The sequence below is a fragment of the Shewanella sairae genome, assembly GCF_023283535.1.
In the GTDB taxonomy this organism is placed as follows: Bacteria; Pseudomonadota; Gammaproteobacteria; order Enterobacterales; family Shewanellaceae; genus Shewanella; species Shewanella sairae.
In genome coordinates, this window is sequence record NZ_JAKILT010000025.1 from 1 (window position 1) to 57,671 (window position 57,671).

46 protein-coding genes and 2 tRNA genes (1 of these 48 running past the window's edge) are annotated in these 57,671 nt (G+C 43.9%); 42 read left to right on the plus strand and 6 right to left on the minus strand.

Annotated features, from left to right (window positions below):
- Positions 1 to 133: 133 nt before the first annotated feature.
- Together L2748_RS11825 and L2748_RS11830 are read right to left on the minus strand one after the other, a co-directional pair.
- The gene (locus tag L2748_RS11825) at positions 134 to 442 is read right to left on the minus strand and encodes a hypothetical protein (protein ID WP_220783390.1); all 309 of its coding nucleotides are present in this window, start codon (positions 440 to 442) and stop codon (positions 134 to 136) included.
- Positions 443 to 739: 297 nt separating this feature from the next.
- On the minus strand, positions 740 to 1,654 hold the full coding sequence (locus L2748_RS11830) for a DMT family transporter (protein ID WP_220783389.1): 915 nt from the start codon (positions 1,652 to 1,654) through the stop codon (positions 740 to 742).
- A 304-nt stretch (positions 1,655 to 1,958) separates the two neighbouring features.
- On the opposite strand from L2748_RS11830, the gene dnaK reads away from it, so the two are divergent.
- The 11 genes from dnaK (at position 1,959) to secF (ending at position 17,310) form a co-directional block, all read left to right on the plus strand.
- Positions 1,959 to 3,875: a molecular chaperone DnaK gene (dnaK, locus tag L2748_RS11835; protein WP_220783388.1), complete on the plus strand. Its 1,917-nt coding sequence runs from the start codon at positions 1,959 to 1,961 to the stop codon at positions 3,873 to 3,875.
- Between the two features lie 88 nt (positions 3,876 to 3,963).
- Positions 3,964 to 5,094 carry a molecular chaperone DnaJ gene (gene dnaJ / locus L2748_RS11840; protein ID WP_220783387.1) on the plus strand — a complete coding sequence of 377 codons (1,131 nt, stop codon included), beginning with the start codon at positions 3,964 to 3,966 and terminating at the stop codon, positions 5,092 to 5,094.
- A 540-nt stretch (positions 5,095 to 5,634) separates the two neighbouring features.
- Positions 5,635 to 6,426 (plus strand): M48 family metallopeptidase, encoded by a 792-nt coding sequence (locus L2748_RS11845; protein WP_220780374.1) that lies wholly within the window; start codon positions 5,635 to 5,637, stop codon positions 6,424 to 6,426.
- A gap of 82 nt (positions 6,427 to 6,508) precedes the next feature.
- A complete protein-coding gene (locus L2748_RS11850) occupies positions 6,509 to 7,126 on the plus strand; it encodes a BamJ family beta-barrel-assembly machinery protein (protein ID WP_220780373.1) in 618 nt (205 codons plus the stop codon).
- Between the two features lie 63 nt (positions 7,127 to 7,189).
- The gene (gene dapB, locus L2748_RS11855) at positions 7,190 to 8,005 is read left to right on the plus strand and encodes a 4-hydroxy-tetrahydrodipicolinate reductase (protein ID WP_220780372.1); all 816 of its coding nucleotides are present in this window, start codon (positions 7,190 to 7,192) and stop codon (positions 8,003 to 8,005) included.
- Between the two features lie 173 nt (positions 8,006 to 8,178).
- Positions 8,179 to 9,351, plus strand: coding sequence for a glutamine-hydrolyzing carbamoyl-phosphate synthase small subunit (gene carA / locus L2748_RS11860; RefSeq protein ID WP_220780371.1), 1,173 nt, complete (start codon positions 8,179 to 8,181; stop codon positions 9,349 to 9,351).
- Positions 9,352 to 9,379: 28 nt separating this feature from the next.
- Positions 9,380 to 12,601, plus strand: a complete 3,222-nt coding sequence (gene carB, locus L2748_RS11865) for a carbamoyl-phosphate synthase large subunit (RefSeq protein ID WP_220780370.1) — start codon at positions 9,380 to 9,382, stop codon at positions 12,599 to 12,601.
- A 373-nt stretch (positions 12,602 to 12,974) separates the two neighbouring features.
- A complete protein-coding gene (gene greA, locus L2748_RS11870) occupies positions 12,975 to 13,451 on the plus strand; it encodes a transcription elongation factor GreA (protein WP_220780369.1) in 477 nt (158 codons plus the stop codon).
- A gap of 185 nt (positions 13,452 to 13,636) precedes the next feature.
- A complete protein-coding gene (locus tag L2748_RS11875; protein WP_220780368.1) occupies positions 13,637 to 14,158 on the plus strand; it encodes a hypothetical protein in 522 nt (173 codons plus the stop codon).
- A 414-nt stretch (positions 14,159 to 14,572) separates the two neighbouring features.
- The gene (gene secD / locus L2748_RS11880) at positions 14,573 to 16,387 is read left to right on the plus strand and encodes a protein translocase subunit SecD (protein ID WP_220780367.1); all 1,815 of its coding nucleotides are present in this window, start codon (positions 14,573 to 14,575) and stop codon (positions 16,385 to 16,387) included.
- Between the two features lie 5 nt (positions 16,388 to 16,392).
- A complete protein-coding gene (gene secF, locus L2748_RS11885; protein ID WP_220780366.1) occupies positions 16,393 to 17,310 on the plus strand; it encodes a protein translocase subunit SecF in 918 nt (305 codons plus the stop codon).
- Between the two features lie 108 nt (positions 17,311 to 17,418).
- On the opposite strand, the gene yhbY is transcribed toward secF, so the two are convergent.
- Complete coding sequence (yhbY, locus tag L2748_RS11890) at positions 17,419 to 17,718, minus strand: ribosome assembly RNA-binding protein YhbY (protein ID WP_220780365.1); 300 nt, start codon at positions 17,716 to 17,718, stop codon at positions 17,419 to 17,421.
- A gap of 93 nt (positions 17,719 to 17,811) precedes the next feature.
- On the opposite strand from yhbY, the gene rlmE reads away from it, so the two are divergent.
- The 14 genes from rlmE (at position 17,812) to rpsO (ending at position 31,183) form a co-directional block, all read left to right on the plus strand.
- A complete protein-coding gene (gene rlmE, locus L2748_RS11895; protein ID WP_220780364.1) occupies positions 17,812 to 18,441 on the plus strand; it encodes a 23S rRNA (uridine(2552)-2'-O)-methyltransferase RlmE in 630 nt (209 codons plus the stop codon).
- Between the two features lie 69 nt (positions 18,442 to 18,510).
- On the plus strand, positions 18,511 to 20,454 hold the full coding sequence (ftsH, locus tag L2748_RS11900; RefSeq protein ID WP_276516281.1) for an ATP-dependent zinc metalloprotease FtsH: 1,944 nt from the start codon (positions 18,511 to 18,513) through the stop codon (positions 20,452 to 20,454).
- A gap of 58 nt (positions 20,455 to 20,512) precedes the next feature.
- A complete protein-coding gene (gene folP / locus L2748_RS11905) occupies positions 20,513 to 21,355 on the plus strand; it encodes a dihydropteroate synthase (protein WP_373317190.1) in 843 nt (280 codons plus the stop codon).
- 99 nt (positions 21,356 to 21,454) lie between these two features.
- Positions 21,455 to 22,792, plus strand: a complete 1,338-nt coding sequence (glmM, locus tag L2748_RS11910) for a phosphoglucosamine mutase (RefSeq protein WP_220780362.1) — start codon at positions 21,455 to 21,457, stop codon at positions 22,790 to 22,792.
- A gap of 197 nt (positions 22,793 to 22,989) precedes the next feature.
- A complete protein-coding gene (gene tpiA, locus L2748_RS11915) occupies positions 22,990 to 23,772 on the plus strand; it encodes a triose-phosphate isomerase (protein WP_028769143.1) in 783 nt (260 codons plus the stop codon).
- A 1-nt stretch (position 23,773) separates the two neighbouring features.
- Positions 23,774 to 24,109: a preprotein translocase subunit SecG gene (gene secG / locus L2748_RS11920; protein WP_220780361.1), complete on the plus strand. Its 336-nt coding sequence runs from the start codon at positions 23,774 to 23,776 to the stop codon at positions 24,107 to 24,109.
- A gap of 115 nt (positions 24,110 to 24,224) precedes the next feature.
- A tRNA-Leu gene (locus tag L2748_RS11925) sits at positions 24,225 to 24,311 on the plus strand.
- 103 nt (positions 24,312 to 24,414) lie between these two features.
- Positions 24,415 to 24,491 (plus strand) — tRNA-Met (locus L2748_RS11930).
- A 159-nt stretch (positions 24,492 to 24,650) separates the two neighbouring features.
- Complete coding sequence (gene rimP / locus L2748_RS11935) at positions 24,651 to 25,106, plus strand: ribosome maturation factor RimP (protein WP_220780360.1); 456 nt, start codon at positions 24,651 to 24,653, stop codon at positions 25,104 to 25,106.
- A 27-nt stretch (positions 25,107 to 25,133) separates the two neighbouring features.
- Positions 25,134 to 26,633 carry a transcription termination factor NusA gene (gene nusA / locus L2748_RS11940; RefSeq protein ID WP_220780359.1) on the plus strand — a complete coding sequence of 500 codons (1,500 nt, stop codon included), beginning with the start codon at positions 25,134 to 25,136 and terminating at the stop codon, positions 26,631 to 26,633.
- Positions 26,634 to 26,660: 27 nt separating this feature from the next.
- A complete protein-coding gene (gene infB, locus L2748_RS11945) occupies positions 26,661 to 29,357 on the plus strand; it encodes a translation initiation factor IF-2 (protein WP_220780358.1) in 2,697 nt (898 codons plus the stop codon).
- Between the two features lie 60 nt (positions 29,358 to 29,417).
- Complete coding sequence (gene rbfA / locus L2748_RS11950; protein ID WP_220780357.1) at positions 29,418 to 29,846, plus strand: 30S ribosome-binding factor RbfA; 429 nt, start codon at positions 29,418 to 29,420, stop codon at positions 29,844 to 29,846.
- On the plus strand, positions 29,846 to 30,793 hold the full coding sequence (gene truB / locus L2748_RS11955; RefSeq protein ID WP_220780356.1) for a tRNA pseudouridine(55) synthase TruB: 948 nt from the start codon (positions 29,846 to 29,848) through the stop codon (positions 30,791 to 30,793). The genes rbfA and truB overlap by 1 nt, the downstream gene beginning before the upstream one ends.
- 120 nt (positions 30,794 to 30,913) lie before the next feature.
- Entirely contained in the window at positions 30,914 to 31,183 is a 270-nt protein-coding gene (gene rpsO, locus L2748_RS11960; RefSeq protein ID WP_220780355.1) for a 30S ribosomal protein S15, read from the plus strand.
- 102 nt (positions 31,184 to 31,285) lie between these two features.
- Here rpsO and L2748_RS11965 read toward each other — a convergent pair whose 3' ends face one another.
- On the minus strand, positions 31,286 to 33,340 hold the full coding sequence (locus L2748_RS11965) for a putative bifunctional diguanylate cyclase/phosphodiesterase (protein WP_220780354.1): 2,055 nt from the start codon (positions 33,338 to 33,340) through the stop codon (positions 31,286 to 31,288).
- Between the two features lie 201 nt (positions 33,341 to 33,541).
- On the opposite strand from L2748_RS11965, the gene pnp reads away from it, so the two are divergent.
- From pnp to deoD, 11 genes are all read left to right on the plus strand, one after another.
- On the plus strand, positions 33,542 to 35,647 hold the full coding sequence (gene pnp, locus L2748_RS11970; RefSeq protein ID WP_220780353.1) for a polyribonucleotide nucleotidyltransferase: 2,106 nt from the start codon (positions 33,542 to 33,544) through the stop codon (positions 35,645 to 35,647).
- A 169-nt stretch (positions 35,648 to 35,816) separates the two neighbouring features.
- Positions 35,817 to 36,710 carry a lipoprotein NlpI gene (gene nlpI / locus L2748_RS11975; protein ID WP_220780352.1) on the plus strand — a complete coding sequence of 298 codons (894 nt, stop codon included), beginning with the start codon at positions 35,817 to 35,819 and terminating at the stop codon, positions 36,708 to 36,710.
- A 162-nt stretch (positions 36,711 to 36,872) separates the two neighbouring features.
- A complete protein-coding gene (gene prfC / locus L2748_RS11980) occupies positions 36,873 to 38,453 on the plus strand; it encodes a peptide chain release factor 3 (RefSeq protein WP_220780351.1) in 1,581 nt (526 codons plus the stop codon).
- Between the two features lie 539 nt (positions 38,454 to 38,992).
- Positions 38,993 to 39,136, plus strand: coding sequence for a hypothetical protein (locus L2748_RS11985; protein ID WP_220780350.1), 144 nt, complete (start codon positions 38,993 to 38,995; stop codon positions 39,134 to 39,136).
- Between the two features lie 14 nt (positions 39,137 to 39,150).
- Positions 39,151 to 39,915: a TatD family hydrolase gene (locus L2748_RS11990; protein ID WP_220780377.1), complete on the plus strand. Its 765-nt coding sequence runs from the start codon at positions 39,151 to 39,153 to the stop codon at positions 39,913 to 39,915.
- A gap of 179 nt (positions 39,916 to 40,094) precedes the next feature.
- Positions 40,095 to 41,354, plus strand: a complete 1,260-nt coding sequence (locus L2748_RS11995) for a NupC/NupG family nucleoside CNT transporter (RefSeq protein WP_220780349.1) — start codon at positions 40,095 to 40,097, stop codon at positions 41,352 to 41,354.
- A 344-nt stretch (positions 41,355 to 41,698) separates the two neighbouring features.
- Positions 41,699 to 42,535 carry a nucleoside-specific channel-forming Tsx family protein gene (locus L2748_RS12000; protein ID WP_220780348.1) on the plus strand — a complete coding sequence of 279 codons (837 nt, stop codon included), beginning with the start codon at positions 41,699 to 41,701 and terminating at the stop codon, positions 42,533 to 42,535.
- A 564-nt stretch (positions 42,536 to 43,099) separates the two neighbouring features.
- On the plus strand, positions 43,100 to 43,873 hold the full coding sequence (gene deoC / locus L2748_RS12005) for a deoxyribose-phosphate aldolase (RefSeq protein ID WP_220780347.1): 774 nt from the start codon (positions 43,100 to 43,102) through the stop codon (positions 43,871 to 43,873).
- A 162-nt stretch (positions 43,874 to 44,035) separates the two neighbouring features.
- Positions 44,036 to 45,367 carry a thymidine phosphorylase gene (deoA, locus tag L2748_RS12010; RefSeq protein WP_220780346.1) on the plus strand — a complete coding sequence of 444 codons (1,332 nt, stop codon included), beginning with the start codon at positions 44,036 to 44,038 and terminating at the stop codon, positions 45,365 to 45,367.
- Between the two features lie 13 nt (positions 45,368 to 45,380).
- The gene (locus L2748_RS12015) at positions 45,381 to 46,598 is read left to right on the plus strand and encodes a phosphopentomutase (RefSeq protein WP_220780345.1); all 1,218 of its coding nucleotides are present in this window, start codon (positions 45,381 to 45,383) and stop codon (positions 46,596 to 46,598) included.
- A 98-nt stretch (positions 46,599 to 46,696) separates the two neighbouring features.
- On the plus strand, positions 46,697 to 47,407 hold the full coding sequence (deoD, locus tag L2748_RS12020) for a purine-nucleoside phosphorylase (protein WP_220761689.1): 711 nt from the start codon (positions 46,697 to 46,699) through the stop codon (positions 47,405 to 47,407).
- Between the two features lie 194 nt (positions 47,408 to 47,601).
- On the opposite strand, the gene L2748_RS12025 is transcribed toward deoD, so the two are convergent.
- Positions 47,602 to 48,957 carry a YtjB family periplasmic protein gene (locus tag L2748_RS12025; protein WP_246616116.1) on the minus strand — a complete coding sequence of 452 codons (1,356 nt, stop codon included), beginning with the start codon at positions 48,955 to 48,957 and terminating at the stop codon, positions 47,602 to 47,604.
- A gap of 42 nt (positions 48,958 to 48,999) precedes the next feature.
- Between L2748_RS12025 and serB the strand changes: the two genes are divergently transcribed.
- Both serB and L2748_RS12035 read left to right on the plus strand, forming a co-directional pair.
- Positions 49,000 to 50,007 carry a phosphoserine phosphatase SerB gene (gene serB / locus L2748_RS12030; protein ID WP_220780344.1) on the plus strand — a complete coding sequence of 336 codons (1,008 nt, stop codon included), beginning with the start codon at positions 49,000 to 49,002 and terminating at the stop codon, positions 50,005 to 50,007.
- Between the two features lie 307 nt (positions 50,008 to 50,314).
- Positions 50,315 to 51,223 (plus strand): alpha/beta fold hydrolase, encoded by a 909-nt coding sequence (locus tag L2748_RS12035; protein WP_220780343.1) that lies wholly within the window; start codon positions 50,315 to 50,317, stop codon positions 51,221 to 51,223.
- Positions 51,224 to 51,285: 62 nt separating this feature from the next.
- Here the strand turns inward: L2748_RS12035 and L2748_RS12040 are convergent, their stop codons facing one another.
- Complete coding sequence (locus L2748_RS12040) at positions 51,286 to 51,900, minus strand: response regulator transcription factor (RefSeq protein ID WP_220780342.1); 615 nt, start codon at positions 51,898 to 51,900, stop codon at positions 51,286 to 51,288.
- Positions 51,901 to 52,142: 242 nt separating this feature from the next.
- Here L2748_RS12040 and L2748_RS12045 point away from each other — a divergent pair, with 242 nt between their 5' ends.
- From L2748_RS12045 to nrfD, 4 genes are all read left to right on the plus strand, one after another.
- Positions 52,143 to 53,933: a sensor histidine kinase gene (locus tag L2748_RS12045; RefSeq protein WP_246616115.1), complete on the plus strand. Its 1,791-nt coding sequence runs from the start codon at positions 52,143 to 52,145 to the stop codon at positions 53,931 to 53,933.
- A 331-nt stretch (positions 53,934 to 54,264) separates the two neighbouring features.
- Positions 54,265 to 56,541, plus strand: coding sequence for a thiosulfate reductase PhsA (gene phsA / locus L2748_RS12050; RefSeq protein ID WP_220780341.1), 2,277 nt, complete (start codon positions 54,265 to 54,267; stop codon positions 56,539 to 56,541).
- A gap of 12 nt (positions 56,542 to 56,553) precedes the next feature.
- Positions 56,554 to 57,126 (plus strand): 4Fe-4S dicluster domain-containing protein, encoded by a 573-nt coding sequence (locus tag L2748_RS12055; RefSeq protein ID WP_220780340.1) that lies wholly within the window; start codon positions 56,554 to 56,556, stop codon positions 57,124 to 57,126.
- Positions 57,123 to 57,671: the 5' portion of an NrfD/PsrC family molybdoenzyme membrane anchor subunit gene (gene nrfD, locus L2748_RS12060; protein ID WP_220780339.1), read on the plus strand. It continues 399 nt past the right edge of the window; only the first 549 of its 948 coding nucleotides appear in the window; it begins with the start codon at positions 57,123 to 57,125; its stop codon lies beyond the right edge, outside the window. Before L2748_RS12055 ends, nrfD begins: the two co-directional genes overlap by 4 nt.

Sequence of the window (57,671 nt, forward strand, 5' to 3'; positions counted from 1 at the left end):
AATTACTTTAATAGTAGACATGATGGTTCGCCTCTTTGATTGCCTAACCCTAAGGTTAGCTTAGGGGTGAGGCGGACCATCTAATTAAGCCGCATTATGCGGCTTTTTTGTTGTTGAAAACGTAAAATTGACATCAATATACTACTGCTTGATGTATATAGAGCATCAAATAGATGATGGCCATGACCGTAGTAAATATGCGTAATGGATTGATAACGTCACGCATATGGAAAAGTCGCCGATAATGGGTTCCATCAGTGAAATAGAGTGAAGGGATTAAAAAGAAGCCATAAAGAAATGCAAAGTACCAAGAGTAAGTGCGTTCTTGCTGTACTTCATATACCAGCATTGCTACGGCAAACAACATAGAGCTTAACCGAATAAATCGAATAAACTTTTGCTGTTTAAATATTTTTGTTGCATCCATATATTTGTAATACATAACGAATATCCATTTTGTTACGCAGTTGTTTATTTATACCTTGGTCAATTTGACTTTACAAATAAAAATCGATAAACCCTACCTAAGTTGCAGTCAATTAACGTATTTTTTCTGGCGCCTTATTAAATAGGTCCGTTATCCAATAAGATTTGTTCTCTAAGGCCGTGTAATTTAAGTCTTAGAATACTAAGCCTAGCTTGGTCGTTATAAAAAGCGTATTTATTACGCTAATTTTTAGATAAAAAAAGCCGGCTATTAGCCGGCTCTTATTGTCTGGACACACAATAATCCAAGTGATTAAGCTGAAATGCGCCTTTTAGTTCGCCACTGACCAATCTTTGGCAAAATTTGTTGCAAGGCTAAGGCGAAGATAATCAGTCCTAGGCCGATATAAGTCGATTTTTCAATGCTTTCTTGTAGTACCCAAGCAATAAAACCAATCGACATCACCGGTGTAATAAACACTAAAGTACTGATACTAGCGGTGCGTTCTGCTTTTTTAAGTGCAACTAACCACAATACAAAAGTGACCCCCATTTCAAATAAACCTACGTAAACCCCCGCAATGAGGGCTTTCATATCTAAACTTGGTAAAGTTTGCGTCAGTAATAGCGCAACAATGATAAATGGTAGCCCCACTAAAAAGCTTAATAGTAAGCTAACCACGGGATCGCCCTTATCTTTGGTGTTCACTATCCAATAAAGTGACCATAGCAGGGTACTCGTCAGTGCCAATATCACTCCAGTCATGCTTTCAAATTGCACTCCGGTAATGTTGCCCTTGGTTGCGATAAAGAATACACCGCAATACGCCACTAATGCCGCAGTAATATCGCTTTTACGTAACTTTTGTCCGAGTAATGGCACAGATAGAAGCGGTAATAAAATTGCCCAAGTATAGTTAAGTGACAATGCTTGTTGGGCTGGCAATAAATCGTAGGCTTTAAATAACACCAAATAATATAAGAAGGGGTTAAGTAAGCCGGTTTGCAGGTAAAACCAGGGGCGAGCGACAAACTGCTGCTTAATTAGCGCTAGTTTTCTTTGGGCAACTAAAATGGCACCTAGAGCGACAATAGAAGTTGTGACAGCAACGAACACTAATTGTAGTAGTGTGTAGTGAGCGAGGGCTAATTTAAACGCGGTTGCAACGGTAGACCATAAAAAAATGGCGCCGATACCGTATAAGTAGGCTTGGTTTGATGGCTTCAATGTTTACTTCTCTTACAACGAGATGACGACTAAGCGCACTGCCTACAAAAATACAGGTGGATGCGCTACCTCTTAGATTGTATGCATTATACGTTTTTTGGTGGTTTTGTGGCTACTGCCTAGATCAAATTAATACACTCTTAAGATAAATTTTAATTTTCTCCCTTGTAATCATCTTAAACGTCCCAATATAGGGGTTAAGAGAAGATTTAGGGTGATAAAAAGACTTGAAAAGCATTCGGTCTGTCCCCACTTCATAAACCAGATAACAAATTTAGTTTTTAAAAGTTTTTCGGAGGACTCCATGGGTAGAATTATTGGTATCGATTTAGGCACAACTAACTCTTGTGTTGCAGTATTAGATGGCGACAAAGCGCGCGTATTGGAGAATGCTGAAGGCGATCGTACTACACCCTCAATCATCGCATACACTGCTGATGAAACTTTAGTTGGTCAGTCTGCAAAGCGTCAGGCTGTAACAAACCCAACAAACACAGTATTTGCTATTAAGCGTCTTATTGGCCGTCGTTTTAAAGATGACGAAGTTCAACGTGACGTTGATATTATGCCATTCAAAATCATCGGCGCTGACAACGGCGACGCATGGGTTGAAGCTCAAGGCAAGAAAATGGCTCCACCACAAATCTCTGCTGAAATCTTAAAGAAGATGAAAAAGACTGCAGAAGATTTCCTAGGTGAAGAAGTAACAGAAGCGGTTATTACTGTTCCTGCTTACTTTAACGATTCACAACGTCAAGCTACTAAAGATGCAGGTCGCATCGCAGGTCTTGAAGTTAAGCGTATCATCAACGAGCCAACAGCTGCTGCACTAGCTTACGGTATCGATAAGAAGCAAGGCGACAACATCGTTGCAGTATACGACTTAGGTGGTGGTACATTCGATATCTCTATCATCGAAATCGACAGCGTTGATGGCGAGCAAACGTTCGAAGTACTTGCAACAAACGGTGACACTCACTTAGGTGGTGAAGACTTTGATAACCGTATGATTAAGTATCTTGCTGACGAGTTCAAAAAAGAGCAAGGTCTTGACCTACGTAACGATCCACTAGCAATGCAGCGTCTAAAAGAAGCAGCAGAAAAAGCCAAGATCGAGCTATCAAGCACAACACAAACTGAAGTTAACCTGCCATACATCACTGCTGATGCAACAGGTCCTAAGCACTTAGTGGTTAAAATCACTCGTGCAAAACTTGAGTCACTAGTTGAAGACTTAATCAAACGTTCTTTAGAGCCGCTAAAAGTTGCTCTAGCCGATGCTGACCTATCTGTTTCAGATATCAACGAGGTTATCCTTGTTGGTGGTCAGACACGTATGCCTAAAGTTCGTGAAGAGGTTTCTGCTTTCTTCGGTAAAGAACTACGTCAAGACGTTAACCCAGACGAAGCGGTTGCTATCGGTGCTGCGGTTCAAGCGGGCGTGCTATCTGGCGACGTTAAAGACGTATTGCTACTAGACGTTACTCCACTATCTCTAGGTATTGAGACTATGGGTAGCGTAATGACTAAGCTTATCGAGAAGAACACCACTATCCCGACTAAAGCTTCACAAACTTTCTCGACTGCTGACGACAACCAAAGTGCTGTGACAATTCACGTACTTCAAGGTGAGCGTAAGCAATCAAGCGGTAACAAGTCTCTAGGTCAATTCAACCTAGAAGGTATCGAAGCTGCTCCACGTGGCATGCCACAAATTGAAGTTGCTTTCGACATCGATGCTGACGGTATCTTGCATGTATCTGCTACAGACAAGAAGACGGGTAAAGCACAAAACATCACTATTAAAGCCTCTTCAGGTCTAAGTGATGAAGAAGTTGAAGCTATGGTTCGTGACGCTGAAGCACACGCTGACGAAGATGCTAAGTTCGAAGAGCTAGTTCAAGCGCGTAACCAAGCTGATGGCATGGTTCACGGCACTAAGAAGCAAATCGAAGAAGCGGGTGAAGCACTACCAGCTGACGAAAAAGAGAAGATTGAAGCGGCAATGGCTAACGTTGAAACTGCTGTTAAAGGCAATGACAAAGAAGCGATTGAAAAGTCTACTCAAGAGCTAATGGAAGCGTCTGCTAAGCTAATGGAAATCGCTCAAGCTAAAGCGCAAGCACAACAAGGTCAACCAGAAGGCGAAGCACAAGCTGCTAAGCAAGATGACGACGTAGTTGACGCTGAGTTTGAAGAAGTTAAAGACGACAAAAAATAATGACGGGTAACTCCTAAATTATTGTAGCGGGCGTTATGAGGAAACTCTAACGCCCGTTTGTGCAACTTTAGCTAAAGAAATTAAAATTATGTCAAAGCGCGATTATTACGAAGTATTAGGTGTCGGACGTGACACTAGCGAACGCGAAATTAAGAAAGCTTATAAGCGTTTAGCAATGAAATTTCACCCAGACCGTAATCCGGGTGATAAAGAGGCTGAAGCTAACTTTAAAGAAGTTAAAGAAGCTTACGAAATTCTAACCGATAGCGACAAGAAAGCGGCTTATGATCAGTTTGGTCATGCAGGCGTTGATCCTAATCGTGGCGGCGGTGGCTATGGCGGCGGCGCAGATTTCGGTGATGTGTTTGGCGATGTATTTGGCGATATCTTCGGTGGCGGACGCCGCGGTGGTCAACGTCAAGCTGCGCGCGGTAGCGATTTGCGTTACAACCTTGAATTATCGCTTGAAGAAGCGGTTCGTGGTTTAACCAAAGAACTACGCATTCCTACGCTTGCAGCTTGTGATGTTTGTGACGGCAGTGGCGCTAAGAAAGGCTCTTCACCAACCACTTGTGGTACCTGTCATGGTCAAGGCCAAGTACAGATGCGTCAAGGTTTCTTCGCGGTGCAGCAAGCCTGTCCTACCTGTCATGGCCGTGGCAAGATCATTAAAGATCCTTGCAACAAGTGTCATGGTGAAGGTCGCGTTGAAAAGAGCAAGACTCTTTCAGTTAAAATCCCAGCTGGTGTTGATACTGGCGATCGCATTCGTCTTTCTGGCGAAGGTGAAGCGGGCGAGTATGGCGCACCTCCAGGTGATCTATACGTGCAAGTTAGCGTGCGTGAACATGCAATCTTCCAGCGTGATGGCAACAACCTTTACTGCGAAGTGCCAATCTCGTTCAGCAAAGCAGCTTTAGGCGGTGAGATTGAAGTGCCAACACTTGATGGCAAAGTTAACCTTAAGATCCCTGCTGAAACGCAAACTGGCCGCATGTTCCGTATGCGCGGTAAAGGCGTTAAGTCAGTGCGCAGCCATGCTGTAGGTGACTTGCTATGTAAGGTTGTGATGGAAACACCAGTCAACCTTAATGAACGTCAAAAAGAGCTACTACGCGAATTTGAAGAAACATTAACAGGCCAGTCTAAGAAGCACAGCCCTAAGGCTGAAGGTTTCTTCGATGGTGTGAAGAAGTTTTTTCAAGATCTGAATAGCTAATTTTATTTCAAAGCGCTATCGCTGAAATTAAATTTATAAAACCTCGCTTTGCGAGGTTTTTTTATGGAACAACAAAAATCGCTCTTTAATTAATACAAATCGGTATAACTTATACCAATCAGTATAAGAATTTGATCAGCTCAGAACGATTTTTGGCAAACTAATTCAAGGCGAATAGCTGCAATAATGGTTATTCCCTTATAAATCTATTCAACGCAGAAGTAGGCAGCCAAAAACGTTCCAGACTGGCGAGTTTTAGCGATTCTGATGCTGTGACTCATAATAAACAAAGAGGGAACTTGAACCTAGTTTAACTATGCCCTTCGCTCGTTGCAAACCACATGGATGTGGTGAATGTCATTAAAGCAGGAGCACTTAATGACCTTGCCTCAAAACCGCTAAATTCTCGCTGAGTGACTAAATGTTTATTCTGATTGGTATTAATTGTGATATTGACTCTAGAGTCAAAAAATAATGAAAGTTTTATAGAATCTTTTTAGAACCTAAATATTGGTCTAGCAATACAAAGGACTACCATTGATGAAAGTCTTTCCACTATTACTTCTTTCTGTATTAATCACCTCGGGCTGCGCAACCACTCAATCACCAACAGGGCGTGGGCAAACCTTACTGTTTTCGTCTCAAGAGATGTCGCAGCTTGGTGACGCGTCATTTTCACAAATTAAGCAACAAGAAAAAGTCAGCCAAGATAAAGCAGTCAATGCCTATGTTAATTGTGTGGCTAACAGAATTACCGCTGCCTTGCCTGACCAAGGCTTACCTTGGGAAGTGGTTATATTTGAATCTGAACAGGTCAATGCCTTTGCGCTGCCAGGTGGGCATATTGGTGTATATACCGGCTTGCTTAATGTAGCGGTAAACCAAGATCAGCTTGCTACCGTTATTGGGCATGAAGTGGCACACGTTTTGGCTAACCATAGTAATGAGCAGGTATCACGTGCCAAATTAACCGGTGCGGGGATGCAGCTTGCCGATATTGCCCTTGGAGCTGGGGGGATTGCCGATAAAGATCTATACATGGCAGCGTTAGGTTTAGGCGTGCAAGTGGGCTACATATTACCTTATGGTCGTAACCAAGAGTCAGAAGCCGATATTATCGGGGTTGAGCTGATGGCAAAAGCAGGCTTTGATCCTGCGCAAAGTGTCGAGCTTTGGAAAAACATGTCAAAAGCCGGCGGAGAGCAGGGCCCCGAGTTACTTTCAACTCACCCATCCCATGGTCAGCGTATTGCACAATTGCAGGCAAAAGCGCAGCCTTTATATCTGATGAGCAAATCGAGTGTGAAAAATACTTGTCAAAGGGCAAAATAGCGACAGTTTTTAGGGCAATATCACAGAGATTATGATAAAGTTCGGCGCGAAAATTCATTGAATCATTGAGAGTACAATCATTATGTCTGATAAGTTCAGTACAATTGAAGGTCAAGCAAGCTACGGTGTTGGTCGTCAACTAGGTGAGCAACTAGCCGCTAACTCGTTTGAAGGTATCGATATTTCTGCTGTTCAATTGGGTCTATCTGACGCATTCGAAGGTAAAGAAAGCGTTGTATCTATGCAAGATATGCAAATTGCATTCACTGAAATCAGCCAACGTATCCAGAAAGTTCAAGAAGCTGCTGCAGCTGCTGCGTCAGAAGAAGGCGATAAGTACCTTGCTGACAACGGTGCTCGTGAAGGCGTTGTCACTTTAGAGTCTGGTCTACAGTACGAAATCATCACTGAAGGTAACGGCGACAAGCCTGGTTATGATTCAACTGTACGTACTCACTACCACGGTACTTTCATCTCTGGTGACGTATTCGATAGCTCTGTTGCTCGTGGTGAGCCTGCTGAATTCCCAGTATCTGGCGTTATCGCTGGTTGGACTGAAGCACTACAACTTATGCCTACTGGTTCGAAGTGGAGACTGTTTGTACCACAGCACCTAGCATACGGTGAACGTGGCGCTGGCGCTGCGATCCCACCTTACTCAACTTTAGTATTTGAAGTTGAATTATTAGATATTCTCTAATAAAGATAATAAGCCTAAGTTAATACTTAGGCTTTTTTTTGACATTTGCAGGGAGACACTGAGATGACTGAACGCGTAAGAGTGGCAATCACCGGCGGCAGCGGCCGTATGGGACGTACTCTTATTGAGGCGGCAAAGCAAAATGAATTTATTTTGTTAGGTGCTGCGATTGAACGAGCGGGATCGACCCTTATGGGTGTTGATGCGGGTGAGCTTGCTGGTGTTGGAGCAATGAATGTTGCGATTACCGATTCACTTGATAAAGCCGTTAATGATTTTGACGTGCTAATTGATTTCACCTCGCCAGAAGCCAGTGTGGTTCATACCGATTGGTGTGCGAAACATGGCAAAGCAATCGTAATCGGCACCACCGGGTTCAATCATGCTCAAAAAGAGCAAATTTTAGCTTATGCGGATCAGGTGCCAATTGTGATGGCGCCGAATATGGCTGTTGGCGTTAACCTGATGTGGAAACTACTTGAAGTAGCTGCAGAGGTAATGGGCCATTACAGTGATATCGAGATCATCGAAGGCCACCACAGATATAAGAAAGATGCGCCGTCAGGCACCGCGCTTAAAATGGGCGAAGTGATTGCCGAAACATTGGGCCGTGATTTAGAAAAATGTGCCGTTTATGGCCGCGAAGGTATTACCGGTGAGCGCGACAGAGGAACCATAGGGTTTGCAACCGTACGCGCTGGTGACATCGTTGGTGAGCACACTGCTCTGTTTGCTGATATCGGCGAACGTTTAGAAATTACTCATAAAGCCTCAAGCCGCATGACCTTTGCTAATGGCGCAATGCGCGCTGCAGCTTGGCTCGTGGAGCAAAATGCCGGGCTTTATGATATGCAGCAAGTCTTAGGCTTGAAAGCATAATTATTTAAAACCGCTATTAGCGGTTTTTTTTTGCTAAAAATTTTTTTGACAAATTTATTATCTGTACTATGGACAGGTTTGGGTTTTACATATATAATCGGCGGAATTTGTCAAAATTTTGCATTTTAGCGAAAGTTGGTATTTTAAAAACATATAAAAAACAATTAATTTCAATGATTTGGCTCTTTCCGGAGGTCGCGTTGACAAAGTCTGCCTTACTCGTACTTGAAGATGGAACAATTTTTTCTGGCACTGCAATTGGTGCTGAAGGGATGTCTGTTGGTGAAGTAGTATTTAACACTTCAATGACTGGTTACCAAGAAATTTTGACTGATCCATCATATTCACGTCAAATGGTCACCCTCACTTATCCACATATTGGTAATACTGGTACCAATGAAGAAGATACAGAATCTGATTCTGTTCATGCTTGTGGCCTTATCATTCGAGACTTGCCATTAGTGGCAAGTAACTTTCGAAATCAGCAATCTTTAAGCGATTATTTGATCGCTAACAACGTTGTTGGTATTGCTGATATCGATACTCGTAAATTAACTCGTATCCTACGCGAAAAAGGTGCTCAAGCCGGTTGCATCATGGTTGGTGATTTAGATGAAGCTAAAGCGCTAGCTGCAGCTAAAGCCTTCCCTGGTCTTAAAGGCATGGATTTAGCTAAAGAAGTCACCACAAACGAAACGTACTCATGGCGCAGCGGTAGCTGGCGTTTAGTTGGCGGTTTGCCATCTGACACAGCTGAAGCTGAACTTAAGTATAAAGTGGTAGCCTACGACTATGGTGTTAAGCGCAACATCTTACGTATGTTGGTTGATCGCGGTTGTGATGTGACTGTAGTACCTGCACAAACTCCTGCTAGCGAAGTGCTAGCGATGAACCCAGATGGGGTTTTCCTATCGAACGGTCCTGGCGACCCAGAGCCATGTGATTATGCTATTGCTGCAATCCAAGAGATCTTAAAAACAGACATTCCTGTTTTCGGTATCTGTTTGGGTCACCAGTTATTAGCGTTAGCTTCAGGTGCTAAAACACTGAAAATGAAGTTTGGTCACCATGGTGCTAACCACCCAGTGAGTAATATCGAGCAAGGCAATGTAATGATCACCAGCCAAAACCACGGTTTTGCTGCTGATGAAACCACACTGCCAGCCAACATTAAAGTGACCCACAAGTCACTGTTCGATGGCTCTTTGCAAGGTATTCACCTAACTGATAAGCCAGCATTTAGTTTCCAAGGCCACCCTGAGGCGAGCCCTGGACCACACGATGCTGCGCCGTTATTCAATCACTTCATTGATTTGATTGAGTTGTACCGTAAAAACGCCAAGTAGTAACTTCATCCGGGAGAAGATTTAAGCAATGCCAAAACGTACAGATATAAAGAGTATTCTTATCCTAGGTGCTGGACCAATCGTAATTGGTCAAGCCTGTGAGTTTGACTACTCAGGCGCCCAAGCCTGTAAAGCCCTACGCGAAGAAGGCTACCGAGTTATTCTAGTTAACTCTAACCCTGCAACGATTATGACTGATCCAGAGATGGCCGATGCGACATACATCGAACCGATCCACTGGGAAGTTGTACGTAACATTATTGCTAAAGAGCGTCCTGACGCGATTTTGCCAACAATGGGCGGCCAGACTGCACTTAACTGTGCACTTGAGCTTGAAAGCCGCGGCGTACTAAAAGAGTTTAACGTTGATATGATTGGCGCAACTGCCGATGCAATCGACAAAGCGGAAGACCGTAGCCGTTTCGACAAAGCAATGAAGTCGATTGGTCTTGAGTGTCCGCGTGCGGGTATCGCACATAATATGGAAGAGGCTTACGGTGTATTAGACCAAGTTGGCTTCCCATGTATTATTCGTCCGTCTTTCACCATGGGTGGCAGCGGCGGCGGTATCGCCTATAACAAAGAAGAGTTTGAGGATATCTGTTCTCAAGGTCTTGAGTTATCGCCAACTAACGAACTGCTTATCGACGAATCTTTGATTGGTTGGAAAGAGTACGAGATGGAAGTGGTTCGCGACCGCAACGATAACTGTATTATTGTTTGTGCAATCGAAAACTTTGACCCAATGGGTGTGCACACTGGTGACTCAATCACTGTTGCGCCAGCACAAACACTAACGGATAAAGAATACCAGTTGATGCGTAATGCATCGCTAGCGGTTCTACGTGAGATTGGTGTTGAAACTGGTGGTTCAAACGTACAGTTTGGTATCAACCCGAAAGATGGCCGCATGGTTATCATCGAGATGAACCCACGTGTATCGCGCTCATCTGCATTGGCATCTAAAGCAACGGGTTTCCCAATTGCTAAGATTGCAGCCAAGCTAGCAGTAGGCTTTACACTTGATGAGTTAAGCAACGACATTACTGGCGGCGCGACTCCTGCATCATTTGAACCTGCAATCGATTATGTTGTGACTAAAATTCCTCGCTTTAACTTCGAGAAATTTGCCGGTGCAAACGACCGTCTAACCACACAGATGAAGTCTGTGGGTGAAGTGATGGCGATTGGTCGTACATTCCAAGAGTCACTGCAAAAAGCGCTTCGCGGCCTTGAAGTTGGCAAGAATGGTTTGTGTCCACAAATCGACTTGGCAGATCCAGAAGCATTATCTCGCATTCGTCATGAGCTTAAAGAGCCAGGCGCAGAGCGTATTTGGTATATTGCTGACGCATTCCGTGCCGGTCTTTCTGTTGAAGATATCTTTGGTCTAACTAACATCGACCCATGGTTCCTTGTGCAACTTGAAGACTTACTTAAATCTGAAGCAGACGTTGCTGAAGCCGGTCTTGCTGGTTTGAATGAAGATTTCTTACGTAAGCTTAAGCGCAAAGGTTTTGCAGATTCGCGTCTAGCAGCACTTGCTGGTGTAAGCGAAACTGAAGTACGTAAGCTACGTACTCGTTTCGAAATCCACCCAGTTTACAAGCGTGTTGATACCTGTGCGGCTGAATTCTCAACTGATACGGCTTACATGTACTCTACTTATGAAGAAGAGTGTGAAGCCAACCCGTCTAACCGTGACAAAATCATGGTACTAGGTGGCGGTCCAAACCGTATTGGTCAAGGTATTGAGTTTGATTACTGTTGTGTGCACGCGGCGTTAGCGCTACGTGAAGACGGCTATGAAACCATCATGGTTAACTGTAACCCTGAAACGGTTTCTACCGACTACGACACATCAGATCGCTTGTACTTCGAGTCAGTGACATTTGAAGATGTGCTTGAAATCGTGCGTATCGAGAAGCCAAAAGGCGTTATCGTGCAGTACGGTGGTCAAACACCACTTAAATTAGCACGTGACCTAGAAGCTGCTGGTGTACCGATTATTGGTACCAGCCCAGATGCAATCGACCGCGCTGAAGACCGTGAGCGTTTCCAGCAGGCGATTGAACGTTTAGGCATGAAGCAGCCTGAAAACGATACTGTAACCACAGTTGAAGGCGCAGTTATTTCTGCTGAGCGTATCGGTTACCCACTTGTTGTTCGTCCATCTTATGTACTTGGTGGCCGCGCAATGGAAATCGTCTATGACGAGCAGGACTTGCGTCGTTACTTTAACGAAGCGGTAAGTGTATCTAACGCGTCTCCAGTGCTACTTGACCGTTTCCTAGACAACGCAATCGAAATCGACATCGATGCAGTGTGTGATGGCGAAACTGTTGTGATTGGTTCAATCATGGAGCATATCGAACAAGCGGGTGTTCACTCTGGTGACTCTGGTTGTTCACTTCCGCCATATAGCCTAAGCCAAGACATTCAAGACCGCATGCGTGAGCAAGTGGGTAAACTGGCAATGGAGTTAGGCGTAGTAGGTCTAATGAATGTGCAGTTTGCGGTGAAGGATAACGAGATCTACATGATTGAAGTTAACCCTCGTGCAGCGCGTACCGTGCCATTTGTATCGAAAGCGACTGGTGTACCATTAGCTAAGATTGCAGCACGTGTGATGGCAGGTCAAAGCCTTAAGTCACAGAACTTCACCGAAGAAGTTATTCCGCCATTCTACTCTGTAAAAGAAGTGGTATTGCCGTTTAACAAGTTCCCTGGTGTTGACCCACTGCTTGGCCCTGAAATGCGCTCAACCGGTGAAGTTATGGGTGTGGGTGACACGTTTGCAGAAGCCTATGCTAAAGCACAGCTGGGTGCGACTTCTGAGGTACCTAAGTCTGGCCGTGCATTATTGTCAGTTCGTAATAGCGACAAAGCACGTGTAGCTGATTTGGCTGCTCAATTAATTGAGCTTGGTTACCAAATTGACGCCACTCACGGTACTGCAGTTATCTTAGGCGAAGCGGGCATTAACCCACGCTTAGTTAACAAGGTACATGAAGGTCGTCCACACATTCTTGACCGTATCAAGAATGGTGAGTACACCTATATTGTTAACACGACTGAAGGTCGTAAGGCGATTGAAGACTCACGTCAGCTACGTCGTGGTGCACTGCGTTACAAAGTTAACTATACAACGACTTTGAATGCTGCCTTTGCAACTTGTATGGCACACTCTGCGGATGACCGCTCGAATGTGACATCAGTACAAGAGCTGCATAAGCGTATTACTAAGTAAGTTAAGCGAAGCTTGAAATAAAAGGCCGCGAATAGCGGCCTTTTTTATTATTTGATGCTAATCGCTGCGATAGAACAGATATTAAATAAAAATTTATGCGGCTTTGCTAGCAACTGCGTTGAAGGTTGAGTAAGCTCTACTTTCTTGTACTGTTTGCTATTTCATTGCGGCATGCATTTTTTTATCAAGCAAGGCGAATGAGATTTTACGGCGATAAATTTAGTTCAACCGTTATTGATCTCGTGAGCAAGTACAGATTAGGGTGCATCGGTTGCCCTCTGCGTTTACAATAACGTAATTCCACCAGATTTTTCCTCGCTGATACTTAATTCAGTGGGGCCTGCTTTTGTTTTAAAGGAGACGAAAGAAGCTTATGAGTACGGTTCCAATGACCATTGTCGGTGCTGCACAGCTGCGCAAAGAATTAGATCACCTTAAATTTGAGCGTCGTCCAAAGATTGCCGAAGCAATTGGCGAAGCGCGCGAATTAGGCGACTTAAAAGAAAATGCTGAATATCACGCTGCCCGTGAAGAACAGGGTTTATGTGAAGCACGTGTAAGAGATATTGAAGGTAAGTTGTCGCACGCGCAGATCATCGATGTGACTACTATGGCTAACAATGGCCGCGTAATCTTCGGTTCAACTGTCACCATTTTAAATGTTGATACAGACGAAGAAGTGACTTATCGCATTGTCGGTGAAGATGAAGCTAACATTAGAGAAAACCTGCTATCTGTTAGTTCACCAATTGCACGTGGTCTAATTGGTAAGAACTTAGATGATGAGATCTCAATCGTAACGCCAGGCGGCACTAACGATTTTGAAATCATTAAAGTCGACTATATCTAAGTTTGCTTATTTAAGCTAACTAGGCTTAAAAGGCGACTAGAGTCCAGACTTCATAATATTAAAAAAACCGCTTTTTAGCGGTTTTTTTATGGATGAAATTGGTATAAACACCGAATAATCATTTGTATAGCGCTCTAGTAGGGTTTAGTATGCGTGGTAATCTAAAGATATTTTAAAGGTAGTGAGTGCAGTTATTTTGGCGGTTTGGGCTTATCTTGTTATTGATAGCGGGGGGATTATTTACTCCTGTTACAACAAGTGCGTCTGAATTAAACCAAAACAACCTGCCACAGTCTCAGATATTAGCCGTTGATTTCCATTCGACTTCTGATATTTCCAATCAGCCTACTAATGTCTTGGAGATGCTTTATGTGGATAGCGAAGCACAAAGTCGCCTAGGTATACCACTCACTCTTAAAGACACACCGGCAAAAAATACCGATAATAGAGACTCTGAATATGCGCCGTTAGTTTCGCAGCGTTTTATTAGTTTCTCGCAACACGATCCGTTACAGAGCCGACCAGACTATCAACTCGCCTTTGAGTTTTCAGTGCCTCCAGTGCCTTGCTTTACTGTGGGGTACCGGGTGGATATGGCGCCAGCCGTTGAATGGGCACTGCATATTGCTAGCCCTTCCAATCGTCTTTCCGCATGGAAAGAGACCAATACCCTCTATCGTTTCTCTCAATCTCGTCTTGCTAGCTAAGCAGAGATATACCGCTTGGTTATCGAATTAAACCTTATTTAACCTTTTAATTCGTTATCGAGAAATACCGTCTGCATTATTAGCTGTGATTCGTCGTTGTGACTACTAGCCTAGATGATGCTTGCATTGCTTGCTTAGTCGATTGTAAACACTGAAATTCTATGTGTTGCTGTCACTAGGAGACAATGAAGCTTGATGCTAGCAAGTCATAGTATGGTGAGTCCTCGTGTTAATGCCCTTAATATTTTGATTCTAAGGGGATAAATTTGGCAGCTAAATATGACGGTTTGTTCTGGCTAGGTTTTTGGCTATGACATATTTCTCGATAGCTACTCGATTACTAATGAGTTACTGGCATTGATTAACCAGTCTCTCTTTGGTGATCCTCACTTACGTTAAAGTGAAGAGAGAAATATGCGACAACAAAATAGTCCGACCTTATTAAACCATTATTCAGCTTGGAAATATGTGCTGCTTATCGTCACTGTTATGGTGATGCTGTTTAGTGCATTACCGACATTTTTCGGTGAAGATGCTGCAGTGCAAATTAGTCCTGAAGCACAGTTAAAAGTTAACCCACTCGAGCTACACCAATTACTTATCTCAAATGGTATCAGCGTTAAACGTATCGACCAGTCTCAAGGTGATACCTTGGTTGTGCTTGGCGACAATAGTCAGCAAAGCCAACTAAAAACCTTGTTAACGAGTCAAGTTAACGACCCTTCTAAACTGACATTAACGTTAGCGCCTGCAGCCCCTAATTGGTTGTTATACCTTGGTTTCTCCCCTATTAAGCTTGGCCTTGATCTGCGCGGCGGCGTGCAGTTTTTACTCGATGTTGAAATAGAGCCAGTGTACAAGCTGCACTACAGTACCTTTGTCGACTCTGTACGTCAGTTTGTGCGCACCAGTGACCTGTATGGCGTGGCTGTGCAGTATCAAGTGGATGGTAGTGTAAATATTACGACTAAAGATCTGCAGCAGCGAGCAGCGATAAGAGACTTCGTCAGTCAACAATACCCTAACTGGCAAATGTCTAATTCTGGAGAGCGTGGTTTAAGCCTTGATATCTCTGATGCTGAAAAAATTAATATTCGCAATCTTACGGTTACCCAAAACCTGCAAATTATGCGCAGTCGCATTGAGCAGCTTGGCATTACTGAAGCGGTTGTTCAGCGTCAAGGTGAACACAGGATCCGCATTGAACTGCCAGGTGTACAAGATCCTGCAGCAGCTAAATCTGTGATTGGTGCGACCGCGAGTTTAGCTTTTTATCAGGTGAAACAAGCGGGTTCTGTTAATGCTAAAACCTTAAAAGATGAGCAAGGCGAGCCAGTATATGTAGCAAGGCGTCCCGTATTAGGCGGCGAGCATATTGTCGATGCCCGTGCGTCGCTCGGAGAAATGGGGTTGCCTGAGGTGGTCATCCATCTTGATCGCGACGGCGGCAGAATGATGTCTGACTTTTCTCGGGATAATATCGGTAAACCAATGGCGACGTCATATAGTGAATATAGTCGTGATGATAATGGCCAAATCAGACAAACCACTGAGGTGATTAGCGTCGCGACCATTCAGGCACAACTTGGGGACCGCTTTAGTATTACTGGGGCGGGGGATTATGATGAGGCGCAACAACTGGCGCTGTTGCTTCGAGCGGGTTCAATGACAGCACCTGTGACCATTGTAGAGGAGCGTACTATTGGCCCGAGCCTAGGTGAAGAAAATATTACCAATGGCTTTTCGGCTCTCGCTCTGGGGATGGGGGTAACTTTGTTGTTTATGGGGCTGTGGTATCGCCGTTTAGGTTGGATCGCCAATGTCGCTTTGATGGCAAATATGATTCTCATTTTTGGCTTGATGGCATTAATCCCCGGCGCTGTACTGACTTTACCTGGCATTGCGGGGTTAGTACTTACTGTTGGTATGGCTGTTGATACCAACGTACTTATTTTTGAGCGAATAAAAGACAAGCTAAAAGAGGGGCGCAGTTTTGCACACGCGATAGATAGAGGATTTGATAGTGCCTTTTCAACCATTGTCGATGCTAACTTCACCACCATGATCACTGCTGTTGTGCTTTATGCCATTGGTAATGGGCCTATTCAAGGCTTCGCGTTAACACTGGGCTTGGGGCTTTTGACTAGTATGTTTACTGGGATATTTGCATCTCGCGCATTGGTTAACTGGGTTTATGGTCGTGACTTTAGTCGTAACGTGAAGGTGTAATCAAAATGAATATTATTAATCGCCAAAATTTAAAAAGCTTAAGCACATTAACTAAAGCACGTTACCTTTCGAGCCTGGCATCTTTACTGATTATGCTGTCGTCAATCGCAATTATTTTGGTTAATGGCTTTAACTGGGGACTGGATTTTACTGGTGGTGTTGTCACCGAGGTAAAAATTGATCCAAAAATAAAGTCTGAACAAATTAGTCAGTTATTAGGACAAGGGTCTGCACAAGAAGTCAGTGTTATCTCGGCTGGAGAGCCAGGGCGTTGGGTACTGCGTTACGCAAAAGTGGATAATGCCGCAACGGGGGATATCAAAACGGTATTGGCACCCTTAACTAATGATGTTGAAGTGCTTAATTCCAGCATTGTTGGACCACAAATTGGGCAGGAGCTAGCAGAGCAGGGCGGATTAGCGTTATTGGCGGCGATGTTATGTATCTTAGCTTATTTGAGCTTTCGCTTTGAATGGCGTCTGGCAAGTGGAGCCTTGCTCGCGCTATTTCACGATGTCATATTTGTACTGGCGTTTTTCTCATTAACTCAGATGGAGTTTAACTTAACCATTTTAGCGGCGGTGTTGGCTATTTTAGGTTATTCACTTAACGATTCGATTGTGATTGCGGACAGAGTGCGTGAGGTATTAATTGCTAAGCCGAAAATGGCCACTGATGAGATTTGTAGTAGCGCAGTTAAAGCAACTTTCTCAAGGACTATGGTGACCAGCGGTACAACCTTGTTTACCGTTGGCGCGCTGTGGATTATGGGTGGAGCACCTTTACAAGGCTTCTCTATTGCCATGTTTCTCGGGATTATGATTGGCACCTTGTCGTCAATTTCGGTAGGAACGTGTCTGCCTGAATTATTGAAAGTTAAAGCAGAACACTATGAGGTAACGCCGATTAGTGACACGCCGTAGAATTTTATTCGTATAAACATAGGATAAAAAAAGAGCCGCTGATTAATCAGCGGCTCTTTTTATTTATCTTGCATTGACAGCGATAAAGATTAAAGCTGTCTTTGCTAATTACTTTGCCTTTGGCACAGCAATTTTCATTTCTTCAGACTGACGGAACAGTACTAGAACGTGACCGATAAGCTGTACTTTTTCAGCTTTAGTTTCACGTACAATGGCATCTACGATAGCGTTTTTAAGTTCTCTGTCACCAGAGGCTACTTTCACTTTAATCAATTCATGATAAGAAAGTGCATTATCAATTTCAGCCAGTACACCTTCAGTCAAGCCGTTGCCACCAAGCATCACTACAGGCTTGAGACTGTGCGCTAAGCCTTTTAAGTGCTGTTTTTGTTTGGTTGTTAAGTTCATTTATACCAACTTTATGCTGAGTTACTGTTGAAAACCCGCTATTCTACCCTTATATATGCTTTGTGTAACTCTCAATTTTGTTGCGGATTTTAAATGTCAGGAAAAAAACGAACGGCTAGCTCCTCTCGCTGGATGCAGGAACATTTCGACGATCACTATGTCAAACTGTCGCAAAAGCGCGGTTTAAGGTCACGTGCGGCCTTTAAGCTTGAAGAGATCCAAGAAAAAGATAAACTCATTCGGCAGGGAATGACAGTTGTCGATTTAGGTGCTGCACCGGGTGGTTGGTCGCAAATAGCGGTTAAATTAGCCGGAGACAAAGGCAAAGTTATCGCATGCGATATTTTACCTATGGACCCTATCGTTGGTGTTGATTTCCTACAGGGCGATTTTCGCGAAGAAAAAGTACTGGATGCATTATTAACCCGTGTTGGTGATGCTAAAGTTGATGTGGTGCTGTCTGATATGGCACCTAATATGAGTGGTTCTGGTGGCGTTGACCAACCTCGAGCCATGTATTTAGTAGAGCTTGCGTTAGATATGTGCCATCAAGTATTGGCACCAAACGGTTGTTTTGCAGTTAAAGTCTTTCAGGGGGAGGGCTTTGATGAATACATGAAAGCGGTTAAAGAGGCGTTTAAAACGGTTAAAACACGTAAGCCTGACTCTTCGAGACCGCGTTCTCGTGAAGTCTATCTTGTGGCGACAGGCTACAAGTTATAGTAATCTATCGTAAGTACTCTAACATTTGTTTTCGAAAGACTTTAAAAGAGGTCGAGTAATTTGAGTGACATGGCAAAAAATTTAATTCTCTGGGTTGTCATCGCTGTAGTGTTGATGTCAGTTTTTCAGGGCTATTCCCCCTCTTCTTCAACTAAGACGAAGATGGATTATTCAACCTTTTTAGACGATGTTCGTTCTGGGCAGATTAATACTGTCGAAGTAAAGAGCGATCAACGTACCATTGAAGGAACAACCACAACCGGTGAAAAGTTTGTCACCATCATGCCAATGCCAGATCTTGATTTAATCAATGATCTTGACCGTAAAGGCATCATGATGAAAGGCCAAGAGGCTGAAGAGTCGGGTTTCTTAACCCAAATCTTTATTTCTTGGTTCCCAATGCTATTGCTAATCGGTGTGTGGATATTCTTCATGCGTCAGATGCAAGGCGGTGGCGGTAAAGGCGCGATGTCATTTGGTAAGAGTAAAGCCAAATTGATGAGCGAAGACCAAATTAAAACGACTTTTGGTGACGTTGCAGGTTGTGACGAAGCAAAAGAAGACGTTAAAGAATTGGTTGATTACCTAAAAGAGCCGACTAAGTTCCAGAAGCTAGGTGGCCGTATTCCAACAGGTGTGTTGTTAGTAGGCCCACCTGGTACAGGTAAAACTTTGCTTGCTAAGGCGATTGCTGGTGAAGCGAAAGTACCATTCTTTACTATTTCAGGTTCTGACTTCGTAGAAATGTTTGTGGGTGTTGGTGCATCTCGTGTACGTGACATGTTCGAGCAAGCGAAGAAATCTGCACCTTGTATTATCTTTATCGATGAAATCGATGCTGTAGGTCGTCAACGTGGCGCTGGTGTTGGTGGTGGTCACGATGAGCGTGAGCAAACACTTAACCAAATGCTAGTTGAGATGGATGGTTTCGAAGGTAACGAAGGTATTATTGTTATCGCCGCGACTAACCGTCCAGACGTACTTGATGCTGCACTACTTCGTCCAGGCCGTTTTGACCGTCAGGTAGTTGTTGGTTTACCAGACGTACGTGGTCGTGAGCAAATTCTTAAAGTGCATATGCGCAAAGTGCCTTTGGCTGACGGCGTAAAAGCAAGTGTTATTGCTCGTGGTACACCAGGTTTCTCTGGTGCAGACCTTGCGAACCTTGTAAACGAAGCGGCATTATTTGCTGCTCGTAACAGCCGCCGTGTTGTAGGTATGGAAGAGTTTGAAAGTGCAAAAGACAAAATCATGATGGGTGCTGAGCGCCGGACTATGGTGATGTCTGAAGACGAAAAAGAGATGACGGCTTATCATGAAGCGGGTCATGCAATCGTAGGTTGTTTAGTCCCTGAGCACGACCCTGTGCACAAGGTGACTATTATTCCTCGTGGTCGTGCGCTTGGTGTGACGTTCTTCTTGCCGGAAGCTGATGCAATCAGCCAAAGCCGTCGTAAACTTGAGAGTCAAATTTCGGTTGCATATGGCGGACGTATTGCTGAAGATATTATCTACGGCAGTGAAAAAGTATCGACAGGTGCATCGCAAGACATTAAGTATGCAACATCTATTGCGCGTAACATGGTTACCCAGTGGGGCTTCTCTGACAAGTTAGGTCCAGTACTTTACGCTGAAGATGAAAATGAAGTGTTCCTTGGACGCAGCATGGGTAAATCTCAGCATATGTCTGATGACACCGCTCGTATTATCGACGCTGAAGTGAAGCAATTAATTGATGCTAACTATCAACGTGCTCATACTTTCTTAACTGAAAATATGGATATTCTACATGCGATGAAAGATGCATTGATGAAGTACGAAACCATTGACGCCAATCAAATTGATGACCTAATGGAACGTCGTGAAGTACGTATGCCTGCTGAGTGGGAAAAAGATCAGCAGTCAAACGACAAAGACAACAATGATACTTCTTCTGAAAAGAAAGAAGAGATCAAGGAAACTAAAGAAGACAAGCCTGACGTCAGCGAAGCTGATGAGTCACCAGCTAAGTAAACTTTAGTGGAATAAAGAAAACCCCTTCTAGGGGTTTTCTTGTTTACGGAACTTTATTTTGTCTAAATTAACCTGCACTGATAAAACCTTGGACTTGAGCTACCCCTTGGTTATGGGGATCCTCAATGTCACCCCAGACTCTTTTTCAGATGGTGGTGAATTCGCATCATTTACGACAGCTTGTCAGCAAGCAGACTTGATGGTGGCGCAAGGCGCCAAGATTATTGATATTGGCGGTGAGTCTACTCGCCCTGGCGCACAAGACGTGTCAGCTGAAGATGAGCTAGCGCGAGTATTGCCGTTAATTGAGTACATAAGCGCTAAGCATGATGTTTGGATTTCTATCGATACCAGTAAAGCTACCGTAATGGAAGCCGCGGTGAATGCTGGCGCGCATTTGATTAATGATGTCAGGGCGCTACAAGAGCCAGGGGCACTTGATATTGCTGCAAAGCTTAATGTGCCTGTTTGCTTAATGCATATGCAAGGGCAGCCACGAACCATGCAAGATGCGCCTCATTATGATGACGTCATAGCTGATATTAGTCAGTTTTTTGAGCAACGAGTTTCAGCTTGTGTTGCCGCAGGCATCAAGCGCGAAAATATTGTGCTTGATCCTGGTTTTGGGTTCGGCAAATCATTGGCTCATAATTATGAGCTACTGAATCGCATGAGCGAGTTTTCTGTATTTAACTTGCCTATTCTGGCTGGGCTTTCACGTAAGAGTATGTTTGGTCAATTACTCGGACGTGAAGTGTCACAAAGATTAAGCGCAACACTTGCTGGTAATATGCTGGCAATACAGGCTGGCGCCAAAGTTGTGCGGGTACATGATGTGCAGGAAACTTGCGATATGATTGCAGTATTAGCAGCCACACAGAATTATAAAACTTTAGCTTAGCACTTGGCTTTTTATGCCACTGTTCAGCTAAGGTCAGTATTGTTTAGGTAGAGTGCTTAATGAATTATTTTCTACCGATATTTTGAGTTTGGAGTTTAAGTGAAACAAAGACAATTTTTTGGTACCGACGGCATTCGCGGTAAAGTAGGCGCGGGTAAAATGACCCCAGAATTGGCGCTTAAGCTTGGTTGGGCTGCTGGGCGAGTTTTATCTCGCGCAGGTACCCATAAAGTGATTATCGGTAAAGATACTCGTATCTCTGGCTACCTGTTTGAATCCGCGTTAGAAGCAGGGCTTTCTGCCGCAGGCTTAGATGTGATGCTTATAGGTCCTATGCCAACCCCTGCAGTTGCATACTTAACCCGTACATTCCGCGCAGAAGCGGGGATTGTGATTAGTGCCTCACACAACCCTTATTATGATAACGGTATTAAGTTTTTTGCCAACGACGGCAGCAAACTCGATGACGATGTAGAGCTTGAAATCGAAGCAGAACTAGAAAAGCCATTGACCTGTGTTGAATCTCACTTACTCGGTAAAGTTGCCCGCATCGATGACGCTGCTGGGCGTTATATTGAATATTGCAAAAGCCATTTTCCAGCAGAGCAAACATTAACGGGTTTAAAAATTGTGGTCGACTGTGCCCATGGTGCAACTTATCACATTGCCCCTAGTGTATTTAGAGAGTTAGGCGCCGAGGTGATAGCTATTGGCGATAAGCCAAATGGTTTAAACATCAACGATAAAGTTGGTGCTACTTCAATGGCTAAAATCTGTGAAACGGTATTAGCTGAAAACGCTGATTTAGGTATCGCACTAGATGGTGATGGCGACCGTATTATGATGGTGAACCGTCATGGTCGTGTAATCGATGGTGACGAGATTCTTTATATCTTAGCTTGTGATGCACAAAAGAGCGGCGTCCTTCGTGGCGGTGTTGTAGGTACCTTGATGTCAAATCTAGGTTTAGACCTCGCACTACAAGCGCTTAATATTCCTTTTGTGCGCTCTAAAGTTGGCGACCGTTATGTGATGGAGCTGCTTAAAGAGCATGATTGGCGTATTGGAGGGGAAAACTCCGGTCATATTTTAAATCTAGATCACGGTACTACCGGCGATGGTATTGTTGCGGGAATTTTGGTGTTGGCGGCTATGCAGCGTCAAAATGCTAGCCTTGAACAATTAACGGCAGACATTAAGATGTTGCCACAAGTTCTTGTTAATGTTCGCTTTGAAGGCGATAATGACCCATTGGCTTCGGCGAGTGTTTTAGCAGCGCAAGCTGAAGTAGAGCAAAAGCTTGGAGAGCGCGGTCGAGTATTGCTGCGTAAATCTGGCACAGAGCCTTTATTGCGTGTAATGGTAGAAGGTGATGACCAAGAAGCTGTTACCGAATATGCAAACTATATTGCCGATGCTGTTCGTAATTTAGTTTAGCAATTAATGGAATAAATAGGGCGTAACTAGCCGTTACGGTTGAAATTGCAGCGTTGCTAATCATAAATTGTACGGCTAGCTTCTCGGTAGCGTAAAAAACACGCGTTCTCGCCGAGAATGTAAAAAATAACGCCTTTAGGTATTGTAACTTAACAAGTGGTTCGCTATTATTCACGCCGCTTTCAAAGGAGACAGTGATGGCACTTAGACGTCCCATGGTTGCTGGTAATTGGAAAATGAATGGCAGTGCGCAACTAGCGCAAGAGCTTTTCAAAAAATTCGCTACCAAGCTCCAAGATGATTCAGCGGAAGTGGTATTGTGTCCACCTTCTATTTACTTAGAAAGTGTTCGACAGCTACTAGATGAAAATAAAGAAGCCTTAAACGGTTGCTTAGTTAGAATGGGTACCCAAAATATAAGTCAACATGACTTTGGTGCTTATACTGGCGAAATATCTGGTCAGATGTTAAAAGATTCAGGATGTCGGTATGTTATTATCGGCCATTCAGAACGTCGCCGTATGTACGGAGAGACGAGTGATATCGTAGCAGAGAAATTTGCTGCAGCTCAGAAACATGGATTGACACCAATACTATGTGTTGGCGAGTCAGGTCCAGCTCGTGAAGCAAGACGCACTTTCGAAGTGATTGCTGAAGAGTTAGATGTGGTCATTGAAAAAAATGGCACCATGGCTTTTGACAACGCTATTATCGCTTACGAGCCACTTTGGGCAGTAGGGACAGGTAAGAGCGCTACGCCAGAGCAGGCACAAGAAGTTCATGCGTTTATTCGCAAACGCCTCTCTGAAGTATCTCCATTTATCGGAGAAAATATCAGGATTTTGTACGGTGGTAGCGTAACACCGAGTAATGCAGCAGACTTGTTTGCTCAGCCTGATGTAGACGGTGGTTTAATTGGCGGTGTAAGCCTCAATGCTACCGAATTTCTCAGTTTATGTACGATAGCGATGAGCGCATAATATGTATGAAGTTCTAATGGTTGTTTACTTGGTGGTAGCGATTGGTCTAGTAGGCTTAATCCTTCTCCAGCAAGGTAAAGGTGCTGACATGGGTGCTTCTTTCGGCGCCGGTGCATCAGGTACTCTTTTCGGTTCATCAGGTTCTGGTAACTTTTTGACTCGTTCAACTGCGATTTTAGCAGTAGCGTTTTTTGCATTAAGTCTTACTATCGGTAACTTAAGCGCAAATCACTCTAAAGCTGAAGGTGCTTGGGACGATTTAGGAAGTGATGCAGCACAAGTTGTTGAACAAGTTCAGCAAGAAGCTGAAAAGTCAGAAGACAAGATCCCTGACTAATTCATAAGAAACTTATGAATTAAGGTGTCAATTTGAATAGATTGGCACCGACTGTAAGCTTGCTACTTCCCTCTCTTGTAGCAAACGAATAAAGCAGTCAGATGTAATGATTTAAGCGGATGTGGTGGAATTGGTAGACACGCCAGCTTGAGGGGCTGGTGAGCGAAAGCTCGTGGGGGTTCAAGTCCCCCCATCCGCACCAAATCTTTGGTTTCGTTAACGACGGAATTGAAGATAATAAAGCGCTTTTAATAGCCTTTATTATTGCAAGTGAAGAGGTTTCTCAATATACTTGCACAAGTTGTCGCGGGGTGGAGCAGTTTGGTAGCTCGTCGGGCTCATAACCCGAAGGTCGTCGGTTCAAATCCGGCCCCCGCAACCAGCTTCCCAGTAAAGAAATTTATTTCTATGCTGTTACAGGTTCTGGATATATCAACCTCGTCATTACGGGGTTTTTTGTTATCTGGAACTTATAAAACTGTCACCTAGGGTGACGTGTACTGGGGCTATTAGGCCCTTTTTTGTTTTTCTGGGGGTTACCTTGGCTACATTAGAACGCAAACTGGTAGAGCTGCTAAAAGCGCCAGTTGAAGCATTAGGCCATCAGCTTTGGGGCTTGGAATATATCCAGGCGGGCAAACATTCTATCTTGCGTCTATATATAGACAACGAAAAGGGCATCTTCATTGAAGACTGTGCCGAAACGAGCCGCCAAGTCAGTGCCGTGATGGATGTTGAAGATCCAATTTCAACTGAATACACGCTAGAAGTTTCTTCACCAGGTGTAGATAGACCACTATTTACTGCAGAGCAGTATCAGGCCTACATCGGTGAAACAGTGAAAGTACAACTAACGATGCCTGTTGCAGGCAGTCGTAATTTAAAAGGCACCGTTACTGGCGTTGATGGGCAAATGCTTAATCTGTCGGTAGATGGTAACGAACTTACCGTTGCTTTGGATAATATCCGTAAAGGCAACTTAATCGCTAAGTTTTGATGAATTCAAGGTGAACGAGGCAAGACAATGAATAAAGAGATTCTGCTAGTCGCTGAGGCGGTTTCAAACGAGAAAGGTGTACCGCGCGAAAAGATTTTTGAAGCGCTGGAAATTGCACTAGCTACAGCAACCAAGAAAAAGTACGAAGGTGATATCGAAGTTCGCGTTGCTATCGACCGCAAAACGGGTGCTTACGAAACTTTCCGTCGTTGGATGGTTGTTGAAGATCAAGGTGTACCATTGGAAAACCCTTTCCGTGAAATCACCCTTGAAGCTGCAAAGTTTGACGATCCTGAAGTTGAGCTGGGCGGTTACATCGAAGATGAAATCGAATCAGTAGCGTTTGACCGCATTACGACTCAAACAGCTAAGCAAGTTATCGTACAAAAAGTACGTGAAGCTGAACGTGCTCAAATTGTTGATCAGTTCCGTGATCGCGAAGGTGAGTTGATTGTTGGTGTTGTTAAGAAGAGCAACCGTGAAAGCGTGGTTGTTGATCTAGGTAACAACGCTGATGGTGTGCTGTACAAAGAAGATTTAATTTCACGTGAATCTTTCCGTCCAGGTGACCGTGTGCGTGCATTGCTTTACTCTGTACGTCCAGAAGCACGTGGTGCGCAGTTATTCTTAACTCGTACTAAGCCAGATATGCTTATCGAGCTATTCCGTGTTGAAGTACCAGAAATCCAAGACGAGATGATCGAAATCATGGGCGCTGCTCGTGATCCAGGTTCTCGCGCTAAGATTGCCGTTAAGTCTAACGACCGTCGTATCGATCCTATCGGTGCATGTGTTGGTATGCGTGGCGCACGTGTTCAAGCCGTTTCTAACGAGCTTGGCGGTGAGCGTGTTGATATCGTGCTTTGGGATGATAATCCAGCTCAGTACGTAATTAACTGTATGGCACCTGCTGATGTGGCTTCAATCATTGTTGATGAAGATAACCACTCAATGGATATCGCTGTTGAAGCTGATAGCCTAGCGCAAGCAATTGGTCGTAACGGTCAAAACATTCGTCTAGCGACTCAACTATCTGGTTGGGAACTAAACGTGATGACAGTAGATGACATGAAAGCTAAGCATCAAGCTGAGAGCGCTAAAGTTGTTAACCTATTCATCCAAGCGCTAGACGTAGATGAAGAGTTTGCACAGTTACTTTCTGATGAAGGTTTTACTTCTTTGGAAGAAGTGGCTTACGTTCCAGAATCAGAACTATTAGAAATTGATGGATTCGACGAAGATATCGTTGAGTCATTAAGAGAACGCGCAAAGGCTGCGATCTCGACTCGCGCACTTGCGACTGAGGAAGCACTTGATGGTGCTGAACCAAGTGAAGATCTTCTAGCTCTAGAAGGTCTAGATAGACACTTGGCATTCGTAATGGCAAGCAAAGGCGTAATTACGCTTGAAGATTTGGCCGAACAAGGCATTGACGATCTGATCGAAATTGAAGAATTGACAGAAGAAAAAGCAGGTGAGCTTATTATGGCTGCCCGTAATATCTGTTGGTTTGGCGAAGAAGCATAAGTCGATCAGCAGAGGGGAGTTTTAAATATGGCGGATACTACAGTAGACAAGCTAGCCAAGGAAGTTGGGAAAAGCGCTGATCGTTTAGTTGAGCAATTTTCTCAGGCTGGTATTAAGAAGTCGGCAAGTGATACGGTTTCTGAATCAGAAAAGCAGCAATTGCTTGATTTTCTGAAGAAGCAACACGGTGGCGATGCAGCCCCGCAAAAAATGACATTACAACGCAAATCAGTTTCAACACTTAGTGTTGCTGGTAGTGGCGGACAGTCAAAAGACGTGAAAGTGGAAGTGCGTAAAAAGCGTACTTTCGTTAAGCGTGATGAAGCAGCTGAAGCGGAACTAGCAGCGGCTAAAGCAGAAGAAGCGAAGGCTGCAGCAGAAGCTGAAGCCAAAGCAAAAGCGGAAGCAGAAGCGAAGGCAAAAGCCGACGTAGAAGCGAAAGCAAAAGCTAAGGCAGAAGCCGAAGCTAAGGCGAAAGCAAAAGTGCAAACAGAAAAGCCAGCAGTAGATAGTGCTGAAGATAAAGCAGCGAAAGCTGAAGAAGCGAAATTGTTAGCGGCTCAAGAAGCAGCAGCAAAAGCAAAAGCAGACGAAGAAGCAGCAGCTGCAGCAGCAGAAGCGCGTCGTCTAGCTGAAGAAAACGAAAAGCGTTGGGCTGAAGAAGAAAAAGCACGTAAAGAAGCTGAGAAATCAGTTGATCACCACGTGACTACATCAACTGAAGCGCGCGCAGCTGAAGATACCGCCGATGCAAACGCTGAAAAGCGTGGTCGTCGTCCACGTAAGCCGTCGGCTAATGCGGGTAACAATGCCAATGCAAATGCTAACGCAGGTGCTGGTAAGCCAGGCGGTAAAGGTAAGCGCGGTAAAGATAACCGTCGTGACAACCGTAACTCTCGTAACTCACGCAACAACCGTAGCGTAGCACCAGAGTCTATGGATCACGCTTTCACTAAGCCAGCTGCAGTTGTTAAAGCTGACGTAAGCATTGGTGAAACAGTTTCTGTATCAGAACTTGCTTCTAAAATGTCTATCAAAGCCACTGAAATCATCAAGCAAATGATGAAGATGGGCTCTATGGTTACTATTAACCAAGTACTAGACCAAGAAACTGCACAGTTAGTTGCTGAAGAAATGGGTCATAAAGTTGTGCTTACTCGTGAAAACGAGCTTGAGCATCAAGTACTTGCTGACCGTAACGGTGACGTTAAAGTTGAGCCTCGTGCGCCAGTTGTTACCATCATGGGTCACGTTGACCACGGTAAAACATCGCTTCTTGACTACATTCGTCGTGCAAAAGTTGCATCAGGTGAAGCGGGTGGTATTACTCAGCACATTGGTGCATACCACGTTGAAACTGACAACGGCATGATCACTTTCCTAGATACTCCTGGTCACGCAGCGTTTACTGCTATGCGTGCTCGTGGTGCTAAGGCGACTGACATCGTAATCCTTGTGGTTGCAGCAGACGATGGTGTTATGCCACAGACAATCGAAGCTATCCAACACGCTAAAGCGGGTGGTGTACCTCTGATTGTTGCAGTAAACAAGATTGATAAGCCAGAAGCTGATCCGGATCGCGTTAAGTCTGAGCTTTCTCAGCATGGCGTAATGTCTGAAGATTGGGGCGGAAACAACATGTTTGTTCACGTTTCAGCTAAAGCGGGTACAGGTATCGATGAGCTACTAGAAGGCATTCTTCTAGAAGCTGAAGTACTTGAACTTAAAGCCGTTCGTGAAGGTATGGCTGCGGGTGTTGTTGTTGAATCTAAGCTTGATAAAGGCCGCGGTCCAGTTGCAACAGTACTTGTACAAGAAGGTACCCTTAAGCAAGGCGATATCGTTCTATGTGGTCTAGAGTACGGTAAAGTCCGTGCAATGAAAGACGAGAACGGTAAGTCAATCACTGAAGCTGGTCCATCAATTCCAGTAGAGATCTTAGGTCTTTCTGGTGTGCCATCAGCGGGTGATGAAGCGACTGTTGTACGCGATGAGCGTAAAGCACGTGAAGTTGCACTTTACCGTCAAGGTAAGTTCCGCGATGTTAAACTTGCGCGCCAGCAGAAGTCTAAGCTTGAAAACATGTTCGCCAATATGGTTGAAGGTGAAGTTCAAGAGCTTAACTTAGTTCTGAAAGCGGACGTTCAGGGTTCACTTGAAGCGATTGCAGATTCATTGAACAACCTTTCAACAGACGAAGTTAAAGTTAACATCATCGCTCGCGGTGTTGGTGGTTTAACTGAAACTGATGCAACTCTAGCTGCAGCGTCTAACGCTATCATGGTTGGCTTTAACGTTCGTGCTGATGCACAGGCGCGTAAAGTTGTTGATAGCGAAAGTGTTGATCTACGTTACTACAGCATCATCTACCAATTGATTGATGAAGTTCGTGACGCAATGAGCGGCATGCTTGCACCAGAATTCAAGCAAGAGATTATTGGCCTTGCTGAAGTGCGTGACGTATTTAAGTCGCCTAAGATTGGTGCTATTGCGGGTTGTATGGTTACCGAAGGTACTATCAAGCGTAGCGCTCCAATCCGTGTTCTTCGTGACAACATTGTTATTTACGAAGGCGAGCTTGAATCACTACGTCGCTTTAAAGATGACGTGAGTGATGTGCGTAACGGCATGGAATGTGGTATTGGTGTGAAGAACTATAATGACGTCAGAGTTGGCGATCAGATTGAAGTCTTCGAAACAGTAGAAATTGCACGTACCTTGTAATTTATCAAGTTAGTTATAAGGGCGGCGTTAGCCGCCCTTAATATTTATGGCAAATATATTATGGCAAAAGAATTTAGTCGTACACGCCGTATTGCACAGCAACTGCAGCAAGAACTTGCTCAGGTGCTACAGCGTGATATGAAAGACCCACGTATCGGCTTTGTCACTGTTAATGATGTTGATGTATCTCGCGACCTTAGCTACGCAAAAGTTTATGTCACCTTCTTTGAAGAAGATATAAAGCTGGTTGAAAAGAAAGTTGAAGCGTTAGACGCTGCTGCGGGTTACATTCGCTCATTAGTTGCAGGCCGCATGAAGCTACGTGTGATGCCTGAATTGCGTTTTATCTACGATAGCTCGCTAGTTGAAGGTATGCGTATGTCTAACCTAGTTAGCCGTGTAATCAGCAACGATGAAGCTAAGCAGAAGCAACACGGTATTGAACCTGATGCTACTAAAGATGATTCTAAGGATGAGGGCGATAAGTAATGGCACGTCGTTCTCGCGGCCGTTTTATCGACGGTATTGTACTGTTAGATAAAGACACCGGCATGAGCTCTAACTTTGCGTTACAAAGAGTTAAACGCTTTTTTAATGCAAATAAAGCAGGTCATACTGGCGCTCTGGATCCGCTAGCAACGGGTATGTTACCTATCTGCTTAGGTGAAGCGACTAAGTTTTCCCAACACTTGCTTGACGCTGATAAGCGTTATTTAGTGACGGCAAAACTGGGTCAACGCACCGACACCAGTGATTCAGATGGTGAAATTGTTCAAACGAGAGAAGTTAACTTTACTCAAGAGCAGTTAGACACTGCGCTGGAACACTTTCGCGGTGAAACCATGCAAGTACCTTCAATGTACTCAGCGCTTAAATACCAAGGTCTGCCTTTGTATAAGTACGCGCGTGAAGGGATTGAAGTGCCACGTGAAGCTCGCCCTATCAATGTATTTGAACTTAACTTTATCAGCCTAGAAGGCGATGAGTTAACCTTAGATATTCATTGTTCTAAAGGGACTTACATTCGTACAATCACCGATGATTTAGGTGAGATGTTAGGCTGTGGTGCTCACGTTATCATGTTACGCCGTACTCAGGTTGCGGGTTACCCATACGATAAGATGGTGTCACTGAAGCAACTTGAAGAGCTAGTGGTTAAAGCGGAAGAAGAGTCTTTGGCTTTATCTGATGTATTAGATCCACTGCTATTACCCATGGATACTGCAGTTAGTGGCTTTAAAGAGGTGAATGTCTCTGATGAATTAGCCACTTACTTAATGAACGGTAACCCTGTTCAAGTTTCAAATTTGCCTGTCGATGAGCTAGTGCGGATCACTATTGGTGAAGAGCGCAAGTTTGTTGGTATTGGCCAAATGAATGACGATGGTCAGCTTGCACCTAAGCGACTTATCGTTTTAAGAGAGCCGCAAGCCTAATCGCAGATTTAATCTGATATTAGTATTGCTACCTATTATGTAAATAGGTAGAATGGCGCGCCCCTTTGGCTGAGTTAGTGATCGGCTAAAGAATTTTAATGTAATATTTTGGAGATAGAAATGTCACTAAGTGTTGAAGCTAAAGCTCAAATCCTAGCTGAATTCGGTCGTTGTGAAAACGACACTGGTTCTACTGAAGTTCAAGTTGCTCTGTTAACTGCACAGATCAACCACCTACAAGGTCACTTCAAAGAGCACATCCACGATCACCATTCTCGTCGTGGTCTTCTACGCATGGTTAGCTCTCGTCGTAAGCTTCTTGCTTACCTTAAGCGTACTGAAGTTGTACGTTACCAAGAGCTAATCAAGAAGTTAGGTCTACGTCGTTAATTTTAACGTCTGATCTATTAAAAGGAGGCTATGCCTCCTTTTTTTGTACCTGAATTTTAGCGAAGTAAAGCTGTGGTCAACTGGCTTTAAATTAAACAAACTTTAGCTGTACTCAAGTTTTGATTCTTGTTTTGTTGTTTCTTGTTTTGCTAAATATGTAGCTTCAAACCTTTCTATTGGTAAAGGGTGGCTGAAGTAGAAGCCTTGACCGATTTGGCATCCTTGAGTTTGTAACCACGCTAGTTGACGTTCGTTCTCAATTCCTTCTGCAACAATTTTTAGTCCGAGTTGTTGGCCTAATATCAAAATCGTAGATGCTATGGCACTTTCTTCTGGTAGGTCGGAGACAAAACATCGATCTATCTTCATGGTTGTTATAGGAAGCCTGCGTAGGTAAGAAAGCGATGAGTAGCCGGTACCAAAGTCATCCACTGCAATACCAAAACCTTCATTTCTGAGTTGGTGTAATTTGGTTATCGCCGATTCAATATCTTCCATTAGTGCCGTTTCGGTAATTTCAATCTCAAGCATTTCTGCTGGCACTTGGTAGCGCAATGCAGCCTGTTTGATATCGGCGACTAAGCCTTGATCTAGAAATTGCAGCGGTGATACGTTGATAGCGATTGGGATGGCGTAGTTATAGCGTCTTTGCCAGTCTCGAATGACTTTACAGCTTTGTTCAATAACCCAACGTCCAATATCGATAATAATACCGGTATCTTCTGCAACGGGAATAAAAGATAACGGGCTGATCAGTTGTCCATCTTTAAACCAGCGAATTAATGCTTCACAGCTTACAATTTTACCGGTTTTAATGTCGACTTTGGGTTGGAAGTGCAGCAAAAACTCATCATTCTTTAATGCGTAATGTAGTGAAGCTTCTGTTCTTAACCTTATTGCTGCTTTTTGTGTCATTTGCGGTTTGAAATAGGCCCATTGATTTGAACCCGAAGCCTTTGCGCTGTACATGGCTATATCGGCATGGCGAATAAGGTCGTCAGCGTTTAAACCATCATCTGGGTATATTGCGATACCAATTGAAGCTGCAGGGTGGACAGTGTGCTCATTTAACTGCATGGGAGTGTTGAGTTGTTTGATGATTTTGTTTACGAATTCTGCCGCTTGGGCTGGAGACTTTAAACCGTCTGCAAGAATAACAAACTCGTCGCCTACCAGTCTGGCGACTGTGCCTTTTTGACCCACGGCAAATTCAAGATTACGAGCAACGCGTACTAAAAACTGATCGCCAAATTCGTGCCCTAGTGAATCATTTACATTTTTAAATCGGTCTAAATCGACAAATAGTAAAACAAATTGGCTCTGTTGCTGTTTTGCACGCTGAATAGTGACGGCAATTGTTTCCAATAACAAAGCGCGATTAGGCAATCCAGTTAAAGGATCTTTGGTTGCCATTTTTCGAAGTTTACTTTGGGTATTATCAAGCTGGATTAATATTTGATTTAGATTGGAAGTAACGTGTCCTAGTTCATCATTATTATGTGAAAGGTTGATGGGAAGTAAGTTTTTTGCTGGCGACTCAGGATCAATTCTGTCAATGGCGGTGCTAATTTTTGCAATGGGTTTAGTGAGAAAACGGTGGAATACAACCGAAAGTAACAGTGTTAGTAAAAACGCGCGTATTAATGTCGCAATAAGGCGAAATTTTAATGACAAAAAAAGTGAATTGGTCAGTTGCTGGGTGTCGTAATCGATAGTTAGCGTGCCTATAAGCTCTTTATCACCTTTGCTATCGAGATAAAACGGGCGAAATAATTCACGTGATATTTGTTTTTTATCATCAAAAAGTAGAGCGCTTATTGCTTTGAAATATGCGTGTGTTTCTGAGTGGGCTGGTTTGTTCACTGAAACGAATACACTAAGGTCTTCAAACTTTAGCACTGCGCTATCGACATATTCGACGTTTAATAGACCTCGAATAGTTTGGCTCGCTAGCACATTGTCTAAAGCCCAAACAGCATTGGTTGCCGGTTGCTCAACCGAATCTAATAGTTCGTGTTGAGTATTACTTAGCTCTTGCCGTGCTTGCATTACCAGTATCGATATTTCAATAATAAAGACAGTAATGGCAAAAAATAATGTTGCAGACACGACTAAAATAGTCTGTTTCCATGTGAGGGATTTGAAACGTTCCTTCATCAAACCTCATCCTTTATATCAATGGCTTATGCTTATAGTTTTTATCGCAATTTAAATACAACTAGGGGGCTCTTTGATCGACTAAACCACTTTAGAGAAAAGATTCCGCTTTGTCATCAATCATTCTCTTTAACTATTGAATAAACTTGCAGTATACTTACGCGCGTAATTAAGGTAATTAAATATTAAGGAATGGTTCACGTGAATCCAATCGTAAAGAGTTTTGAATATGGTCAGCACACAGTCACATTAGAGACTGGGGTTATTGCACGTCAAGCAGATGCAGCTGTTTTGGCTAGTATGGGTGATACAACAGTTTTAGTTACTGTTGTTGGCAAGAAGTTTGAAGAGCCAGGCCGTGACTTTTTCCCGCTAACCGTTAATTACCAGGAAAAAACATACGCAGCAGGTAAAATCCCTGGTGGCTTCTTTAAGCGCGAAGGTCGTCCATCTGAAGGCGAAACCCTTACTGCACGTCTAATTGACCGTCCAATCCGTCCACTATTCCCGAACGGTTTCAAGAACGAAGTTCAAGTTATCATCACTGTTGTTTCAGTTGATCCAGAAATCAGCCCAGAAGTTATCTCTATGATTGGTACTTCTGCTGCACTTTCTATCTCTGGTATTCCATTTAATGGTCCACTAGGTTCAGCGCGTGTTGGTTACGTAAACGGCGAGTACATTCTTAACCCAACTGTTTCTCAACTAGTTGATAGCCAACTTGAGCTTTCTGTTGCTGGTACAGAAAGCGCTGTACTAATGGTTGAATCAGAAGCAAGCGCATTGCCTGAAGAAGTCATGTTAGGTGCGGTTGTTTATGGTCATGATCAGCAGCAAGTTGTAATTCAAGCGATTAAAGAATTACAAGCTGAAGTAAACAAGCCAGTGTGGGAATGGACTGCACCAGTTCAAGACCAAGACCTTGTTGCTAAGATCAAAGACTTGGCTGAAGCTGGTCTAACTGAAGCTTACCAAATTGAAGTAAAGCAAGATCGTTACGCACAAGTAGGTGTTGTTAAAGCTGCAGCTAAAGAAGCATTGCTAGCTGAAAACGCTGATGCAGATCTACGTGAAATCGACGGTCTTCTTGGTAGCCTAGAGAAAAAAGTGGTTCGTAGCCGCATTATCGCTGGTAACCCACGTATTGATGGTCGTGAACCAGATATGGTTCGTGCACTTAACGTAATGGCTGGTGTACTTCCACGTACTCACGGTAGCTCACTGTTCACTCGTGGTGAAACTCAGGCGCTAGTAACTTGTACTCTAGGTACAGAGCGTGACGCACAGAAGATTGATAGCATCATGGGCGAGTCTACAAACCGCTTTATGCTTCACTACAACTTCCCTCCATACTCAGTTGGTGAAACTGGCATGGTTGGTTCTCCTAAGCGTCGTGAAATTGGTCACGGTAAGCTAGCATGGCGTGGTATCAACGCAGTTATGCCTACTGCTGAAGAATTCCCATACAGCGTTCGTGTTGTATCTGAAATCACTGAATCTAACGGTTCAAGCTCTATGGCGTCTGTATGTGGTACTTCTCTTGCTCTTATGGATGCAGGTGTACCAATCAAGACTTCTGTTGCTGGTATCGCTATGGGTCTAGTTAAAGAAGGCGACGATTTCGTTGTTCTTTCTGACATCCTAGGTGATGAAGATCACTTAGGTGACATGGACTTTAAAGTTGCTGGTACTCGCGATGGTATTACTGCTCTGCAGATGGATATCAAGATCGAAGGTATCACTAAAGAGATCATGCAGATTGCTCTACAGCAAGCATACGGCGCACGTGTTCATATCCTAAACGTTATGGACCAAGCTATCTCTGGTCACCGTGAAGATATTTCTGATCACGCTCCACGTATCACGACTATCAAGATCAACCCAGAGAAGATCCGTGACGTTATTGGTAAAGGTGGTGCGACTATTCGTGCACTTACTGAAGAAACCGGTACGACGATTGAGCTTGATGACGACGGTACTGTGAAGATTGCATCTTCAAATGGCGAAGCGACTAAAGAAGCAATCCGTCGTATCGAAGAGATCACTGCAGAAGTTGAAGTAGGTACAGTATACAACGGTAAAGTTGTTCGTATCGTTGACTTCGGTGCATTCGTAACGATTCTTCCTGGTAAAGATGGTCTAGTACACATTTCTCAAATCGCTGAAGAGCGTGTTGCGAACGTGTCTGACTACCTAGAAGTGGGTCAAGAAGTTAAAGTTAAAGTGATGGAAGTTGACCGCCAAGGCCGTGTACGTCTTTCTATGAAAGAAGCTGCACCTAAAGCTGAAGCGCCAGCTGCTGAATAAGCACTCGAACTTTGAATGAAAAGGAGGCCTTAGGCCTCCTTTTTTGTATCTAAATACGCTCGATGATTAATTAATCTGCAATAATTAGCTTATTTTCAATTCCTTGATAGCAGTCATGAATCGGGGTTGCTATGATTGAGTCAATTGGTGAACTCAAAAGGTTAAATGGATGAATCAAAAGATGCGAATTACTGTAGCTGTGGCTATGGTAAGTGCGAGTATGTTGCTGACCGGATGCGTGTCTACTCAGCCAGATAGTGATCAGCAAGCCTCGATTAAGGTTGCACCTGTTTCGCCTGATTACAAACTGGAAATCACTTTAGCCAAACTTAATGAGATCTTAGGGTCAGTTGAGTTGACGCCTGAACAACGCGCACGCTTTCATTATGACCGCGGTGTGATTTATGACAGAGTCGGCTTGCGCATACTAAGTCGAATTGATTTTCATCAAGCGCTTAAGTTACAACCTAATTTAGCTGATGCCTATAATTTTCTTGGGATTTACTATACTCAAGAAGCCGAGTTTGAAAATGCATATGAAGCATTTGATGCCGTACTTGAGCTATCACCAGACTATGACTATGCCTATTTAAATCGCGGTATTTCACTCTATTATGGCGAACGAATGGAGCTTGCAGTATCAGATATGAGTACCTACTACGAGCGTGATCGAGCAGATGGATTTCGAGTGTTATGGCTTTATTTAGCTGAGCGAGAGGTGGACGCAGAAGCAGCGCAACTTCAGCTTGCTAACCAGCGCAATAACCTTCCTGAAAATGCTTGGTCAACGGCTTTGGTAGATTATTACCTTGGTAAACTGACTAAAGAACAGGTATTTAGCCTCGCTAAAGAGGGCGTAAGAGAGCCAAACGAATACGCAGAGCGTTTATGTGAGGCTTATTTTTATATGGCTAAAATAGCGCAAAAGCGTGGTGAAAACGTTGAAGCGGCAAATTACTTTCGTTTAGCGCTCGCAACAAATATCTATGATTTTGTAGAACATCGTTATGCTCGGCTAGAGCTGGCGAGAACTAACCAAGCGCTACAAACCGCTGTAAATTAAATCGTCTAACGAAGTCATTAAAGCCTCCTATTGGAGGCTTTTTTATTTTTACGGACTAACAGGGAGTTATCCGTATTGATTTTAGGGACGCCTGTGGTAGCAAAAGTAGGGGCGAGCGGCTATAATTGCCGCCTTTGTAAACTCCCAGAATTACAGGTAAACATGTCAGGCTATAAAGTTGAGGTCGACAAACGTCGCACTTTCGCCATCATCTCTCACCCAGATGCGGGTAAAACCACCATTACTGAAAAAGTGCTTTTGTTCGGAAACGCGTTACAAAAAGCGGGTACCGTTAAAGGTAAAAAATCAGGTCAGCATGCTAAGTCTGACTGGATGGAGATGGAAAAAGATCGCGGGATCTCAATTACGACATCTGTGATGCAGTTTCCATACAATGATGCATTGGTTAACCTACTCGATACGCCTGGTCACGAAGACTTCTCTGAAGATACTTATCGTACACTAACAGCTGTAGACTCCTGTTTGATGGTTATTGACTCTGCTAAAGGTGTAGAGCAACGTACTATTAAGTTAATGGAAGTCACGCGTCTACGTGATACGCCAATTGTTACCTTCATGAACAAACTTGACCGTGATATTCGCGATCCAATCGAATTGATGGACGAAGTTGAAGAAGTACTAAACATTGCCTGTGCTCCTATTACTTGGCCTATTGGTGCGGGTAAAGAGTTTAAAGGGGTTTACCACTTACTGCGTGATGAAGTGATTCTTTACCAAAATGGTATGGGTCATACCATTCAAGATTCTCGCATCATCAAGGGGCTACATAACCCAGAGCTTGATGAAGCAATTGGTAGCTACGCTGCTGATATTCGAGATGAAATGGAGCTGGTAGTTGGTGCATCGCACGAATTTGACCGCGAGCTATTCCTAAAAGGTGAACTTACGCCAGTTTATTTCGGTACTGCATTAGGTAACTTTGGTGTTGACCACATTCTTGACGGTATCGTTGAGTGGGCACCAACGCCGCAGCCTCGTGAAACTGAAGCACGTGACGTTCAACCTGAAGAAGAAAAATTCAGTGGCTTTGTATTTAAGATCCAAGCAAACATGGATCCTAAACACCGTGACCGTGTAGCCTTTATGCGCATTTGTTCTGGCCGTTATGAGCAGGGCATGAAAATGCACCACGTACGTCTAGGTAAAGACGTTAATGTGAGCGATGCGTTAACCTTCATGGCTGGTGACCGTAACCGCGCTGAAGCGGCATATCCTGGTGATATTATTGGTTTACATAACCACGGTACTATCCGTATTGGCGATACGTTCACTCAAGGTGAAAAGTTACGTTATACCGGCGTACCAAACTTTGCGCCAGAAATGTTCCGCCGTATTCGCTTAAAAGATCCGCTAAAACAAAAGCAATTGCTTAAAGGCCTAGTACAGTTATCTGAAGAAGGTGCGGTACAGGTATTTAGACCATTAGATAGCAACGACTTGATTGTTGGCGCCGTTGGTGTGCTGCAGTTTGAGGTGGTTGTAGGCCGTCTAAAGACTGAATACAAAGTTGAAGCGATTTACGAAGCGATTAGTGTTGCGACTGCGCGTTGGGTTTATTGTAATGATCACAAGAAGCTTGATGAGTTCAAGCGTAAGTGCAGCATGAACTTAGCATTGGATGGTGGCGATAATTTAACCTATATTGCGCCGACTATGGTTAACCTTAACCTTTCGATGGAACGTTATCCTGATATTGAGTTTGCCAAAACACGCGAAAACTAATATCGGTTAAAGTAACTGATTAGCTTATAGCTAACTCCATTAAACCCCAAGCATCTGCTTGGGGTTTTGTTTTTTTAGACTGTGTCGATTGCAATTATTTTAATACTGTTCATTGCAACATCGCTCTTCTCGCTTAGTTAGCCTAGCTGTGAGGTGCTTTCTATACCCATTAGTTTAGCTAAGCAGCCTATAATGCTGTTATGTTATTATACCAATTAGTATAAAGATTTGGTCGCTCAGCGAGAATTTAGCGGCACTGAGACAAGGCAACGAGTGAAGAGCATAGTGATTCTACGTTCAAGCTTGTTAACGCAGTATCAGAGCCGCTAAAACTCGCCATTCTGGAGCGCTTTTGGCTGCCTACTTCTGTGTTGAATAACTTCACAAGGGAGTAACCATTCTTTCAGTTATTCGCCTTGAATTAGTTTGCCAAAATCGCTCTGAGTAGATCAACTTCTTATACTAATTGGTATTAATGGTCAGTTCTTCGCTAAGGAAATTAATGAAGTTCGTAAAACTATATCGACTGGTGTGACAGTATGGGATTAACCCTTGAAAACCGCCGTAGCTGCGCTCCAATGCTTGCAGAGCCAGAAAGCTCACTATCTCAAGAGAGTGAAAAGCTTTGTAATGTTGAAAACGCGAAGAACCAACAACTAGAGGTTAGCAAGAGACGCTTATGAATAAGCTGCAGACGATGATAGATAGCCATGCTCACCTTGATTTTGCGGATTTTGATACTGATAGAGGACAGTTGCTACAACAGATGCACCGCTCCGGCATATCAAACGTTATTATCCCTAGTGTATCTGAAGCACAATGGGATAATCAGATTAGCATTGCCCTGCAGCATAATTGTTTTTATGCGTTAGGCATTCATCCTTGGCATTGCGAGGAGGCTTCTAAAACGACACTGGCGACTTTAAGGCAGATGTTACAAAAATATGCAGGAAAGCAGGGCTTAGTGGCAGTTGGCGAGTGTGGCTTAGATAAATTACATAAAAGTAATTTTGCTACTCAAATGATACTTTTTGAAGGACAAATCGCATTAGCGAAAGAGTTTGATTTACCACTTATTATACACGCTGTTAGGGCACACGAAGACGTTCTTCGATGTTTAAACAATCAGGATGTTAGACGTAAAGGTGTCATTCATGGTTTTTATGGTGGTCCACAATTAGCGGCTCAGTATGTGAAATTAGGTTATAAACTGGGGGTTGGTGGGCTATTGCTCAATGATAATGCGCCAAAGTTGCAACAAACGGTTGCGGAGTTACCGCTAGAGTCTTTCATTTTGGAAACAGATTCACCTGCTATGACGCCGAAAAACAGCCTAAATAGTCGTAATACACCACTGATTTTGCCTGAAGTCCTGCAAAAAATGGCTGATTTACAAAAAAAATCTACCGTTCTAGTTTCAGAACAGATGTTTTATAACGTCGCGCAACTCTTTGACCTTTAATTTTTTTCTGCTTAAACAGATGTTTGTCGCATCATAATTTCCAACCAAATCATTGAAATAAAACCTCAAAAACTTGATCAATACGACGCTTTTACTAGCTTGGTCGGGTATAATCAAAGCCGTAAAAAAAGGTTGGTTAACAACATAATTAAAAAGTATTAACAATAGGGTGATGGTTAATGGATATTTTAATGAGTTTAGTAGGGGTGGTCACCTTACTTGCGATAGCTTTCGGGTTATCAAACAATAAAAAAGCAATTAACAAGCGTACTGTTTTTGGTGCGTTGGCAATCCAAGCCGCTTTAGGTGGTTTTGTATTGGCAGTTCCAGTTGGTAAAGACATTCTTCAAGGTATGTCAGATGCAGTATCTAGTGTTATTGGATACGCGCAAAACGGTATTGGTTTCTTATTCGGTGATTTAGCTAACTTTAAAGTTGGCTTTATTTTTGCCGTTAACGTACTACCTGTCATCGTTTTCTTCTCTTCTTTAATCGCAGTTCTTTACTACTTAGGCATCATGCAGTGGGTCATCCGTATTATCGGTGGTGGTCTACAAAAAGCATTAGGTACTAGCCGCACAGAATCTATGTCTGCAACTGCTAACATCTTCGTTGGTCAAACTGAAGCACCACTAGTTGTGCGTCCGTTTATCGCGACTATGACTAACTCAGAGCTATTTGCAATCATGGTGGGTGGTCTTGCATCTATCGCCGGTTCTGTATTAGCGGGTTACGCGCAGATGGGTGTACCTATCGAGTACTTAGTTGCCGCTTCATTCATGGCTGCACCAGCTGGTCTATTAATGGCTAAGCTAATGCATCCTGAAACTGAAGAAGCTAAGAACGACATGAGCGACTTACCAGAAGATCCTGATAAGCCAGCTAACGTTCTTGATGCAGCTGCAGCAGGTGCTTCATCTGGTATGCACTTAGCATTAAACGTTGGTGCGATGCTGTTAGCATTCGTAGGTTTAATCGCTATGATCAACGGCATTATCGGTGGTGTTGGTGGATGGTTCGGAATGGAAGGCCTAACTCTAGAATTAATTCTAGGTTACATCTTCATGCCTCTAGCATTCCTTATCGGTGTGCCTTGGAACGAAGCGCTTGTTGCTGGTTCATTCATCGGTCAGAAGATCGTTGTTAACGAATTCGTAGCGTACTTGAACTTTGCTCCTTACCTAAAAGATATTGCAGATGGCGGTATGGTAGTTGCTGAAACTGGTGTGGCAATGACAGACCGTACTAAAGCGATTATCTCTTTCGCTCTATGTGGTTTCGCAAACTTATCTTCTATTGCGATTCTGCTTGGTGGTCTAGGTTCAATGGCGCCAAGTCGTCGTCATGACCTAGCTAAGCTTGGTGTTCGTGCGGTAATCGCCGGCTCTTTAGCTAACCTAATGAGTGCTACACTTGCTGGTTTATTCCTAGCATTGTAATACTCAGAAAGATTGGGTCGATATAGACCCAATCTTTGCTCAATTTGCATTCTTTAAGTTGAGCTGACTAATAAGTCAAACGTATTCCAAAATCGATGTTTTATGAAGTGATCAGTGACTATGGTTAGGGATTGCTTCGGCTTTAAAATGACAAAAAAGATGATTAGATAGTCGATTCTGTCACAAAATCATAAAGTTGTTTCAATGTTAAAACTTAGTGTTCGCATTTTTACATTAATCATGTTGAAGTTTGGCGGAAATTAAGTAAAATGCGCGCCATAAAAAAGAAACGCTGACTCTTCATAAAGAAGGGCGGCAAACCATAAAATAAAATGGGGTTGATGATGAAAAACGTTAAAACTTTCGCACTAGCAGCTACTGCTATCGCGGCAACTATGTCTGCACCTACATTCGCTGCTGACCGTACTGACCTACGCGCTGGCGACTACAGCTGGATGCAGTTCAACGCAATGTACGCTGTAAATGAACTTCCACGTGACGGTTCTACTGACAACGGTCATGATTACCTAGAAATGGAATTCGGCGGCCGTGCTGGTATCGTTGATCTATACGGTTATGTTGACGTATTCAACGTAACAAACCGTGACTACGGTGATAAAGGTGCAGGTAAAGGCGCAAGCAAACTATTCATGAAGTTTGCTCCACGTTTCTCTATCGATGCTATGACTGGCATGGACTTATCAGTTGGTCCAATCCAAGAAGTTTACTTCTCTACTCTATTCAACTGGGATGACCGTGTTGGCGAAGGCGTTAACTCTACATTCTGGGGTTTAGGTGCTGACGTTATGGTTCCTTGGTTAGGTAAGACTGGTATGAACGTATATGCATACTACGACCTAAATGCTAAAGAGTGGAACGGTTACCAATTCTCTATGAACTGGTTTAAGCCAGTTGTTAACTTCGATAACGGTACTTTCATCTCTTTCCAAGGTTATGTTGATTATCAGTTCGGTGCTGACGCGGTAGATGATGCTTTTGTACCTAAGACTACAAATGGTGGCGCAGCTTACTTCGGTCTTCACTGGCACTCAGACAACTACGCGCTTGGTTACGGTCTTAAAGGCTACAAAGATGTATACCTAGTTGAAGATGACGGCGGTATTGTTGGTCTAGAATCAACTGGTTTCGCACACTACTTCACAGCTACTTACAAGTTCTAAGCATCGCTTAGCATTTTGTAAATAGACGACAGAGCCGCGATATTCGCGGCTCTATCTTAAACTCAGTTTCCAGCGTTCAAGCTTTTAAATATAGATTGCAACTTACACGCGACTGTAATGTAAACCAGTTAATTTTTACCTAAGCTTCAGCTATATTGAATATGTTTATATTTGACGGCAGAAAATATAGTTTGTTTATGTAAGCATTAACGACTCATCACCAAACAAGATGAGCGATGTAAAATTAGTTAGATAAGATTTATTACGCGCTAAAACGGATTTTTCGCGGAAAGGCAGATATAAGTTGCAACACTCTCCCTTCCCGGTCTTCATGGATTCAAGTCGTGACATTAGTGTCAGGATAGATGGGCTTACAGTAAGCTCACAATGTTGGATACCTGAATAGTATTTTTATGTTGAGTGCGTTAAAAATGCACGAACATGTGATTCGGTCATGCCCGAAGACCCGGCCCAAAACGATAATCAAAATAAGCCAGTTCAAGGCATTGCCGTGCGACAATTTTCAGTTTTATTAATTATTTGAATCTTTCTCGGAGAGCTATTATGAGCGACTTAAAAAAAGCAGCACAACAAGCCATTAATCTAATGGATCTTACCACGCTTAATGACGACGATACTGATCAAAAGGTTATCGATCTTTGTCATAAAGCTAAGACGCCAGCTGGCGATACTGCTGCAATCTGTATTTACCCACGCTTCATTCCGATAGCGCGTAAAACACTAAACGAAATTTGTGGCGATGATATCAAAATTGCTACGGTAACTAACTTCCCACACGGCAACGACGACATTGCTATTGCTGTACTAGAAACTCGTGCAGCTGTTGCCTACGGCGCAGACGAAGTTGACGTTGTATTCCCATACCGTGCATTAATGGAAGGCAACGAAACTATTGGTTTCGAGCTAGTTAAAGCTTGTAAAGAAGCGTGTGGTGAAGATGCAATCCTTAAAGTGATCATTGAATCAGGTGTATTAGCCGATCCTGCACTAATCCGCAAAGCATCTGAGCTTTCTATCGATGCTGGTGCTGACTTCATCAAGACTTCTACTGGTAAAGTTGCCGTTAACGCAACACTAGAAGCCGCTGAAATTATGATGACTGTAATCAGTGAAAAGAATTCTAAAGTTGGTTTCAAGCCAGCCGGTGGGGTTAAAGATGCAGAAGCTGCAGCTGAGTTCTTAGGTGTCGCAGCTCGTCTTCTAGGTGATGATTGGGCTACTCCGGCTACATTCCGTTTTGGTGCTTCAAGCCTATTAACTAACCTACTGCACACGCTTGAGCTAGGTGACGCACCACAAGGTGCACAAGGTTACTAATCTTTACTGATTAAACTTGTCGTTAAGTGTGATCTAAATCTAATTAGGTGTATCAAAAGTTCGTTAGTATGTAACAATATTACGGCTTTTGATTCACTTTAGCAGAATGCTAACTAAAAGCTCTATTGAATAGAAACTAAGTTACACTCTTGGAGGTAGTACATGTTTTTAGCTCAAGAAATTATTCGTAAAAAACGTAATGCTGAAGTACTTTCGACCGCAGAAATCCAATTCTTCGTCAACGGTATCACCAACAATACTGTTTCAGAAGGTCAGATCGCAGCGCTAGGTATGGCGGTCTATTTCAATGACATGAACATGGATGAGCGTATTGCACTTACGACCGCAATGCGTGACTCTGGTACCGTGCTAAATTGGCAGTCACTGGACTTAAACGGTCCAATTATCGATAAACATTCAACTGGTGGTGTAGGGGATGTCATTAGTTTGATGTTAGGCCCTATGGCAGCAGCTTGTGGCGGTTATGTACCGATGATTTCAGGTCGTGGTCTAGGTCACACTGGCGGTACATTAGATAAGTTCGATGCTATTCCTGGCTACAACACCGAGCCTGATAGCGCTCTTTTCCGCAAAGTAGTAAAAGAAGCTGGCGTGGCAATTATTGGTCAAACTGGCGATCTTGTTCCTGCAGATAAACGCTTCTATTCAATTCGTGATAATACCGCAACTGTTGAGTCTATTTCTTTAATTACCGCTTCTATTCTTTCTAAAAAGCTTGCTGCTGGCCTTGATGCCCTTGCGATGGACGTCAAAGTAGGTACTGGCGCGTTTATGCCTACTTACGAAGCATCAGAAGAATTAGCACGCAGTATTACAGCGGTAGCGAATGGCGCAGGCACTAAGACGACGGCATTACTAACTGATATGAACCAAGTTTTGGCTTCATGTGCTGGTAACGCACTAGAAGTGAAAGAAGCGGTCGACTTTATGACTGGTGCTTATCGCAACCCACGTCTTTATGAAGTCACCATGGGCTTGTGTGCTGAAATGCTGGTATTAGGTGGCCTTGCTAGCAACGAGAGCGAAGCACGCACTAAGTTAAATGCTGTACTTGATAACGGTAAAGCGGCAGAGATATTTGGCCGTATGGTTTCAGGTTTAGGTGGTCCAGCTGATTTTGTAGAGAACTACAGCAAGTACCTACCTGATTCGCAAATTATTCGTCCAGTTTACGCTGATAGATCCGGCTTTGCAGCCGCGATGGATACTCGCGAACTTGGACTTGCAGTAGTAACACTTGGCGGTGGTCGTCGTAAGCCTGGCGATGCTCTCGACTACAGTGTCGGACTTTCTAAAGTCTGCGCACTAGGTGATGAGATAAACCCAGAGCAACCTATTGCATTTATTCACGCCCAATCTGAAAGCGCCTTTGCTGAAGCCGAAGCTGCAGTGAAAAAAGCGATCCGTATTGGCGACAGTAAACCAGAAGCAACTCCGGAAATATATCGTTATATCCGTGAGTCAGATCTGTAACGGAGCACCGTTTATGAAACGTACTATAATCATGATGCTGGATTCTTTCGGCGTTGGCGCAGCGCACGATGCCGAAGCTTTCGGTGATGTGGGTTCTAACACTTTTGGTCATATCGCAAAGGCGTGTGCCGAAGGTAAAGCAAATGATGGCCGTGAAGGTCCTCTAAAACTGCCGAATTTGGCGCGTTTAGGCCTGGGTCATGTATCTAAAGAAAGCACGGGCGAATTTCCTGCTGGCTTTGGTGATGATGTTGAAATTATTGGTGCTTATGGTCATGCTGATGAATTAAGCTCTGGTAAAGACACGCCAAGTGGTCACTGGGAAATGGCGGGTGTACCTGTTCTTTACGAATGGGGCTACTTTAGTGAGTTAACTAACTCATTTCCGCAAGAGTTGACCGACAAGATTTTAGCTCGTGCTGGTTTAACTGAGTTTCTAGGTAATTGCCACTCTTCAGGTACAGTGATTTTAGATCAGCTTGGCGAAGAGCATATGCGCACAGGTAAGCCTATTTTCTATACCTCTGCAGACTCGGTATTCCAGATCGCTTGTCATGAAGAAAGTTTTGGTCTTGAAAAATTATACGAGCTTTGCATTATTGCTCGTGAAGAGCTTGCTGATTACAATATTGGTCGTGTGATCGCGCGTCCATTTGTGGGAACTGGTCCTGGCAGCTTTGAGCGCACGGGCAACCGTCGTGATTATGCGGTTGAGCCGCCAGCACCAACGGTACTGGATAAGCTAAAAGCAGCCGGTGGTGAGGTGGTGAGTGTGGGTAAGATTGCCGACATTTACGCCCATTGTGGTATCACTAAGAAGGTGAAAGCGACCGGCCTAGAAGCGCTGTTTGATGCGACTTTAGAGCAAGTTAAGCTTGCTGGTGACAACACTATCGTATTCACTAACTTCGTTGATTTTGATTCACATTATGGCCACCGCCGTGATGTTGCTGGTTACGCTCGCAGTCTCGAGTACTTCGACTCGCGTCTACCTGAGATTTTAGCACTGCTTGATGAAGACGATTTCTTACTACTGACTGCAGACCACGGTTGTGACCCAACTTGGCCTGGTAGTGACCATACACGTGAGCGTGTACCGGTTCTTGCTTATGGCGCTGGTCTAGAAGCGGGCTCATTAGGGCGTCGTAACAGTTTTGCTGATATGGGCCAGTCTATCGCGAGCTATTTCAAGCTTGAGCCGATGGAATATGGCGAATCTTTTATTCGTTAAGCTGTAAATAAATTTGAATTTGGTGGCTCAAATTGAGCCACTAGCAAACAAGACTAAGTTGATACAACGGTCTAAAAATATAAATAGGGGTTATTCTGATGGCTACACCACACATCAATGCCGTAGACGGTGCATTTGGCGATACAGTTCTATTTCCAGGCGATCCACTACGCGCTAAGTACATTGCTGAAACTTTCCTAGAGAACGTTGAGCAAGTCACTGACGTACGTAACATGCTAGGTTTCACTGGTACTTACAAAGGCGTTCGTATCTCTGTTATGGGTTCAGGCATGGGTATCCCATCTTGCTCAATCTACGCGACTGAGTTGATCAAAGATTATGGTGTTAAGAACCTAATCCGCGTGGGTACTTGTGGCGCTATCAGCACTGACGTTAAAGTACGTGACGTGATCATCGGTATGGGTGCTTGTACTGATTCGCAAACTAACCGTTTGCGTTTCCGTGGCCAAGACTTCGCAGCTATCTGTGATTACGGTCTGCTAAGCGCAGTAGTTAAAGCTGCTGAAGCAAAAGGCACTAAGTACCGCGTAGGTAACGTTTTCTCTGCTGACCTATTCTACACGCCAGACCCAGAAATGTTTGACGTGATGGAAAAGATGGACGTACTAGGTGTCGAAATGGAAGCTGCTGGTCTATACGGCGTAGCTAAAGAGTTCGGTGCTAAAGCATTGTGTGTTGTAACTGTATCTGATCATATCCGTACAGGTGAAAAGACGACTTCTGACGAGCGTCAAACAACATTCAACGAAATGATTGAAATGACACTAGAAGCTGCTATTACTCTGTAATAGTTAACTTCGCAGCTTAAGCTGCAGTGTAAAAAAACGGACGCTCATGCGTCCGTTTTTGTTTTAAATAAACGAATAAAAGCGACTGCCTTATATAAAACCTAATAGCAGTCTTATTGCTGTGCGGCTAAACGTGATGATTGACTGATTATGATTCAGCCGCGTCGCCGTCAGTTTTAGTCACCGGGTTCAGGCTAGCCTTTGCTTGCTGCCGGCTTAGAACGCACACTAGTCGCTTTAGCTGTTGCCGGTTTCGCTCGAGGCTTAGCTTTCGGCTTGGCTTTTGGCTTAGCTCCTGCACTCGTGGCTTTTGTTTTTAAAGACGAGTCAGCTTGTATCTCATCACTAGCAGTTATTTCAGCCGACTCGGTCGTTGCTTTATTAACTGTTTTCGCTTTAGTCGATACCAGTTTTGCACGCGGCTTAGCTTTCGGTTTGGCTTTTGGCTTAGCTGCTGCAGTCGTGGTTTTTTCCCCTAAAGTCACGTCAGCTTGTAACGTTTCATTTGTGGCTGTCTCGCCTGCATCACTGGTTGATTCTTTAGCTGTATTGCCCCTAACTTCTGCAGTCTTAGGGTTTGATTTAACTGCTTCAGCTTGAACTGGCACAGGAGAAAGCTTTGCCGCAACAATATCTTGCTCATTATTCGCAGTTTCTGTAGTGACTTTGCTTTTAGTATTGTCACTTACAGTGTTGTCACTATCTAGGCTGTCGTCTAAGTTAGCATCTAGGTGATCGGATTTGATTACAGAACTTGTTTCTGCAATTGCTTCAGGCTTAAGAGTGCTGGCGGTACTCTGCGCCTGCATTGTCATAGAATCAGAGCTTTTAGCTTGTTTCTGCGACTCCGCAGCTTGTTTTTTGGCGGCTTTGGTTTCTGCTTTCGCTTTTTTCTTTGCTAATAATCTTCTAAGTTTTACTCTGGCTTTACGTCGATCAAAATCAGCACGTTTAAAGGAGAGTGCGCGAGATAGCAACATACCGATCAAACCCGCGATCAACAACATCATCTGTTGTTGCTCCATATTGATCTGATGCGCTTCTTTAATCTCATTAAAGAAGTATTTAGGCTCTAGACGTACTTCGACATAGCCTAAGTTTTTACCATCTTGAGACACGGCCTCAACATAAGGTGGGTATTGCTCAAGTATGGCGCTTAGCTCTGGAGATTCAGCATCTAAATCATCTTCAACAACGCTTTGTGCAAAAGACAGTCTGATGCCATCTTCACTGAAGATACTGGCTGACATGACCTTAGGGTCGAGCACAAGTGCTTGAGCAAGCCACTGCAGTTGCTCGTCATTTTCGAGTTGTAGCGCCGGTGCAGCCCCGTAAGCGGTCTGCTGAACCAGCAATCTTGCCATCTTTTCAGTTTGGGACTTTAGAAGCTGCTGCCCTTGTAGTAGGCTAGTTTCCCACAACTGGTCAAGACCGATGAATAATGCGATAGCAATCACGATCTGTAATAGCCGACTTATTCGATGGCTTTTTCTTAGGCCTTTTAAATAGAACACTGAAACCCTTAATATGTTGTGTACTGACTTAATCATAATTGATTCTGCCTGTACTCGGTAGCCGGAGAGTTATAACTAATGGAAAGTTCGAGTCAATCTACTGTTTTTGCTTGGTTAAACATTGAAAGTAGCACGTCTTTTATTGCTGAGAAACAACGATTCTCTCGTCACAATGAAGCAGATTACCCGCTAAACTTTTTCCGTTATCGAATTCTGTTTGCTGATCTGCAGCAAACGACTGATAGTTTACAACAAGCTGAGTTCAGCGAGGTAGAAAAATGGCTGTTGTCGCTTCACTTAGACCTTAGTTTGGCGATAATTAAGCGCGCGACTGGTTTATATTGCTTAGAGGTTTGTAGCGAACAAGCACTTTCTAACCAGCAGGTGATGCAAGTCAACGGAATTTCAAGCCTTGAATTATTCGAATTGTCGGCCAATACGCCTTTCTTAAATCAGCCGGGTTTATTGGTCATGGACATGGATTCTACGGCGATTGAAATTGAGTGTATCGATGAGCTCGCCGAGATGGCCGGTGTTGGTGCTGCGGTCAGTGAAGTCACAGAGCTTGCCATGCAAGGTGAGCTTGATTTTGAGCAAAGTTTACGTGCGCGTGTCGCCAAGCTTGAAGGTGCAGACGCACAAATCATTCAAACTTTATGCGATAAACTGCCGTTAATGCCTGGGCTAGAGCCTATGATTGCCGAGCTTAAAAGCCACGGTTGGCGCACGGTTGTAGCATCGGGGGGCTTTACTCCATTTGTGAATCATTTAAAGCAATTACTTGATTTAGATGCCGCTTTTGCTAACAAGCTAGACATTGATGCTGGCAGATTGCTTGGCAGCGTTTCTGGTCAAGTGGTCGATGCGCAATTTAAAGCCGATACAGTGCTTAACTGCGCCGAGCAATGGCAAATTCCGCAGGGACAAAGAGTGGCGATTGGTGATGGCGCTAATGATATCCCAATGATTGAAGTTGCTGACTTTGGTATTGCTTATCACGCTAAACCAAAACTCGCGCAAGCTGCCGATGTGCAAATTAGTAAGTTAGATCTTAAGACATTGCCGTATCTATTTCAGCAAAAGTAGATAGCAGTAATGAGGTGAGCGTTGCTGACGAGAGAGCACTTGACTGAGTAAAAACGTCATCCCAAAGTACGTTGATTTTCTATCTTATCAAATCAAGTCGTCACTTTTATCTAAAGCCTATAACGGATCTGTTATAGGCTTTTTTGTTTAAAAAAAGGGTTAGTGCATTGATTAAACTAGGCGATATTAAACGCGAGTGTTTAAACGATCTTAAGCTTGCACAAAGCTTAGGTTTAACTAGAGTTTTTACTCTTGTTTTTAGCGCGTTGTTTCAGTAGGTTATGGAAGAAAAACCAGAGAGTCCGGTTTGAATATTCAGCAAAAATCTTATTATGTCCCCTACAAACATGGTCATTTGCATTTAAGGCAAATTACACCTGTACAAGTTGATATGACTAAGCCGCCGGTATTGATGCTACATGGCGCAATGTCTAATGGGCGAGTGTTTTATAGTGAGTCTGGCAAGGGCTTAGGCTGCTATTTGGCTGATGCGGGCGTGGTTGTTTATGTGCTGGATACGCAAGGGCGTGGGCTGAGTGAGCCGAAACTGGCACGAGGTTTTACTGCAGGGCAAGGAGAGGTGATCCGCGAGCAATTACCTTTGATCCAGCAATATATTTTGTCGCTGCATCCAAACACTAAAACAGTTCATTGGTGCGCGCATTCTTGGGGCGGAGTGTTAATGGCCAGTGCCATTGCCCGATATGACAGCTTACAAAAGTCTGTTGCTTCATTAGTGACCTTTGGCAGTAAACGCCGTATTCAAGTCAAATCTGTGCAAAAGTGGTTGACGGTTAATCTGGTTTGGAATCAGTTAGCGCCGCTAATCGCTTGGAAAAGTGGTTACTTGCCGGCAGATAAATTAAAGATGGGCATGGATAACGAGTCTCGCTCCTCGTTAAGACAAACCATTGAATGGGTGAGAGGGCACTGGGTTGATAGCGATGATGGCTTTGATTATGCCAGCGCCGCTAAGCAAGCTGATTGGCCTAAATCTTGGTTTATTGCGGGTAAAGGAGACAAAGTATTAGGCAACCCGGCAGATGTACAAAGAATGATTCAAGAATGCCAAATTAAGCAAGTCGATTACACGCTATTGTCAAAAAAGCAGGGCTTTAAACATGACTATGATCATGGCGGCATGCTGACCCACAAAGATGCGGTTAATGATCACTTTCCCCGCATCAAAGATTGGTATCATAGTTTTAACGGTTAACGGTTAACGGTTAACGGTTAACGGTTAACGGTTTAATTGATAGCTAAAATTAATCGCTAAGCTTAATTAGGATTTTGCTGCGAAAGTAGCGGTGCGAGCTTAACCAGCTCAGCTAAGTTACTTACCCCGAGCTTGCTCATGAGTTTGGCGCGGTGCACTTCAATAGTGCGTATTGCGACACAAAGGTCATTCGCCATCTGTTTGTTGGTGTTGCCAGCAATGACTAACTCAAAAATCTGCGTTTCACGTTCAGACAAGGTGTTAATAAGCGCTTGGTGAGTTAATTTCCAATGTTGGCGCACACTGTATTCTAAGCCTTTAGCGATAGATTGGCTTAAGACGTTGCCTTGTACTGGCTTTTGGAAAAAGTCGAAAGCGCCATTTTTAAAGGCATCAACTGCCATTGGCACGTCACCGTGACCCGTTAAAAATATAACGGATAAAGGGCTTTTAGCGTCTGTGAGTAATTGTTGTACTTGTGGGCCGGTGAGCCCTGGCATTCTCGCATCCAAAATCACGCAGCCTGCTTGGCTTAAATCAACCTCGGCAAGAAACTTATCGCCACTATTAAAGCAGTTAAGCTTGTAACCATAACCGTCCATCAAGAAGCTAATAGAATCAATAATCGCTTCGTCATCATCGACTAAATAGACTGGCCCTTCAATTTTCTGCTCCACAAAACACCTTTATTTTAGCAATGCTTAAATGATTGATATCCCAGTTTGCAGCAATTAGCTAACTATTTTTCATAAAGCATGAATTGGGTCACGTAGCTAACTTAACAGCCTAGCGTAAGCTATTGCTAATCAATCTGCTTTAAATTTGTCACAGCGCTTTAGCGGATTTTTATATTTGAATTAGGCTGATAAAACCTATGTTCTATTGTGATTTAGCAGGCTATTAATTGAGTGTTAAGGGAATGAAATTGCCTAAGATTTTGTTGTGCCTATTTATTATTTGTTTTTCAACGAGTGCTTGGTGTAAGCCGCAGGAATTCTATGTTGGCGTGCTTGCTAACTGGGGGCATCAGCAAGCGGTCGAGCGCTGGACGCCGATGATGGAGTACCTAAATGAGCAGGTACCGCAGGCTGAGTTTCATGTATACCCAGGTAATTTTGAAGCGCTAAATCTGGCGATGGAGCTTGGGCAAATCCAGTTTATTATTACCAATCCTGGGCAATATCTTTATCTCTCTAATCAGTATCCGTTATCTTGGTTGGCAACCATGCGCTCTAAGCGTCATAACGGCACCACCACGGCAATTGGCTCAGCGATTATCGTTCGAGCGGATAGTGACTATCGCACCTTATATGATTTAAAAGGCAAAATAGTGGCTGCCAGCGATCCCCACGCTCTAGGGGGTTACCAAGCGACAGTTGGCTTAATGCATAGCTTAGGGATGGATCCTGAAACCTACTTTGGCCAAACCAAATTCTTAGGTTTTCCACTCGATCCATTGTTATATCAAGTGCGAGACGGCAATGTTGATGCGGCTATCACGCCTTTATGTACCTTAGAGGATATGGTTGAACGTGGCTTGATTCGGCGTGGTGATTACCGTGTATTGAATCCAAGTCGACCAGAGGGCATAGAGTGTCAATGCAGCACTAACCTGTATCCTAATTGGTCATTTGCAGCAAATGAAAGTGTGAGCACTGATTTGACCAAAGCCATTACCCAAGCCTTGCTGGATTTAACCCCTGATACCGAAGCGGCAATGAGTGCCCAGCTTAAAGGTTGGACTTCACCCATTAGCCAGTTAGCGGTTATTAAACTATTTAAAGATCTACATGTTAAGTCGCCAGATAGCAGCCGTTGGGACTCGGTTAAGCAGTGGCTTGAAGATAATCGTCACTGGGGTATTTTATCGGTTTTGGTGTTTACCATTGCCACGCTTTACCACCTGTGGATTGAGTATCGTTTTCATCAAAAAAGTAGCTCCTTAATTGAGTCAGAGCGACAACTCAAACAACAGGCTGTAGCACTAGAGCGCCTACAAAGCGCTTCGATAATTGGTGAGATTGGTGCAGGTCTTGCCCATGAAATAAATCAACCTATCGCCGCCATAACCAGTTATAGCGAGGGCGGTATCATGCGCTTGCAAGGACAAGACAAAGCCGATGTGCAAGCCTGTATTGAATTGCTAGAAAAGATCCATAAGCAATCAACCCGCGCGGGTGAGGTAGTGCACCGTATTCGCGGCCTGTTGCGACGTCGAGAGGCGGTGATGGTTGATGTCAATATTCTTACCTTGGTTGAAGAGAGCATCTCGCTGCTAAGAATTGAACTGACAAGAAGAGAAATACAAATTAACACCCACATTAAAGGAGAGCCGTTTTTTATTACTGCCGATAGAGTGGGGCTACTGCAGGTGCTAATTAACTTAATCAAAAACAGCTTAGATGCGATTGCTGATTCGGATAATGCACGCCAAGGTAAAATTCAAATCGATCTCGACTTTAAAGAGCACCAAGTTAATATCTCGATTGTCGATAATGGTCCGGGACTTGCGATGGAGGCCGATACTTTAATGGCGACTTTTTACACCACCAAAGTCGAGGGCTTAGGCCTTGGCTTAGCTATCTGTAATGAAGTGATAAAAGATCATGATGGCCGCTTTATGTTAGCTAATCGCAGCGACGGACAAACAGGCTGTGTAGCGACACTAAACCTTAAAAAGCGCGGTAGTGAGTTAGCTATCGAGCTATAAACGGCTAGCTGCTGTTAAAGTTATAAACTGCCAAACCTGCCGCTCATTTTCGTTGAAAGTGGGCGGTAATCAACAAAATAATCATCTTTTTACCGATATGTGGTTTACCACAATTTACAGATTTTAGTCGCTGTGTTGGCGCAAAATTGAACTGTGAATTGCCTCACAAACGAGGTTATCTGATTGCGGATATGTGGTTTACCACAATATTCAATTTCTCCTCGCTCAATAACAATGATGAAAACCTTAGCAGTAGGTTGATTGCCAAACGCAGTTAGCCCGAGCTTAATCCAGCGCTTCGCTAAGGATCATTGTCATTGGGAGAGTTATCATGAGATTAGATCGGCGAACCTTCATCAAAGGGGCCGGAGCAGGCACCGCAACTTGCGCGTTAGCAACGTTGCCGGGCTCTTTAGCCGCCCTTGGGCATTCAGAGTTACAAGGCAGCGCTGAGTCGGTTGCCAGTATTTGCGAGATGTGCTCAACCCGTTGCCCTATTTCGGCACGCGTGGTTAATGGTAAAAACGTGTCTATCTTGGGTAACAAGAATGCCAAGTCATTTGGTGGCGCAGTATGTGCTCGTGGTGGCGCAGGTCATAGTCAGCTTTATGATAAGCAACGTATTGTTAAGCCGTTAAAGCGTGTTGGTGAGCGCGGCGAAGGTAACTGGCAAGAAATTGAGTGGGATGAAGCCTACCGTACGATTGCAGAAAACTTAAATAGAATTAAAGCCGAGCACGGGGCTGAAACCGTTGCCTTCTCATCAAAATCAGGCTCTTTATCGGGTCATCTATTTCATCTAGCCAAAGCCTTTGGCAGCCCAAATACCTTTACCCATGCATCAACTTGCCCTGGCAGTTATGTGATTGCAGCAAAGGCGATGTTTGGCGGTAAGATCAAGCGCGACTTAAGCAACTCTAAGTACATAATCAACTTCGGTCATAACCTCTACGAAGGCATTAACATGTCTGAGACCCGAGGCATGATGAATGCGCAGATGGAGAAGGGCGCTAAGCTAGTCGTATTTGAACCACGCTTCTCGATTGTGGCCGATAAAGCTGACGAGTGGTATGCAATTAAGCCAGGGACTGACGTTGCGGTAGCCTTGGCGATTTGCCACACACTAATTAGCGATGACTTATACGATAAAGAGTTCGTTGCGCAATATGTCACGGGCTTTGACGAGTTCGCTAAAGAAGTTAAAGCGTACACGCCTGAGTGGGCTGAATCAGTGAGTGATGTGCCTGCAGAGGATATCCGCCGAATCACCCATGAATACGCCGCTGCTGCGCCTCATGCGCTAGTGGATTTTGGTCACCGTTCATCGTTTACCACTGAAGAGTTTGAAATGCGCCGCGCACTTTATGCTGCCAACGTATTAGTGGGAAATATTGAGCGTAAAGGTGGTCTGTACTTTGGTAAAAAAGCGGCAAGCTACAACAAATACGCGGGCGATAATGTTGCCCCAACCTTGGCTAAGCCGGGCGTTGATGGCATGCCAAAAACCGATGCTAAACGTATCGACATGGTTGATGAGCAGTATGCGATGACATGGTCATCGGGTGGTATTTATCAAACTATTCTCGACGCGACTCTTGATGCGGTACCTTACCAATTACGTGGTTGGGTTATGAGCCGTACCAACCCGATGCAAACTATGACAGATAGAGCGCGCATTGTAGAAACGATGCAAAAGCTTGATTTTATTGTGGCTTGCGATATCTATATCAGTGAATCTGCCGCTTATGCCGATATCTTCCTACCTGAATCGACCTATCTTGAGCGCGATGAAGAGATTGCTGATAAGTCAGGTAAGAATCCTGCTTACTATGTGCGTCAACGCGTGGTTGAAACCATAGGTGATACCAAGCCAAGCTGGCAGATCTGGAAAGATCTAGCCACTGAAATGGGCCAAGGCCAGTTCTTCCCATGGGAAAACATGGAAACATTGCAGCTGTTCCAAGTACAGCGTGATGTTAATTTGCTCAGAAAAATTAAAGACGAAGGATTTGTCAGCTTCGGCAAACCTTTAATGCTACGTGAACGTGGCATGGTTAAAGACTTTGTTGCTGCCTATCCAAATGCTAAAGCGGTTGATGAAGATGGCACTTACGCCAGCCAATTAAGCTTTAAGACACCAAGCGGCAAGATTGAGTTGAGCTCGGAAAAAGTAGAAAAGATGGCGCGAGGTCGCGGGGTGATCCGTTACCGTGAAGTGAATATGAAAAAGGCCGACGAGCTGTTTTTCATCCAAGGAAAGGTGGCAGTGCACACCAATGCCGCAACCCAAAACGTGCCTATGCTGGCGAATTTGATGTCAGACAACGCGGTCTGGATCCATCCGATTACCGCAGGTCTACTAAGCATCTCTAATGGCGATAAGATCCGTATCTATAACGATACCGGCACCGAAGAAGGCCATGCGTTAGTGACGCCTGGTATTCGTCCTGACACTGTATTTGCTTATATGGGCTGCGGCTCTAAGAACAAAGAGCTTGCCCGTGCCACCGGTAAAGGTGTGCATTGCGGTAACTTACTTCCCCATGTGACTTCTCCGGTAACAGGCATGAACCTGCACACTACCGGCGTTAAGATTGCCAAGATTTAATCGGAGTTAATTATGACTAAGCGTTATGTTCTCGTACACGATGAAAACAAATGCATTGGCTGTCAGGCTTGTAACGTGGCTTGTCGCAGTGAAAACAATGTGCCTGAGTCTGTGACTCGTATTCAGGTGAGAATTGAAGGGCCTTACGGTAACTTTCCTCACCTACATTTTAAGTATAACCGCGTCTCGTGTGAGCAATGTGAAAATGCGCCTTGCGTTAAGGTGTGCCCAACCGGTGCGGCTTACGTTAATGATGATGGCATCGTCTCTATCAATGAGAAAAAGTGCGTCGGCTGTCTTTACTGTGTTGCTGCTTGCCCATACAAGGTGCGCTTTATCAACCCTGAAACACGAGTGCCAGACAAGTGTGATTTCTGTAAAGAAAGTCGTTTAGCTCGTGGTGAAGAGCCAGCTTGTGTCACTGTGTGTCCAACCCAAGCATTGGTGTTTGGCGATGCTAACGACATGAATTCAGAAGTGCGCAAAGTATTAGATACCAAAAATCATTACCAACAAAAGGTAAACCTTGGCACTGAGCCACGTGTTTATCGTATTCCTAGCCGTAAAGGAGGGATCACAGCATGAACAATATCTGGGGCTCAATGGAACAATACGATCCGGTAGTGTGGAACTGGATCATCGCAGTGTACTTGTTTATGGCAGGCCTATCAGCTGGCTCTATGCTGGTGGCAATTGGTCTTAAATGGTACAAGCAAAGTCGAGGTCAGCCGACAGAAGGTTTACCGGTTATTAAAGCGGCAGCAGTTATTGGCCCAGTAGCAATTTGTTTAGGTATGGCGCTACTGGTACTGGACTTGACCAAACCGTTTGAGTTTTATCATATTCTGCTCAATTACAACTTAACCTCTGTGATGGCATGGGGTGTTATCGCGCTATTGATTTATATTCCGTTAGTGTTTGTGTTTGCTGCGCTAGTGTTTGAAAAGCTGGTTTTGCAGTACGCACCTTGGTTAGCGGGAGTATTAAAAGTTTGCCGCCAAGTTGAAAATAGTCTTAATAAGCTTATTTTTGCACTCGGATTAGGAGTCGGTGTTTATACCGGTTTCTTACTGTCGGCGATGATCAGTTACCCAATCCTGAACACGGCGGTATTACCGGCACTGTTCTTA

Bases quoted from the DNA above. Each gene is read 5' to 3' on its own strand.
- L2748_RS11825 (WP_220783390.1), bottom strand. From the start codon at position 442: ATGTATTACAAATATATGGATGCAACAAAAATATTTAAACAGCAAAAG.
- dnaK (WP_220783388.1), top strand. From the start codon at position 1,959: ATGGGTAGAATTATTGGTATCGATTTAGGCACAACTAACTCTTGTGTT.
- dnaJ (WP_220783387.1), top strand. From the start codon at position 3,964: ATGTCAAAGCGCGATTATTACGAAGTATTAGGTGTCGGACGTGACACT.
- L2748_RS11845 (WP_220780374.1), top strand. From the start codon at position 5,635: ATGAAAGTCTTTCCACTATTACTTCTTTCTGTATTAATCACCTCGGGC.
- L2748_RS11850 (WP_220780373.1), top strand. From the start codon at position 6,509: ATGTCTGATAAGTTCAGTACAATTGAAGGTCAAGCAAGCTACGGTGTT.
- dapB (WP_220780372.1), top strand. From the start codon at position 7,190: ATGACTGAACGCGTAAGAGTGGCAATCACCGGCGGCAGCGGCCGTATG.
- carA (WP_220780371.1), top strand. From the start codon at position 8,179: ATGATTTGGCTCTTTCCGGAGGTCGCGTTGACAAAGTCTGCCTTACTC.
- carB (WP_220780370.1), top strand. From the start codon at position 9,380: ATGCCAAAACGTACAGATATAAAGAGTATTCTTATCCTAGGTGCTGGA.
- greA (WP_220780369.1), top strand. From the start codon at position 12,975: ATGAGTACGGTTCCAATGACCATTGTCGGTGCTGCACAGCTGCGCAAA.
- secD (WP_220780367.1), top strand. From the start codon at position 14,573: ATGCGACAACAAAATAGTCCGACCTTATTAAACCATTATTCAGCTTGG.
- secF (WP_220780366.1), top strand. From the start codon at position 16,393: ATGAATATTATTAATCGCCAAAATTTAAAAAGCTTAAGCACATTAACT.
- yhbY (WP_220780365.1), bottom strand. From the start codon at position 17,718: ATGAACTTAACAACCAAACAAAAACAGCACTTAAAAGGCTTAGCGCAC.
- rlmE (WP_220780364.1), top strand. From the start codon at position 17,812: ATGTCAGGAAAAAAACGAACGGCTAGCTCCTCTCGCTGGATGCAGGAA.
- ftsH (WP_276516281.1), top strand. From the start codon at position 18,511: ATGGCAAAAAATTTAATTCTCTGGGTTGTCATCGCTGTAGTGTTGATG.
- tpiA (WP_028769143.1), top strand. From the start codon at position 22,990: ATGGCACTTAGACGTCCCATGGTTGCTGGTAATTGGAAAATGAATGGC.
- secG (WP_220780361.1), top strand. From the start codon at position 23,774: ATGTATGAAGTTCTAATGGTTGTTTACTTGGTGGTAGCGATTGGTCTA.
- nusA (WP_220780359.1), top strand. From the start codon at position 25,134: ATGAATAAAGAGATTCTGCTAGTCGCTGAGGCGGTTTCAAACGAGAAA.
- infB (WP_220780358.1), top strand. From the start codon at position 26,661: ATGGCGGATACTACAGTAGACAAGCTAGCCAAGGAAGTTGGGAAAAGC.
- rbfA (WP_220780357.1), top strand. From the start codon at position 29,418: ATGGCAAAAGAATTTAGTCGTACACGCCGTATTGCACAGCAACTGCAG.
- truB (WP_220780356.1), top strand. From the start codon at position 29,846: ATGGCACGTCGTTCTCGCGGCCGTTTTATCGACGGTATTGTACTGTTA.
- rpsO (WP_220780355.1), top strand. From the start codon at position 30,914: ATGTCACTAAGTGTTGAAGCTAAAGCTCAAATCCTAGCTGAATTCGGT.
- L2748_RS11965 (WP_220780354.1), bottom strand. From the start codon at position 33,340: ATGAAGGAACGTTTCAAATCCCTCACATGGAAACAGACTATTTTAGTC.
- nlpI (WP_220780352.1), top strand. From the start codon at position 35,817: ATGAATCAAAAGATGCGAATTACTGTAGCTGTGGCTATGGTAAGTGCG.
- prfC (WP_220780351.1), top strand. From the start codon at position 36,873: ATGTCAGGCTATAAAGTTGAGGTCGACAAACGTCGCACTTTCGCCATC.
- L2748_RS11985 (WP_220780350.1), top strand. From the start codon at position 38,993: ATGGGATTAACCCTTGAAAACCGCCGTAGCTGCGCTCCAATGCTTGCA.
- L2748_RS11990 (WP_220780377.1), top strand. From the start codon at position 39,151: ATGATAGATAGCCATGCTCACCTTGATTTTGCGGATTTTGATACTGAT.
- L2748_RS11995 (WP_220780349.1), top strand. From the start codon at position 40,095: ATGGATATTTTAATGAGTTTAGTAGGGGTGGTCACCTTACTTGCGATA.
- L2748_RS12000 (WP_220780348.1), top strand. From the start codon at position 41,699: ATGAAAAACGTTAAAACTTTCGCACTAGCAGCTACTGCTATCGCGGCA.
- deoC (WP_220780347.1), top strand. From the start codon at position 43,100: ATGAGCGACTTAAAAAAAGCAGCACAACAAGCCATTAATCTAATGGAT.
- deoA (WP_220780346.1), top strand. From the start codon at position 44,036: ATGTTTTTAGCTCAAGAAATTATTCGTAAAAAACGTAATGCTGAAGTA.
- L2748_RS12015 (WP_220780345.1), top strand. From the start codon at position 45,381: ATGAAACGTACTATAATCATGATGCTGGATTCTTTCGGCGTTGGCGCA.
- deoD (WP_220761689.1), top strand. From the start codon at position 46,697: ATGGCTACACCACACATCAATGCCGTAGACGGTGCATTTGGCGATACA.
- L2748_RS12025 (WP_246616116.1), bottom strand. From the start codon at position 48,957: ATGATTAAGTCAGTACACAACATATTAAGGGTTTCAGTGTTCTATTTA.
- serB (WP_220780344.1), top strand. From the start codon at position 49,000: ATGGAAAGTTCGAGTCAATCTACTGTTTTTGCTTGGTTAAACATTGAA.
- L2748_RS12045 (WP_246616115.1), top strand. From the start codon at position 52,143: ATGAAATTGCCTAAGATTTTGTTGTGCCTATTTATTATTTGTTTTTCA.
- phsA (WP_220780341.1), top strand. From the start codon at position 54,265: ATGAGATTAGATCGGCGAACCTTCATCAAAGGGGCCGGAGCAGGCACC.
- L2748_RS12055 (WP_220780340.1), top strand. From the start codon at position 56,554: ATGACTAAGCGTTATGTTCTCGTACACGATGAAAACAAATGCATTGGC.